This window comes from Companilactobacillus bobalius (genome assembly GCF_002179915.1).
GTDB classification, from domain to species: Bacteria; Bacillota; Bacilli; order Lactobacillales; family Lactobacillaceae; genus Companilactobacillus; species Companilactobacillus bobalius.
Genome location: NZ_MYFM01000008.1, coordinates 1 through 57,671 on the forward strand (window position 1 = coordinate 1; position 57,671 = coordinate 57,671).

At 34.9% G+C, this 57,671-nt stretch carries 44 protein-coding genes, 7 tRNA genes, 1 rRNA gene, 1 pseudogene, 2 riboswitches and 1 other annotated feature (1 of these 56 running past the window's edge); of the genes and pseudogenes, 37 read left to right on the top strand and 16 right to left on the bottom strand.

Going from position 1 to position 57,671, the window contains the following annotated elements; all coding sequences use genetic code 11:
- The first annotated feature begins 138 nt into the window (after positions 1-138).
- The 4 genes from rrf (at position 139) to LKACC16343_RS11785 (ending at position 698) form a co-directional block, all read left to right on the top strand.
- A 5S ribosomal RNA gene (gene rrf / locus LKACC16343_RS11770) occupies positions 139-255 on the top strand.
- Positions 256-264: 9 nt separating this feature from the next.
- Positions 265-337: transfer RNA gene (locus LKACC16343_RS11775), tRNA-Asn, on the top strand.
- Positions 338-350: 13 nt separating this feature from the next.
- Positions 351-441, top strand: a tRNA-Ser gene (locus tag LKACC16343_RS11780).
- Positions 442-624: 183 nt separating this feature from the next.
- Positions 625-698, top strand: a tRNA-Arg gene (locus tag LKACC16343_RS11785).
- Between the two features lie 47 nt (positions 699-745).
- Here LKACC16343_RS11785 and dapF read toward each other — a convergent pair.
- Positions 746-1,711: a diaminopimelate epimerase gene (gene dapF, locus LKACC16343_RS11790; RefSeq protein ID WP_056951507.1), complete on the bottom strand. Its 966-nt coding sequence runs from the start codon at positions 1,709-1,711 to the stop codon at positions 746-748.
- A 15-nt stretch (positions 1,712-1,726) separates the two neighbouring features.
- Entirely contained in the window at positions 1,727-3,085 is a 1,359-nt protein-coding gene (locus LKACC16343_RS11795; RefSeq protein ID WP_056951502.1) for an aspartate kinase, read from the bottom strand.
- Between the two features lie 145 nt (positions 3,086-3,230).
- Positions 3,231-3,408: riboswitch (Lysine riboswitch) on the top strand.
- A gap of 75 nt (positions 3,409-3,483) precedes the next feature.
- Between LKACC16343_RS11795 and lysA the strand changes: the two genes are divergently transcribed.
- The 9 genes from lysA to LKACC16343_RS11840 all read left to right on the top strand — a co-directional run bounded on the left by lysA (position 3,484) and on the right by LKACC16343_RS11840 (position 14,063).
- On the top strand, positions 3,484-4,767 hold the full coding sequence (gene lysA, locus LKACC16343_RS11800; protein ID WP_056951537.1) for a diaminopimelate decarboxylase: 1,284 nt from the start codon (positions 3,484-3,486) through the stop codon (positions 4,765-4,767).
- A gap of 9 nt (positions 4,768-4,776) precedes the next feature.
- Entirely contained in the window at positions 4,777-5,481 is a 705-nt protein-coding gene (gene dapD / locus LKACC16343_RS11805) for a 2,3,4,5-tetrahydropyridine-2,6-dicarboxylate N-acetyltransferase (protein WP_056951500.1), read from the top strand.
- 2 nt (positions 5,482-5,483) lie between these two features.
- Complete coding sequence (locus tag LKACC16343_RS11810; protein WP_056951498.1) at positions 5,484-6,641, top strand: N-acetyldiaminopimelate deacetylase; 1,158 nt, start codon at positions 5,484-5,486, stop codon at positions 6,639-6,641.
- Complete coding sequence (gene dapA / locus LKACC16343_RS11815; RefSeq protein WP_056951496.1) at positions 6,642-7,511, top strand: 4-hydroxy-tetrahydrodipicolinate synthase; 870 nt, start codon at positions 6,642-6,644, stop codon at positions 7,509-7,511.
- 10 nt (positions 7,512-7,521) lie between these two features.
- Positions 7,522-8,295 (top strand): 4-hydroxy-tetrahydrodipicolinate reductase, encoded by a 774-nt coding sequence (gene dapB, locus LKACC16343_RS11820; protein ID WP_056951494.1) that lies wholly within the window; start codon positions 7,522-7,524, stop codon positions 8,293-8,295.
- Positions 8,296-8,373: 78 nt separating this feature from the next.
- Positions 8,374-9,564: an aminotransferase class I/II-fold pyridoxal phosphate-dependent enzyme gene (locus tag LKACC16343_RS11825; protein ID WP_056951492.1), complete on the top strand. Its 1,191-nt coding sequence runs from the start codon at positions 8,374-8,376 to the stop codon at positions 9,562-9,564.
- 18 nt (positions 9,565-9,582) lie between these two features.
- Entirely contained in the window at positions 9,583-10,641 is a 1,059-nt protein-coding gene (locus LKACC16343_RS11830; protein WP_056951490.1) for an aspartate-semialdehyde dehydrogenase, read from the top strand.
- A gap of 100 nt (positions 10,642-10,741) precedes the next feature.
- The gene (locus tag LKACC16343_RS11835; protein ID WP_056951488.1) at positions 10,742-12,052 is read left to right on the top strand and encodes a hypothetical protein; all 1,311 of its coding nucleotides are present in this window, start codon (positions 10,742-10,744) and stop codon (positions 12,050-12,052) included.
- A 211-nt stretch (positions 12,053-12,263) separates the two neighbouring features.
- A complete protein-coding gene (locus LKACC16343_RS11840) occupies positions 12,264-14,063 on the top strand; it encodes a heavy metal translocating P-type ATPase (RefSeq protein WP_056951486.1) in 1,800 nt (599 codons plus the stop codon).
- Here LKACC16343_RS11840 and LKACC16343_RS11845 read toward each other — a convergent pair.
- The gene (locus LKACC16343_RS11845; protein ID WP_082604493.1) at positions 14,058-14,681 is read right to left on the bottom strand and encodes a DNA-3-methyladenine glycosylase; all 624 of its coding nucleotides are present in this window, start codon (positions 14,679-14,681) and stop codon (positions 14,058-14,060) included. The two genes, LKACC16343_RS11840 and LKACC16343_RS11845, sit on opposite strands and share 6 nt — an antisense overlap.
- Before the next feature lie 115 nt (positions 14,682-14,796).
- On the opposite strand from LKACC16343_RS11845, the gene LKACC16343_RS11850 reads away from it, so the two are divergent.
- Positions 14,797-14,868: transfer RNA gene (locus LKACC16343_RS11850), tRNA-Glu, on the top strand.
- A gap of 4 nt (positions 14,869-14,872) precedes the next feature.
- Positions 14,873-14,945 (top strand) — tRNA-Val (locus tag LKACC16343_RS11855).
- Between the two features lie 120 nt (positions 14,946-15,065).
- Here the strand turns inward: LKACC16343_RS11855 and LKACC16343_RS11860 are convergent.
- Positions 15,066-15,740 carry a hypothetical protein gene (locus tag LKACC16343_RS11860; RefSeq protein WP_056951484.1) on the bottom strand — a complete coding sequence of 225 codons (675 nt, stop codon included), beginning with the start codon at positions 15,738-15,740 and terminating at the stop codon, positions 15,066-15,068.
- Between the two features lie 93 nt (positions 15,741-15,833).
- A riboswitch (SMK box riboswitch) is annotated at positions 15,834-15,912 on the top strand.
- Between LKACC16343_RS11860 and metK the strand changes: the two genes are divergently transcribed.
- Together metK and LKACC16343_RS11870 are read left to right on the top strand one after the other, a co-directional pair.
- Complete coding sequence (metK, locus tag LKACC16343_RS11865; protein ID WP_056951482.1) at positions 15,910-17,106, top strand: methionine adenosyltransferase; 1,197 nt, start codon at positions 15,910-15,912, stop codon at positions 17,104-17,106. Its footprint overlaps the riboswitch before it by 3 nt.
- Positions 17,107-17,181: 75 nt before the next feature.
- Positions 17,182-18,660, top strand: a complete 1,479-nt coding sequence (locus LKACC16343_RS11870; protein ID WP_056951479.1) for an MDR family MFS transporter — start codon at positions 17,182-17,184, stop codon at positions 18,658-18,660.
- On the opposite strand, the gene LKACC16343_RS11875 is transcribed toward LKACC16343_RS11870, so the two are convergent.
- Positions 18,604-19,254, bottom strand: coding sequence for a phosphatase PAP2 family protein (locus LKACC16343_RS11875; protein WP_056951477.1), 651 nt, complete (start codon positions 19,252-19,254; stop codon positions 18,604-18,606). The two genes, LKACC16343_RS11870 and LKACC16343_RS11875, sit on opposite strands and share 57 nt — an antisense overlap.
- Before the next feature lie 82 nt (positions 19,255-19,336).
- Here LKACC16343_RS11875 and LKACC16343_RS14670 point away from each other — a divergent pair, with 82 nt between their 5' ends.
- The 3 genes from LKACC16343_RS14670 to LKACC16343_RS11890 all read left to right on the top strand — a co-directional run bounded on the left by LKACC16343_RS14670 (position 19,337) and on the right by LKACC16343_RS11890 (position 25,309).
- Positions 19,337-20,626 (top strand): glucosaminidase domain-containing protein, encoded by a 1,290-nt coding sequence (locus tag LKACC16343_RS14670; RefSeq protein ID WP_056951476.1) that lies wholly within the window; start codon positions 19,337-19,339, stop codon positions 20,624-20,626.
- Positions 20,625-20,837 (top strand) — a binding site (T-box leader). Its footprint overlaps the gene before it by 2 nt.
- A gap of 41 nt (positions 20,838-20,878) precedes the next feature.
- The gene (gene leuS / locus LKACC16343_RS11885; protein WP_056951474.1) at positions 20,879-23,293 is read left to right on the top strand and encodes a leucine--tRNA ligase; all 2,415 of its coding nucleotides are present in this window, start codon (positions 20,879-20,881) and stop codon (positions 23,291-23,293) included.
- A 378-nt stretch (positions 23,294-23,671) separates the two neighbouring features.
- Positions 23,672-25,309: a putative polysaccharide biosynthesis protein gene (locus tag LKACC16343_RS11890; RefSeq protein WP_411762974.1), complete on the top strand. Its 1,638-nt coding sequence runs from the start codon at positions 23,672-23,674 to the stop codon at positions 25,307-25,309.
- A 45-nt stretch (positions 25,310-25,354) separates the two neighbouring features.
- Here the strand turns inward: LKACC16343_RS11890 and LKACC16343_RS11895 are convergent, their stop codons facing one another.
- The gene (locus LKACC16343_RS11895) at positions 25,355-26,194 is read right to left on the bottom strand and encodes an NAD(P)H-hydrate dehydratase (protein ID WP_056951472.1); all 840 of its coding nucleotides are present in this window, start codon (positions 26,192-26,194) and stop codon (positions 25,355-25,357) included.
- Positions 26,195-26,260: 66 nt separating this feature from the next.
- Here LKACC16343_RS11895 and LKACC16343_RS11900 point away from each other — a divergent pair.
- A tRNA-Leu gene (locus LKACC16343_RS11900) sits at positions 26,261-26,344 on the top strand.
- Between the two features lie 137 nt (positions 26,345-26,481).
- Here the strand turns inward: LKACC16343_RS11900 and LKACC16343_RS11905 are convergent.
- Together LKACC16343_RS11905 and LKACC16343_RS11910 are read right to left on the bottom strand one after the other, a co-directional pair.
- Entirely contained in the window at positions 26,482-27,855 is a 1,374-nt protein-coding gene (locus tag LKACC16343_RS11905) for an FAD-dependent oxidoreductase (protein WP_056951471.1), read from the bottom strand.
- 108 nt (positions 27,856-27,963) lie between these two features.
- Positions 27,964-28,353, bottom strand: coding sequence for a hypothetical protein (locus tag LKACC16343_RS11910; RefSeq protein ID WP_056951469.1), 390 nt, complete (start codon positions 28,351-28,353; stop codon positions 27,964-27,966).
- Positions 28,354-28,536: 183 nt separating this feature from the next.
- On the opposite strand from LKACC16343_RS11910, the gene mscL reads away from it, so the two are divergent.
- Positions 28,537-28,932 (top strand): large-conductance mechanosensitive channel protein MscL, encoded by a 396-nt coding sequence (gene mscL / locus LKACC16343_RS11915; protein WP_056951467.1) that lies wholly within the window; start codon positions 28,537-28,539, stop codon positions 28,930-28,932.
- Between the two features lie 41 nt (positions 28,933-28,973).
- On the opposite strand, the gene LKACC16343_RS11920 is transcribed toward mscL, so the two are convergent.
- The 4 genes from LKACC16343_RS11920 to LKACC16343_RS11935 all read right to left on the bottom strand — a co-directional run bounded on the left by LKACC16343_RS11920 (position 28,974) and on the right by LKACC16343_RS11935 (position 34,718).
- Complete coding sequence (locus tag LKACC16343_RS11920) at positions 28,974-29,417, bottom strand: ASCH domain-containing protein (RefSeq protein WP_056951465.1); 444 nt, start codon at positions 29,415-29,417, stop codon at positions 28,974-28,976.
- Positions 29,418-29,509: 92 nt separating this feature from the next.
- Positions 29,510-32,428 carry a hypothetical protein gene (locus LKACC16343_RS11925; protein WP_143444267.1) on the bottom strand — a complete coding sequence of 973 codons (2,919 nt, stop codon included), beginning with the start codon at positions 32,426-32,428 and terminating at the stop codon, positions 29,510-29,512.
- Between the two features lie 282 nt (positions 32,429-32,710).
- A complete protein-coding gene (locus LKACC16343_RS11930) occupies positions 32,711-34,036 on the bottom strand; it encodes a sensor histidine kinase (RefSeq protein WP_056951531.1) in 1,326 nt (441 codons plus the stop codon).
- Complete coding sequence (locus LKACC16343_RS11935) at positions 34,026-34,718, bottom strand: response regulator transcription factor (RefSeq protein WP_056951461.1); 693 nt, start codon at positions 34,716-34,718, stop codon at positions 34,026-34,028. The genes LKACC16343_RS11930 and LKACC16343_RS11935 overlap by 11 nt, the downstream gene beginning before the upstream one ends.
- Positions 34,719-34,930: 212 nt before the next feature.
- On the opposite strand from LKACC16343_RS11935, the gene LKACC16343_RS11940 reads away from it, so the two are divergent.
- Both LKACC16343_RS11940 and LKACC16343_RS11945 read left to right on the top strand, forming a co-directional pair.
- Positions 34,931-37,387 carry a glycosyltransferase family 39 protein gene (locus LKACC16343_RS11940; protein WP_411762973.1) on the top strand — a complete coding sequence of 819 codons (2,457 nt, stop codon included), beginning with the start codon at positions 34,931-34,933 and terminating at the stop codon, positions 37,385-37,387.
- A gap of 22 nt (positions 37,388-37,409) precedes the next feature.
- Entirely contained in the window at positions 37,410-38,375 is a 966-nt protein-coding gene (locus LKACC16343_RS11945) for a glycosyltransferase family 2 protein (protein ID WP_056951459.1), read from the top strand.
- A gap of 205 nt (positions 38,376-38,580) precedes the next feature.
- Here LKACC16343_RS11945 and LKACC16343_RS11950 read toward each other — a convergent pair whose 3' ends face one another.
- The gene (locus LKACC16343_RS11950) at positions 38,581-39,558 is read right to left on the bottom strand and encodes a GMP reductase (protein WP_056951457.1); all 978 of its coding nucleotides are present in this window, start codon (positions 39,556-39,558) and stop codon (positions 38,581-38,583) included.
- A 312-nt stretch (positions 39,559-39,870) separates the two neighbouring features.
- On the opposite strand from LKACC16343_RS11950, the gene glnA reads away from it, so the two are divergent.
- Both glnA and LKACC16343_RS11960 read left to right on the top strand, forming a co-directional pair.
- Positions 39,871-41,199, top strand: a complete 1,329-nt coding sequence (glnA, locus tag LKACC16343_RS11955; RefSeq protein WP_056951455.1) for a type I glutamate--ammonia ligase — start codon at positions 39,871-39,873, stop codon at positions 41,197-41,199.
- Between the two features lie 156 nt (positions 41,200-41,355).
- Positions 41,356-41,793, top strand: a complete 438-nt coding sequence (locus tag LKACC16343_RS11960; RefSeq protein WP_056951453.1) for a MerR family transcriptional regulator — start codon at positions 41,356-41,358, stop codon at positions 41,791-41,793.
- A 137-nt stretch (positions 41,794-41,930) separates the two neighbouring features.
- On the opposite strand, the gene LKACC16343_RS11965 is transcribed toward LKACC16343_RS11960, so the two are convergent.
- Positions 41,931-42,212, bottom strand: coding sequence for a hypothetical protein (locus LKACC16343_RS11965; RefSeq protein ID WP_056951451.1), 282 nt, complete (start codon positions 42,210-42,212; stop codon positions 41,931-41,933).
- A 213-nt stretch (positions 42,213-42,425) separates the two neighbouring features.
- Between LKACC16343_RS11965 and LKACC16343_RS11970 the strand changes: the two genes are divergently transcribed.
- The 7 genes and pseudogenes from LKACC16343_RS11970 (at position 42,426) to LKACC16343_RS14615 (ending at position 51,397) form a co-directional block, all read left to right on the top strand.
- Entirely contained in the window at positions 42,426-43,547 is a 1,122-nt protein-coding gene (locus tag LKACC16343_RS11970) for a hypothetical protein (RefSeq protein ID WP_234032610.1), read from the top strand.
- A gap of 106 nt (positions 43,548-43,653) precedes the next feature.
- Positions 43,654-44,986 (top strand): annotated as a pseudogene (gene wsfD, locus LKACC16343_RS14610) (glycan biosynthesis hexose transferase WsfD).
- Positions 44,979-46,538, top strand: a complete 1,560-nt coding sequence (locus tag LKACC16343_RS11980; protein WP_056951448.1) for a polysaccharide deacetylase family protein — start codon at positions 44,979-44,981, stop codon at positions 46,536-46,538. Before wsfD ends, LKACC16343_RS11980 begins: the two are co-directional and overlap by 8 nt.
- Positions 46,539-46,573: 35 nt before the next feature.
- Positions 46,574-47,803: a glycosyltransferase family 2 protein gene (locus LKACC16343_RS11985; RefSeq protein WP_056951446.1), complete on the top strand. Its 1,230-nt coding sequence runs from the start codon at positions 46,574-46,576 to the stop codon at positions 47,801-47,803.
- A complete protein-coding gene (locus LKACC16343_RS11990; RefSeq protein ID WP_087721296.1) occupies positions 47,742-49,874 on the top strand; it encodes a cellulose biosynthesis cyclic di-GMP-binding regulatory protein BcsB in 2,133 nt (710 codons plus the stop codon). The genes LKACC16343_RS11985 and LKACC16343_RS11990 overlap by 62 nt, the downstream gene beginning before the upstream one ends.
- Positions 49,858-50,721 carry a hypothetical protein gene (locus LKACC16343_RS11995; protein ID WP_056951443.1) on the top strand — a complete coding sequence of 288 codons (864 nt, stop codon included), beginning with the start codon at positions 49,858-49,860 and terminating at the stop codon, positions 50,719-50,721. The genes LKACC16343_RS11990 and LKACC16343_RS11995 overlap by 17 nt, the downstream gene beginning before the upstream one ends.
- Positions 50,722-51,274: 553 nt before the next feature.
- A complete protein-coding gene (locus LKACC16343_RS14615; protein ID WP_256970563.1) occupies positions 51,275-51,397 on the top strand; it encodes a hypothetical protein in 123 nt (40 codons plus the stop codon).
- Positions 51,398-51,556: 159 nt separating this feature from the next.
- On the opposite strand, the gene LKACC16343_RS12000 is transcribed toward LKACC16343_RS14615, so the two are convergent.
- Positions 51,557-52,036 (bottom strand): hypothetical protein, encoded by a 480-nt coding sequence (locus LKACC16343_RS12000; protein ID WP_056951441.1) that lies wholly within the window; start codon positions 52,034-52,036, stop codon positions 51,557-51,559.
- A 167-nt stretch (positions 52,037-52,203) separates the two neighbouring features.
- On the opposite strand from LKACC16343_RS12000, the gene LKACC16343_RS12005 reads away from it, so the two are divergent.
- From LKACC16343_RS12005 to LKACC16343_RS12015, 3 genes are all read left to right on the top strand, one after another.
- A tRNA-Gly gene (locus LKACC16343_RS12005) sits at positions 52,204-52,274 on the top strand.
- A 343-nt stretch (positions 52,275-52,617) separates the two neighbouring features.
- Positions 52,618-54,309, top strand: a complete 1,692-nt coding sequence (gene argS, locus LKACC16343_RS12010) for an arginine--tRNA ligase (RefSeq protein ID WP_056951439.1) — start codon at positions 52,618-52,620, stop codon at positions 54,307-54,309.
- 12 nt (positions 54,310-54,321) lie between these two features.
- Complete coding sequence (locus tag LKACC16343_RS12015; RefSeq protein ID WP_056951438.1) at positions 54,322-55,242, top strand: prenyltransferase; 921 nt, start codon at positions 54,322-54,324, stop codon at positions 55,240-55,242.
- A gap of 61 nt (positions 55,243-55,303) precedes the next feature.
- Here the strand turns inward: LKACC16343_RS12015 and LKACC16343_RS12020 are convergent, their stop codons facing one another.
- Entirely contained in the window at positions 55,304-56,218 is a 915-nt protein-coding gene (locus tag LKACC16343_RS12020) for an RluA family pseudouridine synthase (RefSeq protein WP_082604489.1), read from the bottom strand.
- A 90-nt stretch (positions 56,219-56,308) separates the two neighbouring features.
- On the opposite strand from LKACC16343_RS12020, the gene LKACC16343_RS12025 reads away from it, so the two are divergent.
- Positions 56,309-57,671: the 5' portion of a PBP1A family penicillin-binding protein gene (locus LKACC16343_RS12025; RefSeq protein ID WP_056951436.1), read on the top strand. 710 nt of this gene lie beyond the right edge of the window; the window shows 1,363 of its 2,073 coding nt (coding positions 1-1,363); its start codon is at positions 56,309-56,311; the stop codon falls past the right edge of the window.

Sequence of the window (57,671 nt, forward strand, 5' to 3'; positions counted from 1 at the left end):
GAAGTGTAGCGATACATGGAGCTGAGCAGTACTAATAGATCGAGGACTTAACCGAGTAAGAGTTTACAGCAGTTTGAAGTGTTTTAATTTAATTCATAATCTTAATATCTAGTTTTGAAGGTACGAGTTACCAAATAGTGTAGTGACGATAGCGAGAAGGATACACCTGTTCCCATGCCGAACACAGAAGTTAAGCTTCTCCACGTCGAAAGTAGTTGGTGGGAAACTACCCGCGAGGATAGATAGTTGCTACGCTGTTATTATTCCGGATTAGCTCAGTTGGTAGAGCATCTGACTGTTAATCAGGGTGTCGTCAGTTCGAGTCTGACATCCGGAGTTTTTTTTTACTTGGAGAGTTGTCCGAGTGGTTGAAGGAGCATGATTGGAAATCATGTATACGGGTATTGACCTGTATCAAGGGTTCGAACCCCTTACTCTCCGTCAGGACAAATTCAAAAAATATTATACCAATAGAAAGATCATTATATCAGTTGATGTAATGATCTTTTTGTTTTCTACTAATATTTTTCAATATATTGAATCAACGGGATTGTAAATTATTTTTAAATAAATATATACAAATCGTAGGGATATATGATATACTTATTTTTGTTGATTTATTACGCGCCTATAGCGCAATTGGATAGAGTGTCTGACTACGAATCAGAAGGTTGTAGGTTCGACTCCTACTAGGCGCATAACGAATAAAAAAGACTTATGATATTTTTATCATAAGTCTTTTTTTTTATCCTTTAATACTTTTTACAAAATCTTGATAATCTTTCTCCTCATCGGTATCTTCAATCTTTAAATTATCTAGTTGATTTAAATGTAAATTCTCTTCAGAGATTTCAATGGTATGCGTAAAAGTAGCATTGCCAATTAGATGGATCTTACTTAGTTCTTTGGTTGAATTCAATTCGATATTGGTTTTAACCATACCACCAGGATTATAAACCGTAATGTCTCTGTTGGAATCGAACTGATCTGGATACAATAGGGCAAATACTAAACTTGTCGCTGACATACCGGTTCCGCAGGCATTAGTAAAGCCAACACCACGTTCAAAGGTTTGTACGAATAATTTATTGGTGTCTAATATTTTAGCAAAACTGACATTGACCCCTTCGGGAAAATATTCATTTATGGAATTCAATTTTTGACCAAGATTGTTAAGTGTATCATGTTCGATTTCAGAGACAAAGCTGATAAGATGTGGATTCGGTACAGCAACAGCTGAAAATTTTTCTCCTGACACGAACTCAGGTATTTCGGTATTTACCATTTCGGTAAGATTTTTGTAAGCAAAGGGAAGATCTACCTTATTAAATGAAATAGGAGATATCTCAACGCTGAAAGCAGGTACTCCGGAATAAAAATCGGGGGCCTTTTTGACCGATAAATTAGATTCTAAGGTTTCAATTTTGAAATAATCTAATTGATATTTTTCTGATAGGTAACGACTGACCGTTCGTAATCCGTTACCACACATTTTGGCTTCACTACCGTCGGCGTTGATAACGCGCATTTTACCGAGACAGTCATCGCTGGTGTCAATGACTAAAAGTCCGTCGGCACCGTCTAAAATGTTTTTACAAAGATTAATTGCTAGATTCTTTACTTCATTATCATTTAATTTGTTATCTAGAATTGTTTGGTCCAAGATAAAAAATTGATTCTCTGAACCATGAACTTTTAATAGTTTAACCATGTTTTTGAACCTCACTTAATCAAAAAAAGTTTTATAAATTTGTTGTACAGCATTATCAGCATCTGAAGCACGAGTCCCAATCATGATAGATATACGGGAAGCACCTTGGTTAATCATGTGAATGGCGATATTATTTTGAGTTAGAGAATCAATCACTTTACCGATAGTACCGATATTGTGAGCAATTCCTTCACCGACTACCATGATAATGGCATAGTCATCGATCCACTCTAAGTAATCCGGTTGAAGAGTTTCTTTAACATCACGACAGAGTTTTTGAATAGTATCTTTATCTAGTTTGCTACGATCAAAGATAACAGTTAAATCGTCAATTCCGGAAGGCATATGCTCATAAGAAATATTATATTTATAAAAAATCTTTAAAAGTTTCAGAGTAAAACCAACTTCTTTATTTAAAAGATAACGGTGTAAATAGAGTGCTGAGAATCTTTTAGAGCAAGCAATACCGGTAATTTGATTAGAAGGGTCAAAGATGAATTGTTCAGGAACAATCATTGTTCCATCTGCTTGTGGATTATTAGTATTCTTAATATTTACAGGAACCTGTCCTTTAACAGCCGGAATGATGGCTTCATCTTGAAAAACGGAAAAACCAGCATAAGATAACTCTCTCATTTCACGATAGGACATCTTTTTTATTGCTTGTGGATGATCGACGATGTGATTGTTGGCAACGTAAATTGCATCAACGTCAGTAAAGTTTTCGTATAGATCAGCATTCAATCCGCGGCTAAGAATAGCACCAGTAATATCTGATCCTCCACGGGAGAAGGTATAAATTGAACCATCAGCACTGTATCCGAAGAATCCTGGGAAAACGACTCTTGAGTCTTTGGGCAATTGAAGTCGTTCCAAATTGCTGTAAGTTTCAGATGAAATATCCGCATCGTTGGGTTGACCATGAACTCTGATACCAGCATCTTTAGGATCGATAAAAGTCGCTTTAATATTTTGAGCGTTAAGGACTTGTGTCAATAAGATAGCATTTAAAAATTCACCGTGAGCTTTAAATGCAGCCATTAAATGTTCGTTGTCAGTAAACTTATCTTGAGCCAATTTATCTAGTTTGGATTTTAGAAGTTTGATTACTGAATCATCAAGTTTGAAGTGATCACTGATTTCTTGATATCTGGAAATGATATTATTTTCAATCTTTTGATAGTCATCTTGATTAATGACAGCATTGGCATATTGAATTAATAGATCAGTAACTTTAGTGTCATCAGAAAATCTTTTTCCAGGTGCAGAAGTTACGATAACCTTACGTTCAATATCGTCTTTAATAATCTTAATAACTTTCTCAAATTGTTCTCCAGTGGCCAAGGAACTACCACCAAACTTGATAACTTTCATGAAATACACCCCTAAAATTAAATAGTTTTTAATGATGAGTGTATCATTTTTAGCTGTCATGACAAGAAGAAACACGATAAAGTTAGAAAAAACAGTTATTTTTTAATATTACTTGACGAATAATGAGTATTGTTATAATCTTAATACCAATAAAAGAGGTCGCAATCGACATGAGTAAATGAGGGAGTCACTGTAATGACTTTGAACTCATTGAAAGGGGAAGTTGCCGAAGTGTCAGATTTTACAGGATCTGATGAACTGGGGCGTATTAATAAGAGAATACGAACTGTCGTGATTTAATATCACGTTGAGCTTATGACAAATTTAAGGTGGATCGAAAAGGTCTCTTTGTTATTAAGCAAAGAGATCTTTTTTTGTTTGATAAAGGAGTTTTGAAAATGATTATAGATGAATTAACAAGCAAGAATGGACATTTAATGATTGATGGCGTTGATAGTGTGGAATTAGTTAAAGAATATGGAACGCCACTTTATGTTTTTGATATTTCCAAGGTTCGTAATCAAATAAAAAAATTTAGATCTGCTTTTGAAAAAGAACATTTAAATTATCAAATTAGTTATGCTAGCAAGGCTTTTGCCGTCAAAGCTATTTATCAAGTTATGAAGCAAGAAAATGTGCATGTGGATGTCGTTTCGGGTGGAGAATTGTATACAGCCTTAGCTGCTGGCTTTCCGAGTGACAAGATAAGTTTTCATGGCAACAATAAATCTTTGATGGAATTACAGATGGCGGTAAAAAATCATGTCGGAGTTATCATGTTAGATAATTTTCATGAAATCGAACTTTTACAACAAGTTTTGAAAGAATCTCAAGAGACTATCCAAGTAATGTTACGTTTAACCCCAGGAATCTCAGCTCATACACATAAGTATGATCAGACTGGTCAAACTGATAGTAAGTTTGGATTCGACGTTAAGTCTGGGCAGGCCAAAAAAGCTTTGAAATTAGTTTTGGATAATCCACAGATGAAATTGTTGGGATATCATGCTCATATTGGTTCACAGATTTTTGGTACTGAAGGATTTAAAATGTTGGCTCAAAAGATGATTGAAATTTCTAAAGATTTTCAAAGTGAATTTAATTATTGGCCTCAGGTAATCAATTTAGGTGGTGGTTTTGGGATTAGTTATAACGAAGATGATGATCCTATCACCGCAAGTGATTTTATTTCAGTCATCGGTCAGGAATTAAAACAGGATTGCAAAGAAGTTCCAGAAATTTGGATTGAACCAGGACGTTCAATTGTGGGACCGGCTGGATATACGCTTTATAAAATAGGTTCAAGAAAAGATATTCCTGGATTGGAATCTTATGTATCGGTTGATGGTGGTATGGGTGATAATATTCGTCCAGCTTTGTATCAAGCTAAATACGAAGCAGTCGTAGCTAATAAAATGAATCAAACAGATGTTGAAACGGTCCATATTTCAGGAAAATATTGTGAATCAGGTGATATCTTAATCAAGCATCAAAAACTTCCACAAACGGAAGTTGGGGATGTTTTAGCAGTTCTTGATACTGGAGCTTATGGTTATTCAATGGCTATGAACTACAATCGTAATCCCAGACCGGCAGTTGTTTTTGTTGAAAAAGGACAGGCCAAATTAGTAGTTAAAAGAGAAACTTATGAAGATTTAATTAAACTAGATGGTAATTATTAGGAGAAAAATATGACAAAGATGGACGCAACAGAAATTATCAATTATATAGGAAATGCTAAGAAAGTTACGCCAGTGAAAATTTATTTACAAGGGGATATTTCTCAAATTAATTTTCCGAGGGAGGTTAAAGTTTTTAAAACTAATGATTTAGCAATCATTATTGGTGATTACCAAGTAATTGAACCAATCTTAAAGGATAATCATTTAACTGATTTTTATGCTGAGACAGTGGCACAAAACTCAGCCGTACCAATGTTAGATATTAAGCATATCAATGCCAGAATTGAGCCAGGAGCCATTATTCGTGATCAAGTTGAGATTGGTGCTAATGCGGTAATCATGATGGGAGCAGTGATTAATATCGGTGCTGAGATTGGTGAGAAATCAATGATTGATATGGGAGCCGTTCTTGGCGGCCGTGCAATTGTTGGTAAAAACTCACATATCGGAGCCAATGCGGTTTTAGCGGGAGTGATTGAACCGGCTTCTGCCCAACCAGTTCGAATCGGTGATAATGTTATCGTTGGTGCCAATGCTGTTGTCTTAGAAGGTGTGCAAGTCGGTGATGGTGCTGTTATTGGTGCTGGAGCAGTTGTTACTAAAGACGTAGCACCTAATAGTGTAATGGCCGGTGTACCAGCCAAAGTATTGAAAATCAAAGATCAAAAGACAACTGATAAAACTCAAATTGAGAGTAATCTAAGGGAGTTATAGAGATGACTTTGACTAGTGACGAATTAATTAAGATCAGACGACATTTACATATGATTCCAGAGTTAGCGATGGATGAGCATCAGACACATGATTACGTGAAACAAGTGATTGCAAGTTTTCCTCAGACCGATTTGGAAATTAAAGAGCTACCAGAATTACCAACTGCTCTGTTGGTGTTGGTCAAGGGCAGCAATCCTCAAAGAAATATCGGTTATCGATGTGATATGGATGCCTTACCTGTCGATGAAGTGAATGGATTGAGTTATGCCTCAAAGCATCCACATGTAATGCATGCTTGTGGTCATGATATTCATATGACTGTAGCTTTAGGAATTTTAAATTATTTTAGTATCAATCAACCCAAGGACAATTTGATTTTCTTCTTTCAACCGGCTGAAGAAAGTAAAAGTGGTGGAAAAGTTGCTTATGATATAGGAGCTTTTAGCGGTCAGTTTAAGGTTGATGAATTCTATGGTTTACACGATAATCCACAATTGAAATCAGGCGTTATAGGATGTTGTAACGGTACATTGTTTGCTGGGACAACAGAAGTAAATATCATTATCACTGGTAAAAGCGGTCATGCGGCTTATCCTCATTTAGCCAATGATGCTATAGTAATTGCTGCTAATTTTATTAATCAAGTTCAGACAGTCATTTCTCGCAATATTGATCCTACGAAATGTGGCGTGATAACATTCGGCAAGATGCAAGCTGGAGTAATCCGCAATGTGATTGCTGGACAAGCTCGTTTGGAAGGAACAATTCGTGGTTTAACTCAAGAAATGATTGAATTTATTCGTCAAAGAATAACTGAGATTGCTAGTGGTTTGCAGAAGTCATTCAATTGTCAAATCACGGTGGAATACAACCAAGGTGGTTATTTTCCCGTAGAAAATGACCCACAACTAACAAAGAAATTTATCAAATATATGCAAAACCAACCGTCAGTTGATTTTGTTGAAACTGAGCCTAAAATGACGGGAGAAGATTTTGGATATTTATTAAATAAGATTCCGGGCACAATGTTTTGGCTAGGGGTAGAGAGTTCAGGAGCATTACATTCACATGATTTTCTTCCCAAGGAAGACGCTATTAAAAAAGGTGTCGATGCTATAGTAGGTTTCTTGAATTATCGAATGAATTCGGAGGAAGCATAAATGTTTACAGATGTTGATTTAATGACGGCTATCATTACGCCATTTGATGAAGAATTAAAAATAGATTATAAAGCTTTAAAAAAGTTAACGGAGCATTTGTTAGCAACCGGTTCTAAGGGATTCGTTATTGGAGGAACGACCGGCGAGACACCTACGTTAACGGAAAATGAGAAGTTAGATTTATATCGTAATTTTACGGAAATAGTTGATGGACGTGTACCAATCATTGCTGGAGCTGGTAGTAATAATACTGCTCAAACAATCGATTTTATTAATAAGTTGGCGAAGATTCAAGGTATCGACATGGCATTAGTTGTGGTTCCTTACTACAACAAACCTAATCAACGAGGGATGATAGCTCATTTTGAAGCTATTGCTAAAAACTCTCCTTTACCAATTATGATTTATAACATTCCTGGAAGAACGGGTGTGTTGATGGAGAAGGAAACAGTCGTTAAGTTATCTCAGAACAATAATATTAGTGGAGTTAAGCAGTGTAATACAATGGAGGACTTGGAATACATTGTTGAACATACAACTGATGATTTTAATGTTTATAGTGGTGAAGATGCACAAGCCTTATTTGCCAAGGTAATTGGAGCCAATGGAGTTATTTCGGTAGCTTCACATCTCTACGGTGATGAAATGACTGAAATGTATCAGAAATTGGATGCCGGTGATTATAAGACAGCCGGTAAAATTCAACGTCAATTAACACCCAAAATGGCTGCGTTATTCATGTATTCTTCGCCTTCACCCGTTAAAGCGGCTCTTAATAAATTAGGTTATAAAGTTGGTGGCTGTCGCTTGCCAATTGTGTCGTTGAATGAAGCGGAAAAAGCTGTTTTGTTTGAAAAATTGAATCTTTAGGAGTCTTTTTATGATAAGAGTTATTGTTTCAGGGTTTAATGGATCGATGGGTCAAAAGGCAGTTAGTATGGTTGATCAAAGTAAAGACATGAAATTAGTCGCTGGATTCAATCCAAGTGTGACTGACCTGAATCCACAGACTTATGGTTTAAATGAAGACGTTAAAATTTATAACGAACTTACTGATATTAATGTTGTAGCCGATATTTGGATTGATTTTTCAATACCTAGTGCAGTGTTTGAGAATACTAAATTTGCGATTGAGCATGATATTCGTCCAATTATTGGAACAAGTGGTATGAGTGAAGAGCAGACAGATGAGTTAAAACGTTTGGCTGATAATAAGAACTTAGGCGGAATTATTGCCTCGAACTTTGGTTTATCAGCTGTTTTGATGATGAAATTTGCTCAAGTAGCTGCCAAATATTTTGCTGAATCAGAAATTGTTGAAAAGCATCATGAGGATAAAATTGATGCACCTTCAGGGACAGCCTTAAATACAGCTAGATTGATTTATGAAGCTAGAGGACATGATCAGAAACAACATAGCAGTAAAGATCCACTTGATACTCGTGGCGGGGATTATCACGGTATTAAGATTCATGCACTCAGATTACCAGGTTTTGTTGCAGACGAAGAGGTTATATTTGGTGGAGTTGGCGAAACTTTAACTATATCTCAGAGTACTACTGATCGAGAATCGTTCATGACAGGTGTTAAGCTGGCAATTCACGAAGTGATGAAAAGTAATCATTTAGTTATTGGTTTGGAACAAATTATTTAATATTATTACAAAATAATTAATTAAATGAATACAGTTTGTTATAGAATTAAATTATTATAATTTAAGGAGTGTCATAGAATGCCAGAATTAGATTCAACAGTAAAAAATGTTGTCAACGAAACTATAGAACCAATGGGAATTTCTCAAATTCGGATTTTCGCTGAAAAATTTGCTAAAATCCCTGGATTAATCAAATTAACATTAGGTGAACCTGATTTCAATGTTCCTGAGCACGTTAAAACAGCTGCTATTGAAAGTATTAAAGACAACGATTCCCATTATTCAGCCCAAAAGGGCATCATTGGTTTAAGAGTAGCTATTTCTGATTATTTAAATAAACGTTTTGAAGTCGATTATGACCCTGAAACAGAAATTGTTGTAACAATTGGAGCTACTGAGGCTATCTTTGATTCTTTAGCAGCCATTATTAATCCTGGTGATAAGGTATTGATTCCTACACCAACCTTTGCGCTTTATATACCAATTGTAAAAATTCTAGGAGGAATTCCAGTTCAAGTGAATACCACTGATGATGGTTTCCGTTTAACTGGTAAAAAATTACGTGAGGTTATCGCCAAGGAAGGAGCCGATGAAGTAAAAGCTTTAATCTTGAATTTCCCTGGTAATCCAACCGGTTTTGTTTATTCCAAAGATGAACTACAAGAAATTGTTGATGTCGTTAAAGATAAGGAAATGTATGTTATTTCGGATGAGATCTATGCTGAATTGACATATGGAGAAAAGCATATTTCTCTAGCTAAGTTAATGCCTGGAAAAACTATTTTGATCAATGGCTTATCTAAATCACATGCTATGACGGGTTATCGAATCGGTTATATTGCAGCTCCTAAGGGCTTCGTTACGAATGCTGCAAAAATGCATGCCTTCGTTGTAACGGCTCCTTCCAATCCGGCCCAATATGCTGCTAAGGAAGCCTTGACGAATGGAATTGATGACCCTATTCCAATGAAAAAGATTTATCAAGAACGTCGTGATTATATTGTTGATCAATTAAATGATATTGGTTATAAAACAAACTTGCCTGAAGGTGCATTTTATACTTTCTCGAAAATTCCGGCTGAATTTAATTTAACCGCAATTGAATTTGCCAATAAGTTGGCTGAAGAAGGAAAAGTTGGTGTAACGCCAGGGACAGCTTTTGGTGAAGGTGGCGAAGGTCACTTTAGAATGTCATACGCATCTTCAATGGATGATATTAAAGAAGCTATGAAACGATTAAGAATTTTTACGGAGAATTTAAAAAATTGATTTAAGGGATGAAGATTTATGAGTGATGGATATACAGTAGCAATTTTAGGTGCCACAGGTGCCGTCGGAACACGTTTAATTCAACAATTAGAGCAATCAACTATTCCGGTTAATAAGATAAAATTATTAGCGTCATATCGTTCTGCAGGTAAGAAATTACAATTTAAGGGACAGGACGTAACGGTTGAGGAAGCCAAACCGGAATCATTTGAGGGTGTTGATATTGTTTTAGCATCAGCTGGTGGATCAGTATCTAAAAAATTATTACCTGAGGCTGTAAAACGTGGTGCTGTTTGTGTAGATAATACTAGTGCTTTTCGAATGGAAGAGGATGTTCCTTTGGTCGTTCCTGAGGTAAATGAAGCTGCACTTTATAATCATCATGGGATTATTGCTAATCCAAATTGTTCAACTATTCAAATGATGGTGGCACTAGAACCAATTAGAAAAGCTTTTGGTTTAAAACAAATTATTGTTTCAACTTATCAAGCTGCTAGTGGTGCCGGTCAAAGCGCTTTGAATGAATTATATTCAGAGGCACAAGATTATTTGGATGGTAAGGATATGCATGCCGATATTTTTCCTACAAAAGGTGACGAAAAACACTATCCATTGGCCTTCAATCTTTTACCACAAATTGACGTTTTAGAGGATAATTTATACTCTCATGAAGAGTGGAAAATGATTCATGAGACTAAGAAAATTATGCTTGGCGATATGGACTCACCCGAGATCAAAGTCACAGCTACTTGCGTCAGAGTACCGGTTCCAATTAGTCATGGTGAATCAATTTATATCGAAGTTGAGGATAAGTCTGCTACAACTGAAAAGATTCAAGAGTTGATCAGACAAGCACAAGGAGCAGTTTTGGAAGATGATCCTAAACATCAAATTTATCCACAACCAATCAACGCGGTAGGTAAGCGTGATACTTATGTTGGACGTATTCGTCCAGATTTGGAAAATGAAGGTGCCTTCAATATGTGGGTTGTTTCTGATAATCTTTTAAAGGGTGCAGCTTGGAATACAGTACAAATTGCTGAACGTTTAGTTGCCGATAATTTAGTCCATAATTAGTTAATTTAAAATGGAATGCAGATTTTAGGCTGTGTTCCATTTTTTTTTGGATATTTCTGTTAAAATATTCAAAGACAATTAATATTAGGGTGAGAAAATAATGAAACGAATAACGAACGTTTTTAACGAAGGTGTTTTGGACCTATTGGCCAATGCTGGAGTTGCGATACCGTATTTTTTTTGTTTAACTTTGTACAATCAGAATAAAAATATATTTGTCTATGCATTGCCGTTCTTAATGTTATATACATTTAGAGCTTTGGGAATGTTATTGACTACCTTTATTACACTACCAGCTTCAACTATGCTTGCTATGTCCAGTCTTTTTGGAGTCATAGGATCATTGTGTATTTTAGGTGCAGGTAATCCTGTCTTTGGAATAATTGGGGGAATTCTATTAGGATTGGCTTCAAGTTGGATCTGGCCGTACTATTTAACAGTTAGATCGCGAGGCAAAATGGATAAAGAGTTCAAGTTTAATCGGATGCATACATTATCGGTTATTTTGACTTTAATATTATTGGTTGTTGTTCAATTGATTGCAACCCAAACTAAGATGTTAAGTTTATCCTTTGTCTTACTAGCTTTTCTATTCTTCGCTGCCATGGTAGGTGGGATGAACATTACTCATCGTTTGACCTTTTACCAAGGAATTGAAACTAAACAGAAATTTCGTGTTAATTCACTATTTAGCCTAATTGTTTTAGCTAGTTTAGTTATGCTAGTCTTCATCATTCGTTATACTAGGTTAAAGGCTGTTTCTCAGACATTTGATCTGATCATCAGTATAGTGGCAATTATGCTATTTCTTTTCTTGGCATATTATCAAATTGACATCCATAAAAAGATTTTTCCCGTAAGCTTAGTAGCTATTAATCGTGGAGTAATCATGAACTACGTTATGCTTTACGCGGTGTTTGATAGTACCGTTAGATTTGGATTTAATTCTTTAATGCTGATTTATGCGATTTATTTAATTGGTTTTGAATTGGGGCCTGTCATTCTAAAGAAATATCAATCATTTAGATATCCATTACTTCTAATTGGTTTAGTATTATCGCTATTTAACTTTACTTATTTTGTCGGGTTATTTCTCTGTGCTATCTTTGTGGGAACTGATAATCGTATTTTAAATGATGCTCTTTATAATCATCCTGATTTGGATTCTGAAAGAGCCTTCTTAATCAAATATCAACTTTCCTGTATAGGTAACGTGTCACAACAATTAGTTTATATGACGACTATTTACTTTATTAGTTATTTTGCAAAAATAAATGCATTAGGGTTCTTTAATAATCACGTAACTGATGGCCCAACTAATTCAGTTTTGTATGGAGTACACATCTTCATAACCGCAGTTGTCTTTATTTATGCAGCAACTACGTTTTACTTTGCACATGAAAAAGAATAATAAATTTATAAAAGGTCTACCTAGTATCTAGGTAGGCCTTTTGAGATGCATTGTCATAACGCCGTTATGATAAATGATGATGAAATTTATAGTATGATAAACGAATCTAAATGAGAATGATTCTAAATTATGTCCCTAAATACTATTTTTATAATTTGTAAAATTGTATAATTATGTTAATGAAAAGTATTTCAAGGGAGGACGTGATTTTATGAATTCCGATAAAATTAAATTATATGCAACACTGGCAATTGGTGTTATTGCGGCAGTATTGGAATTTATCTTTCATTTGCCTAGCTATGCCCAATTGATAATCAGTATTTTAGGCTTATTGTTGGCTTTAATCATGTTTATCGATATGGTAAAGGTAATAAAATCGGGTAACTTCGGAATTGATTTATTAGCGATTACTGCAATTGTAGCGACAATTGTATTGGGCCAATACTGGGCTGGATGGATTGTTCTACTAATGCTCACAGGTGGAGATTCCTTAGAGGAGTATGCGGCCAATAAAGCAAAAAGTGAATTGAAATCACTCTTAGATAATACTCCTTCACAAGCACACTTGATTGTTGATCAAACAGTTAAGGATATTGATATTGATGATGTTAAAATCGGTGATGAGTTACTGATTCGTCCTAAAGAGCAAGTTCCAGTTGATGGAGTAGTGTTTGACGGGACTTCGGAAGTGGATGAATCATCTTTGACTGGTGAATCAGTTCCTGTAACGATTGGTAAAGATTCACATGTTATGTCTGGTTCGATCAATGGAGAGAATCCTTTTAAAATTAAAGCCGAAAAAGTGGCTGCTGACTCGGAGTATCAAGCCATTGTTAAGTTAGTTAAAGAATCTGAAACACATCCAGCACACTTTGTTAGATTGGCTGATCGTTATGCAGTTCCTTTTACATTGATTGCTTATGTAATTGCGGGGATTGCATGGTACATTTCTAAAGATCCGATTAGAATTGCTCAAGTCCTAGTAGTGGCATCACCGTGTCCATTGATTTTGGCTGCACCGATTGCTTTTGTTTCTGGAATGAGTCGGACAAGTAGAAATGGAATTATCGTTAAGTCAGGAACGGCCCTAGAAAAATTGAATTCTGCTAGAACAGTGGCTTTTGATAAAACAGGTACCATTACTGAGGGAAGATTAATTGTTAATGGTTTCAAATCAGTCAATGGTTTCGGCAAAGATCAAGTTATGGTCTATGCTGCATCTTTGGAACAGAATTCAAGTCATGTTATGGCTAAGGCTATTGTCGACTTTACTTTAAAGCATAATTTGGAATTATTACCGGTAACGGATTTGAAAGAAACAACGGCTGAAGGAATTGTGGGTAAGATTGGTGATATTGAAGTTAAGGTTGGTCAAGCTGAGTTTGTAACTGATGAAAAAGTAGATTCCGTGAGTGGATCAGGTGTTTATGTCTCAATAGATGGAGACTACGCAGGTGTGTACAGCTTGTTGGATCAAATTAGACCAGAAGCTAAAACAACGATTCAAGGATTAAAAGATTTTGGCATTAGTAATATTTTAATGATTTCAGGAGACAAAAAAGAGGCAACCGAATTGGTTGCTTCAGAAGTGGGTATTACAAAGGCATTCCCATCTAGTTTGCCAGCTGATAAGGTAAAGATTATTAGAAGTTTAGGTAAAGAGTATCATCCTACTGTAATGGTTGGGGATGGTGTTAATGACGCTCCTGCCTTAGCTTTAGCCGATGTCGGAATAGCAATGGGGTACAAAGGAGCTAATGCCGCCAGTGAGTCAGCTGATGCGGTCATTTTGCAAGATGATCTTAGCAAAGTAACGACAGCTGTTAAAATAGCCCACGATACGATGAAGGTTGCTAAAGAAGCAGTATTAATCGGAATTTTCATTTGTGTCGCTTTAATGATAGTAGCTGGATTTGGTTTAATTCCAACCATTATTGGGGCAATGCTTCAAGAAGTAGTCGATACAGTAGCTATTTTGTACGCTCTTCGTGCTAGAAGTGATAAATTATAACCAACCGTATGTGTCTAAATTCATTTCTCGTTTTGGTAATTTAGATACGTAAGGATTTCCCTTTACGATAAAACGCATATTTTTTGAAGTCCAAGGTTCCTTATTCTTCACACCGATTCTTGGTGTGGCAAGAATTTCTTGAGGAGTCTGGACTTTTTTTGCGGAGAAATTAAAGTTGTGTTCATTTAAGACCGTTCCAGATAAGGACTTATCTTTAATGCCAAAAGCTGCCATCCACTTGGCAGGTCCATTGCTGACATCGAAACCAGTTTTACTACGATTCTTTTCCATCAAGTCAATTCCCTCTAATGGTTGTAACCCACGGATTAAGATACCATTCGGTGTTCCAGCTTTTTGAATACTGATATCCATATCTAGCCAACTATGAATTGAATAAATATAGATAGTCCCACCAGATTGATAGAGTGGATCGTTAGCTTTAGTGTGACGACCATTATAACTGTGAGCGGCCATATCGATTGGGCCTAGGTAGGCTTCTGTTTCCACGATTAAACCTGAAAATTTTCCCTGATCAGATTCATAAGTAAAAGTATGTCCTAACATATCTTGAGCTAAATCCATTGTTTTTGCGCTTTCAAAGTACTTTTGTATATCCAAAATTCAAATTCCTCCCAATTTTTCAAAAAAGTTAAAAAAACCTCTTGCAACGTCTTTATTATTATTGTATTATATTTCTTGTGCTTGAGAGAGCAATAAACAAATAAATATTTATGACCCGTTGGTCAAGTGGTTAAGACACCGCCCTTTCACGGCGGTAACATGAGTTCAAATCTCGTACGGGTCATTTTGGAGGATTAGCTCAGCTGGGAGAGCATCTGCCTTACAAGCAGGAGGTCACAGGTTCGATCCCTGTATCCTCCATACCAAAAACTTTTAAACATCTAACTTTGTTAGATGTTTTTTTGTATCAAAAAAAGCCATCCTATGAATATAAGATGGTTTAAATATCTTTTTTAAGGATAAGTACAAAATTGACTTAATTTAGATAATTAAAATCAAATTTCCGATTATACGATAGAAAAGATTTGGCTGTGAAAATTTCTGATACTTTTTCAAGAGAGCCATAATCACAACAAAGATAACAATGATGAGAGCTGTCCAGATACTGATATAATTTAAAATGAAGAGCATGAATGACAATATAGAAAAGACAATCAATTGTAGATAATCGTATTTAGTTCCTTCAAAATAATCTATCAAAACGCAAGCTAGGTTGATCAATAGTAGTGGCACTACAAAATTGATGGAAATGAAATGCATATAGGTAAATGCCAGTGCTATGGACATAAAACTAGGTACGATGAAATCCTCAATTAATGAAGCAATATTCTGATAATTGTCTGGTAAATACTTGAGCATATATAGGAAGACTAATTGCACGAAAACCAAAATAATAACGAATTTATTGAGCGAATGCATCGAAAGTATCGCCAAGAGAAGATAAATGCCACTATATAGTAAGTGGAAGTATTTATTCGGGTTTAAAGTGATAATATATTCCTTATAAAGAGCCACCATTGCAATCATGATAATCAGGAAGCCATGAATAGTATAGTTGTTCAAGTTGTGTACAAAAATAAATATAAATGGAAAAATATGATAACTAATAAATTCAATAAGGGATGCTAATAATTTTTTAGATTTTAAATTGTTCATGTGAAGCTCCTTATACTTATAAAATCATATTAATGTAAGAAAAGTTTAACGTCAATCGCTGATTTACTATGAAAACTGGCTAATTTTGTGTTAACCTATTAAAAGGTTCCTGATGGGATCCTTTTTTTGCGAGGAGAGGCCCTGTAACCGAAAAGGTGGAAAGAAAATTATGTCAAAAAATTATTTATTTACTTCTGAATCAGTTTCAGAAGGACATCCAGATAAAGTTGCTGATCAAATAAGTGATGCAATTCTCGATGCTATTTTAGCAAAGGATAAAGATGCACGTGTTGCATGCGAAACAACTGTTACAACAGGTTTAGTCCTAGTTGTTGGTGAAATATCAACTTCCGCATATGTTGATATTCAAAGCGTTGTTCGTAAGACCATTACCGATATCGGTTATGATGGTTCTAACCCAGGATTTGATGGTAATAGTTGCGCCGTATTGGTAGCACTAGATGAACAATCTCCTGATATTGCACAAGGTGTTGATGACGCGCTTGAACAACGTGACAATCACCAAGATGCTGATCCATTGGACCAAATTGGTGCCGGTGATCAAGGTTTCGTCTTTGGATTCGCTACAAATGAAACTAAAGAATTCATGCCTTTACCAATTTCTCTAGCTCACAAGTTAATGAGAAAAACAGCTGAGGTTAGAAAGAACGGTACAATTGATTACTTGATGCCAGATGCTAAATCACAAGTAACAATTGAATACGATGGTAATGATCATCCAGTTCGTGTTGATACGATTGTTATCAGTACACAACACAAAGCTGAAGCTAGCTTAGACCAAGTCAAAAAAGATATTAAGAAATATGTTATTGACGAAGTTGTACCAGCTAATATGATTGATGACAAGACTAAGATTTTGATCAATCCTACTGGCCGTTTTGTTATCGGTGGACCAGAAGGAGACTCCGGACTTACAGGACGTAAAGTCATCGTTGATACTTACGGTGGTTTTGCTCGTCATGGTGGTGGTGCTTTCTCTGGTAAAGATGCTACTAAAGTTGACCGTTCAGCAAGTTATGCTGCAAGATATATCGCAAAGAACCTTGTTGCAGCAGGTGTAGCTGAAAAGGTTGAAATTCAAATTGCATATGCTATTGGTGTTGCCAGACCTGTATCAATTCATGTTGATACATTTGGTACTAGTGACTTTTCAGAAGAACAAATTGAAGAAGTTATCAATAAGTTCTTTGACTTACGTCCACTAGGTATTATTAAGATGCTTGATCTACAAAGACCAATTTATAAGAAGACGGCTGCTTATGGTCACTTCGGACGTACAGATATCGATTTGCCATGGGAAAAACTTGATAAAGTTGATGATATTAAGAGTTTCTTGAAAATTTAATCGATGATTAGCAGAGGCGTTCTTTAAAGTTTAACTTTAGGGAGGGTCTCTTTTTTTATGGGAGGAATTAATTAAATGACACAAAAGAATCAATCGAATGTTGCAATTGTCACGATTGCCGTGTTTATTGCCACATTCATGACTGCAATAGAGGGTACAATTGTTTCAACGGCTATGCCGACTATTATTGGGAGTTTACATGGAGTTAGTTTAATGAACTGGGTTTTCTCAATATATTTATTAATGACGGCCGTAGCAACACCAATTTATGGTAAATTATCCGATATAATTGGTAGAAAACCAGTATTAATGATTGGCTTAGTTTTATTTGTTATTGGATCAACGCTATGTGCAATGTCAAATTCAATGTTGACCTTAATTTTAGCACGTGTGGTCCAAGGAATTGGCTCAGGAGCTATTCAACCATTAACTTTTACAATTATTGCTGATATCTATCCTTTAGATAAACGTGCTAAGATATTAGGATTCAATGGATCAGCTTGGGGAATTGCCGCCATTATTGCTCCTTTACTAGGTGGTTTTATCGTTGAAAAATTGAGTTGGCACTGGGTATTTTTAATCAATTTACCAGTTGGCTTGTTAACGATGAGTTTGATTTGGATCTTCTTTAAAGAAGAAAAACGAGAACATGAGAAATTACGAATCGATTACGTAGGCACTATCCTATTAATTTTGACTTTATTGCCATTAATGTTAGCTTTACAAAATATTGGTAGTAGCAATATCTTTTTACCAATTGGTTTAACAGCTGTTTCAATTATATCCATTTTCTTATTTATTCACGTTGAGAAGCACGTTGCTGATCCGATTTTGCCGTTAGAATTATTCAAGAATAAAACTTTTGTTATTCAAAACTTATTAGCATTGATTGTCAGTGGCTTCTTGATTGGTTTTGAAGCCTATATTCCTACATGGATGCAAGGAATCCTTGGTTTGAGTCCATCAATGGGTGGATTTGCTGTTACACCTAGTTCAATTATTTGGATTTTTGGATCATTCTGGGCTGGAACTTTGATAAAAAAAATGGCACCCAATCGTGTCATTTACATCAGTTTATTTTTCTTAGCTATTGCTAATGGATTGCTTTTGATGGCAGGTCCAACAACACCATTTATCTATTTCTGTGGTTTAGCTGCAGTAGCTGGGTTAGGATTTGGTTTAACAATCACTACCACGACGGTTACAGCTCAAACTGTTGTTGATCCCGAAAATGTTGGAGTTGCCACTAGTTTCAATACTTTATTGAGAACTATTGGTCAATCCATGATGGTTTCTGTGTACGGAATTATCTTGAATACTGCTTTAGCTCGTGGTGCAGCGGAAAATAAGAATATTTCAGTTGATATGATGAATAAGCTGATCGACCCACAAACGGCAAATTCCTTACCACATCAACTTTTGCCCAAAATGCGACAAATTCTTTTTTCAGGATTGCACAATATCTATGTGGCATCTCTTGTATTATTAGTATTGGGTTTAATTCTTAATGCCTTTGAGTTGAAGAATCGAAAGATCCTTGGCTCTGAACAATAAAGTGTTAAAAGTTACGATTATAGCTGCAAGTGTATAACCGCCTAGAACATCACTAGGATAATGTACACCCAAAAAGATTCTGCTATAGCCAACTAGTAATACCATAATGATTGTCATTATGCTGATGATTGCTTTGATTTTTAGTTGTTTGAAAATGTGAACACTAATAATTAATAGCGATATGTATAATGCAAATGAGCTTGCTGAATGACCACTTGGAAAACTATAACCACCAGCATAAACATAATGGTAATGACTTGGTCGAGGTCGTTCTATTATGTTTTTTATTAGACTATTGAGTAAGGCAACGACGACCTTATTCAAAACTAAGTAGATAGCGGCGTAGTAATATTTCTTAATCACTAATAGGATAAAAAATATTGCAGCAATCAGTATAGTGGGAAAAGTGTCACCAAGATTGGTAATTGGCTTGAAAATGCTTAGTGAGAATTGATTATGATGGTAGATTTGTTGGATGAGATTGGTATCAAATTTAGTAATAATTGTACTTTTTAAAGCTACATTTATACTCCAGAAGGTAAAAAATATTACTAAAATGATTAATAAAAGGGATATTTTTTTAGATATTTTCATAATTTTTGGTCTCTCTATTGTTTAAGATTTTGTTAAGAAATATAATATATAGTATAAAGATTTTGAGGAGAGCAAAATACTTATGGTTATTACACGTCGTGAAAGAAAAATTGAAGATAGTCGATTGACTAGATTAAATAATAAAAGAAGCAAGAATACAAACTTGCGCAAGAACATGACCATATTAGGTTCTAGTATGTTTGTTGGTGCTGCGGTAGCCGAAATTGCCAATGTGTCTGCTCCAATATCTGTTAAAGCTGAAGCTTTGTCGGTAAACAATTTGTTATCTCAAAACTCAGCTGTTACAACCACTCCAGTTAGCTCTAAAGGTGTAGGAGATCAAGAATTTATTGATTATATTGGTAATTCTGCTCGGAAGCTTGCCTCAAACAACGACCTTTATGCATCAGTTATGATTGCTCAAGCCATGATTGAAAGTGGTTGGGGGACTAGTGGTTTAGCTAGCGCTCCTAACTATAATTTATTTGGTATCAAGGGTGAGTACAACGGTGCATCAGTTAATATGGGTACACAAGAAGATGATGGAACTGGTAGTCTTTATTCAATTAATTCCAACTTCAGAAAATATCCATCATATAAGGAATCACTTGAAGATTATGTGTCACTTTTGAGAGGTGGAACAACTGGTAATTCACAATTGTATGCTGGTGCTTGGAAGAGTAATACCAATTCATATAAAGATGCCACTAAGTTTTTGACTGGCCGTTATGCCACCGATACGACTTATGCGTCTAAGCTAAATAGTATGATTGAAAAGTACAATTTGACTCAATTTGATGATGCTAGTGCTAAGACTTATACAGTTGCTCAGGATGATACTTTGCAAACAATTGCCGCCAAATTTAATATTTCAGTTGATGATTTAATGAATATGAATAATCTTAAAACTGACAATTATATTTATCCAGGCAAGACTTTGATTGTTAGTCAGGCTACTACTGCTGATAGTCAAACAACGACTACTAATACGGCCAACGCAAATAACGGTAATATGGTTAATACTGCTAATAAGGCTACGACTGACAAAGATAGTGATGTTGGCAATGTTGGTGATGCTTATGGTAGTAAGCAGGCTCCAGTGATTGTTCAGGATGAACGTAGTGGAGTAAAGAAGTATGTTCCATCTGATAATTCAGATTCAGATTCAACAGCTATTAATGTTCAAAATGATTACAGTGATAATAATTCTAATAGTGATACTGATAGTCAAACTAATAAATCAGTAACCGTTCAAAATGGTGATACGATTGACTCTATTGCATCACAGGCCGGAACAACAATTGATAATATTAAGAAATTAAATAATCTTAATTCAGATTTATTGGTTGTCGGACAAACATTATTGGTATAAGATATAAAGCAACGGAAGTAGTAGATTATAAAAATTCTTCACAGAAAGCGCATGGGGATGTGAATGCGTAGATTTTTATTTTCGAACTCGTCCACTAATAATAGTTACCGAACTTAAGTAAGTGACTGCGCTTGATCCTCGTTAAGGATTTTGAGAGTCGTACTTATTTGAGTACGGAACTTAGGTGGTAACGCGATAACTCGTCCTATGATTATATTAATCATAGGACTTTTTTTGTATAGGAGGAAAAATATGTACAATCACAATACCGTTGAAAAGAAATGGCAAAAGTATTGGAAGGAACACGAAACTTTCAAGACTACAACTGATCCAAATAAGAAGAACTTTTATGCTTTAGATATGTTCCCATATCCATCAGGCCAAGGACTTCATGTAGGTCATCCTGAAGGATATACGGCAACAGATATTATTTCAAGAATGAAACGTGCTCAAGGTTATAACGTCTTGCATCCAATGGGCTTTGATGCTTTTGGACTACCAGCTGAACAATATGCTTTGAATACTGGTCACAATCCAGCAGATTTCACTGAAAAAAATATCCAAAACTTCAAACGTCAAATTAATTCATTAGGTTTCTCATATGATTGGGACCGTGAAGTTCAAACAACAGACCCTAAGTTCTATAAATGGACACAATGGATTTTTGAACAAATGTATAAAAAAGGTTTGGCTTATGAAGCAGAAGTTCCTGTTAACTGGTCACCAGATTTAGGAACTGTTGTTGCTAACGAGGAAATTATTGATGGTAAGACAGAACGTGGTGGTTTCCCAGTTATTAGAAAACCAATGCGTCAATGGATGCTAAAAATCACAGCTTATGCTGACAGATTAATTGATGACTTGGATGATATTGATTGGCCTGAAAGTATCAAGGAAATGCAAAGAAACTGGATTGGTCGTTCAGTTGGTGCTCAAATTACCTTCCCATTAGTAGATCATGATAAGAAAGTAAATATCTTTACTACTAGACCAGATACTGCCTTTGGTGTTCAATATATGGTTTTGGCACCTGAACATGAACTTGTTGATGAAATTACTACTCCAGAACAAAAAGCAGCTGTTGATGCTTATAAGGAAGAAGTTTCACACAAGTCTGATCTTGACAGAACTGATTTGAATGATGAAAAGACTGGTGTCTTCACTGGTGCATATGCTATTAATCCTGTAAATGGTGATAAGATTCCTGTTTGGATTTCTGATTATGTGCTTGTTACATATGGTACGGGAGCTGTTATGGCCGTTCCTGCTCATGATGATCGTGACTTTGCTTTTGCAAAGAAATTTAATTTACCAATGAAGCAAGTTATTGAAGGTAATCTTGAAGATGGAGCAATTACTGGCGACGGTAAGCATATTAACTCTGACTTCCTAGATGGCTTGAATAAAGAAGATGCCATTAATCGTATGGTTGAGTATCTAGAAGAAAAGGGTATTGGTAAAAAGAAGGTTAACTATCGTCTACGTGATTGGGTATTCTCACGTCAAAGATACTGGGGTGAACCAATTCCTGTTATTCATTGGGAAGATGGTACAACTTCACTTGTTCCTGAAGATGAGTTGCCACTTAAATTACCAGAAGATAGTGATATCAAACCATCAGGTACTGGTGAAAGTCCACTAGCTAACCTAACTGATTGGGTAAACGTTGTTGATAAGAACGGTCGTAAGGGTCGTCGTGAAACTAATACAATGCCACAGTGGGCTGGTTCATCATGGTACTACTTGAGATATATTGATCCACATAATGATAAAGCATTAGCTGACTACGATCTATTGAAGCAATGGTTACCAGTTGATCTATATATTGGTGGTGCCGAACATGCCGTATTGCATCTATTGTATGCAAGATTCTGGCATAAGGTATTGTATGATTTGGGGGTTGTCCCAACTAAGGAACCATTCCAAAAGTTATTTAACCAAGGAATGATCTTAGGTAAAGGTCATGAAAAGATGTCCAAGTCAAAGGGGAACGTAGTTAACCCAGATGATGTTGTTGAACAATATGGTGCCGACACATTGAGAACTTATGAAATGTTCATGGGTCCTTTGGATGCCTCAATTGCTTGGTCTGAAAATGGACTTTCCGGTTCATCCAAGTTCTTGGATCGTGTTTGGAATCTCTTTATCAATGATGATGATTACAGCACATTGCGTGATGATTTCCTAACTGATGAAAATGACGGTAAATTAGACAAGGTTTACAATGAAACAGTTAAGAAAGTTACAGAAGACTATGATGCATTGCATTTCAACACAGCCATTTCTCAAATGATGGTCTTTGTTAATGAAGCACATAAGGTTGATACGATGCCTAAGGATTATGCTGAAGGATTGGTTAAACTATTAGCACCAATCGCTCCTCATATGATGGAAGAAATTTGGAATAAGCTAGGCCATTCTGAATCAATTTCATATGCTGCATGGCCAACTTATGATGAAAGTAAATTAGTTTCAGATACAGTTGAAATCATTGTTCAAGTTAATGGAAAACTTAGAGATAAGATAGAAGTTGCTAACGGCACAGCTAAAGATAAGCTAGAAGAATTAGCACTTGCTGATGAAAAAGTTAAGAAATTTACTGATGGCAAGAAGGTTGTCAAAGTAATTGTTATTCCTAACAAGATTGTTAATATCGTAGTTAAATAGTAATCAAAAAGAGGTTCCGGAAAATTTCCGGAACCTCTTTTAGGTTGAGTAATAAGCTAAATTGGACATTAAAGGGTGAGGGCTGATACTTGTATTAAATGAATAATTGCGTGAAACTACTTTTTGTGTAAATGAATAATAATTTTTGCCTAAATACCCAACGAATTACATTCTATCATTAATTAGGTGGTATATAATAGCGAGTAATTTGTAAAAATGTCTGAAATTTTCAGGAAGTTTGGAAAATTAATTTGCTTTTTTAATAAATTAAGCGTAATTTAAAATTTTTAGGATAAGAATTTTGCTATAATTAAATGGATAGTTTTTAAGGTGGTGCAAGTTTTGGGCGGAAATAAAAGCCATAATGAGGAAGAAGTAATGCCAGTGATGGATCCGGAATCATCTTCACAAGATACAATGTTGAAGGGTTCAGCTTGGATGACGGCTGGAAGTATTTTTTCTCGTATTTTAGGTGCAATTTATATTATTCCATGGATGGCATGGATGGGTTCTGATTATCCAGCGGCGAATGCTTTATTTGCTAAAGGATACAATATTTACAGTCTGTTTTTAATTGTTTCAACGGCTGGTATTCCGGGGGCTATTTCAAAGCAAATTTCACATTATAATGCCTTAGATGAATATTCAACCGGAAATAAATTATTTAAACATGGACTCAAGATTATGACGTTCATGGGTGTTATCTTTGGAGCAGTGATGTTCTTTGGGGCACCGGTTTTAGCAACATTATTTACTGATGGTGATCCCAGAAGTATCCCTGTCATTAAATCATTAGCGGTAGCAGTTTTGATTATTCCGGTATTAAGTATCTTGAGAGGATACTTACAAGGGTACTCAGATATGGCGCCGTCGGCTATTTCGCAATTTATTGAACAGATTGCCCGAGTAATCTACATGTTAGTTGCTACATATCTTATTATGGTGGTTAACAAGGGTAGTTATATTAATGCGGTTGTTCAGTCAACCTTTGCTGCTTTTATTGGAGCGGCAGTGGCTATTGCCATTTTAGTTCTAGCAATCTTAAAGAAATTACCAAAACTGAGGCGACTTTCTAGGAACAGCAAACCTGTTGAAAATCTAAATGAAAGAAATTTCACGCGTGAAATTTTTGAACAAGCTGTACCGTTCATCATTTTGGATGCAGGTATTACATTCTTTAACTTATTTGACCAATCTACCTTTAATCAATTTATGAGGATGTTCGTTAATGCTACTGGAGCACAGTTAGATAATTATTACTCACTCTTTGGTTTCCAAGCTAATAAGTTAATTATGATTATTGTGTCCTTATCATCAGCAATGGCTGTGACGGCAGTTCCTATTTTGTCAGGATTGTATTCTAAGGGTGATAAATCAAAGATTGAAGATCAAATTTCTAATACTTTGGAATTATTCTTTTTCATTATGATTCCGGCCTCATTAGGGATGTACGCCGTAGCTCAACCACTTTGGACGACTTTTTATCGTTATGATGCCTTGGGTGTCTTGATGTTACAATTTTCATCAGTGATTTCTATCTTATTAGGACTTTTCACAGTTCTTTCAGCTGTGTTACAAGCGTTATATCGTAACAAACTGGCTATTAAATACTTTATTTATGGCTTTATTGTTAAAGTGGTAGCGCAGTTACCAATGATTGGTATTTTTCATGAATTTGGTCCACTAGTTGCGACAAGTATTGGTATGGCAGTAGTTTCTTGGTTAATGTTAAGAGAATTGCATTTGAGCTATCCGTTCCAAACTGGAAGACTTTCACGACGTATTAGTGGAATTATTTTATTTTCATTGATCATGTTTATTTCGGTCATGTTTGTTAACTGGGTTGTTTTCCACTTTGTTGGTAACTCAGACCGAATTATCAGTGTGGTTGTTCTAGTTTTAGAGGCTGGTCTAGGTGGAGTAATCTACGGTTACTTAGTTTTAAAGACGTCGTTAGCTGATAAGATACTCGGTTCAAAAGTAGAAGGTATCAGAAGAATTTTTAATATTAAATAAAATCAAAAGCATGCCAATCCTTCCAGATTAGCATGCTTTTTTATGTTATTTAGTTTGACTGAATTTTTTCATGTACTTTGGTAACTTAGTAATTATTTTCGAAGGCAGAACAACGTAATTTTCCTTATAAAGTTTATCAGCAATTAAACTATGTATTAATAGGGCAGCTGAAACAGTTTCGAGAGAATAACCGAATTGACCAACAAATCCTGCCATAATACCGGTCAAAGTATCGCCCATACCACCAGTAGCCATACCAGGGTTGCCGGCTTGGATTTGGAAAGTTTGATTTTGATAATATATTTCAGATAAGTGTTTTTTCAAAATTAAAACAGCATTTGGATTTAATTTTTGAAGTTGTTCACGATTATTTTTTTCATTTTGTTCATGAATTGGCAAATGAGAGAGACGCTGCCATTCACCTTGATGTGGTGTCATAATAATATTGGCTTTTGTTTCCAAAGCAAGCTGCTGTTCAGCAATAATTGTTAAAGCTGATGCATCAAGAATCAATGTTTGGTTTTCGGTAGTTAAATTCAATGCTGCCTTAACTACGCCTTTGGCAATTGATGAAGTACCAAGACCTGGGCCGATGGCAATGACATCATTACTTTTAATAGCCTGAGCTAATTCATTTTTTTGACTGTAATCGATAGTCATGGCCTCGGGGATTTGTACATTAACAGCGGTAAATTTTTCTGGAGTGGTGGCTAAAGTTACTAAACCAGCACCGCTGTGAATGGCAGCGCTACTGCAAAGAATGGCTGCACCACCAAAATGTGTTGAGCCGGCAATAATAAGGATCTTACCGTAATTACCCTTATATGATTGTGGATTTCGTTGAGTAATCACGTGATTTAAGACATTCTTATTAATTTTTTCCATTACAAGTACCTCCAATTGTAGTATCATTTTAATTGTAATATATATCAGAAGTTAAATATATATTTTGCCACTGTGGCGGAATTGGCAGACGCGCAGCGTTCAGGTCGCTGTCTAGGTTTCTAGGTGCAAGTTCGACTCTTGTCAGTGGCATTTTGATAATTTCATAAAACTTCAAAAAGAGCTAATACCCTTGATAATAAAGGATTTAGTTCTTTTTTATTTTGCCCAAAATCAGGGAATAACAAAAAAAGTGTTCACGATTTGTGAACACTTTTTCAATAATTATTTTAAAAATCTTTTTCACCCAATGCATGCTGAGCAGCAACGTTTAAGATACTCCATTGTCTGTCGAATCCTGGTTGGAAGAAGAAGTCAGCATCGGCTAAATCTTCAACAGTTAATTTATGTTGGATGGCTAATGCTAGAACATTACCTTGAGCTGTAATGTCATATGTTGAAAGAATGGCACCACCTAAAAGAACGTGTGAAGTTGGATTGAAGAATAATTGAACAGAAACGGTAGGATTATCTTTACCTGCAGGAACATAAGCGGGTCTGAGGCTACCTTGATAGAAGGAACTCTTAACTTCAACGTTAGAACGTTGAGCAGTAAAGCTGTTAAGTCCACTTTCAGCAAAGTGATAATCAAAGACACTTAAAGCTGATGAGCCAACTACACCACCAAATGGAAGGGCAGGTTTCTTTTCAAATAGATGTTTTACAACGTATCTTGCTTCACGACGCGCTACAGTGGCTAAAGCAATTGGTACGTGGTTATTTGCAGGAATTGAGTAGGCTAATGTAGCATCACCAATAGCGTAGATGTCCTTTTGGTTGGTTTGAAGATATTCATTTGTCTTGATCCAGCCACGATCATCCAAATCGATTGTACCTTTGAGCCAATCTGTATTAGGTTTTACACCAGCAGCTTGAATGACCAAATCACTAGGATATTCAGCTTGATTAGTTTTAACACCAGTAACGGCATCAGTACCTACATATTCTTGAATTTTAGCACCTGTGACGACTTTAACACCCTTGTCTTCGAGATGTTTTTCAAGGATATCTGTCATTTCTTTATCAAGATAAGTTCCCAATGGGCGATCAATCACATCAAGCAATGTGACATTCTTGCCAGCCTTGACACTAGCTTCAGCAGCTTCAATACCAATATAACCAGCACCTACAACAGTGATATTTTTAACATTCTTATCTTCTAGTTTGGACTTGATTTGTGTAGCCCAATCAAAGCCACGCATTAGAAAGACATTTTTGAGGTCATTTCCAGGAATAGGGAGTGACTTAGGAGTGACACCGGAACTTAGAATTAATTTATCATAAGGGTATTCTTGAGTACTGTTATCCTTTGAATTGATAACAGTAATAACTTTTTTATCAGCATTGATCTTTGTAACTTCGTGATTATTTAAGATTTGGACATTTTCATTGGCTGAAAAGTCATCTGGTTTAAAATTGCGAACATCATGGACATCAGTAACACTGTTTTCCAGATATAGTTCCATACCACAGGACATAAAGGAGACAAAATCACCTGCTTCAAACAATTTAATATCAACGTCATCATAACGCTTTAATAATTCCAGAATAGATTGATGACCACCATGTGATGCACCAACGATAACAACTTTAGTCTTTGACATAAAAATAACCTCCGTTTTTCTTAATAAGAATCATTACAATGTAAGAATAGCTCTTATTAAAAATGGTGTCAATTAATAACTTAGTTTACAAATGTCGATACATTAGGCTTAGCTAAAAATAATTTTAGAAATCATTTTGGTGAGATTGCTTGGTGTTAATGGTAAATCACTTTGTTTTAGGAGAGTATTAATTTCATTTTTATTGAGATCATTTTTCAATCTTTTCAAATATTGAAAGCCGGAGATTGTTAAACCGTTTAATTTTATCAAAGTAACGTACTTTAAGGGACTAATAATACCCGAAATTAGACCATCATTAATCATACTAATGGTTGTATCTTGCATATCACGGATTAAAATCTGATTATTGTTGTCACTGGCAATGTACCCTTTAATAAGGGGATACTTTTGCGAATCATCAAGTAATTCTTGAAAATCTTTAGGGTTCTGTTCAGCAATAATTTCTAAAATCATTTTATACATGTCAAAGTAATTCATTTAATCACGACCTTTATAGAAAATTATAACTACATTATAAGGTTGCATATAGAAATTTAGAAATGAGATTGATAAATTTTGAAAATATACCTTTTGTATATATTAGTTTGTTAAAAAATTTGCAAAAATGACCCGAAAAACCCCATAATTATAGATAGTATAAAGATTTTAGGAGATCATAATATGATAAAAGAATTCAAAGATTTTATCAGTCGAGGCAATGTTTTGGACTTGGCTGTTGGTGTAATTATGGGTGCTGCCTTTACAGCTATTGTTCAATCCCTTGTAAGTAACTTGATCAATCCTTTGATTGGTTTATTCTTGGGCAAGGTTGATTTGAGCAATTTAGTCTTTAAAGTGGGGGACGCAACGTTCAAGTATGGAACATTTATTGAGTCGATCATCAATTTCTTGATCATTGCATTCGTAGTCTTTTTAATTGTTAAAGTGATGAATAAGATAATCAAGACACGTGAAGATGAAGAAGAGGCTGAAGAGGACAACAAAGATGAGGAAGTCGTTATGTATTTAAAGAAGATTTCTGATTCTCTAGAAGAAAAAAATCATCATGAAAACTAAAAAACATATCTCATAACCAATTAAGGTTAGAGATATGTTTTTTAGTAGATACGTTTAAATACTTCGCACAAGCAAGGAATTTCATCGTTAAATTCTTTTCCGGCTTCCTGATATTCTTTTTTAAAGAAATCCTCATGAACTTCTCGCCAATAGTCTAGAGTGCGATTGCCTTCACCTTCGTGATAGGCATGTTCAGCACTGACATATTTAAAAGGAACAACTTCGGTGACAAGCGTTTCAGTGATACAGAGAGGTTCTTCATTTCCGTCGAGAATGATGTTGTAGTCACCAACTTGAGGCAAGTACTCATCAGCAGTGTAGAGGTCATATGATGAAGTAGTAGCTGTTTTAGTACCATCGTAAACCAAATGAGCTAACTTATCTGGATCACCACCAAAGATCGTGATATCACCCAAGGGATAATAGAGCGAATTCTTATCTCTCAAAAATTTAAACCAATAGTCATGTATTTTTTCTTTGTCCATAATGACACCTCAAAATATAAATGTTAACTAAATGATATCGTATATAGTAAAAGATGACAAAATTAGATTGCATATTTTGTCATCTTTTTTTGCTATTTAATTGAATCAACAGTTTGCCAAGTCCAATGACTGACATAATTACCATTAGGGGAACCAGTAGTTCCGGTGCGGAAACCAATTTTGAGATTCTTTAAAATTCGTTTAGTAAAATCGGTTGTATATTCCCATTCGTCTCCGGTTTTACCGGTAGACTTACCGATAATAATATTCCAACTGTTAACTTTCTTATTTTTCCAGTAAACGTCATGAAGAAGGTATTTTCGATCAGGTTCATCACTTCTTCTATCGGGGTCACCAGTAGAACCAGAGTCATCACCATTATTCTGATCGTTATGGTTATCTTCTTCTTCTTGGTAAAATTTACTCATCGAAAGGCTGATAGCAATTGGATTAGAATCCTTTTCGCGATAGTCGTCTAGAATAACGTTTCCCTCATCAATTTTTGGCTCAGCCATACTTTCAGTAGTTGGTGAGACGGAAATAGTACCAAAATCAATTTTTTCAGGAGCCGTTAGAATCAGACTACCAGCGACATGACGGAAGTAGAAGAAGTCGTTTCCAATGTGATCCTCTGTATCAACTATTCGCATTTCAAGTGTATGAACGTCAAAATCATTACAATTTTTAATGTCCAGATCTTCGATTTTCCAAGGGTTAGATTCGCCTAGTTGAGGATTATCTAAATCTTCGCTAAGTATTTTTTCTTCACCGTCATCGATTATATAAGAAATACTTTTGATTTGCTTGCTATCTTTATCATTCCAATATCCTTCAAGTGTCATTTTGTGCATCATTGGATTGTAAGGTTCTTTTTTGGAAGAACCAGGGGAGACAACACTGATTTGTGGTTCGACAGTTGCAGGTTTTTTGAATTTAATAACGTGTTCTTTAATATTAGAAATATTGCCTTCTTTATCTTTCATATAAAAACGAAGCTTATGCTTGTTTTCTTTGAATTCGTTAAGAGGAATCTTTTGATTTCTGATTTCGTGATGCGTACCGACAGTAGCTTCTTTGGCAGATTGTTTAGCATCAAAAAGTACTTTAAAATCTTCGGGATCTTCACTATCAACAGAATAGTACATTGTTACATCAGTACTATCAAAGTCATACCACATACCAGTTAGAGGTAATTCATTTTGACTGATTGGTAAGATCTGAGGATTATCATCAGTACCATTTAAATCTAACTGAATAACAGGACTAAAAGTTTTTCCTCTAACGTCAATCTGAGATGTATATTCCATTTCAACTGTTTTACCAACGGATAAATCTTGTGGAGCAGTTCTCATGGTTAAACCAGCGTCCCAGGTACTTTCATCCTCTGCAGCTCCCAATCTTCCACCAGCAGCATCGGTTCTATTGGAGTCACCAGCATCGTATTGATCATTGAAAGCATTAAATAAGTGCTTAGGCACGTAAGGAGAGGTAAAATGTTTCGTCTTTTTATTGTGATATTTGGTAGGAGTATATAATGGAAAACCTGAATCTTTAGGTTTTCCAATTTTCCATGGATAATATCTTTCTCTAAGAGCAACAACACCAATTAAACCTGGATTATAACTGTAACCTTTGGTAGCCATATAAGAACTACTTGAAGAGCGAGCAGCCCAGGCGTCAGGTCCATTAGTTTGATTTGTGAAATAACTAGTACGTACGCGGCTGTCTTCCGATTGCATGTACATACCACGGCCATTACCTAAAGTACGTAATTTTAAATAGTTACCAATTCGACGGCCCTTAGCATCGGTAACTTCTTTATTGTCTTCATTTAATGATAGATCATGGTTAGAGAAACCAATGAAATTTTTAAAGAGTTCTTTACCGGTATTTTTAAATTTAATATTGGTAACGACACGTCCCATTTTATTGAAACTAAGTTTAATAGTGGTAGTGATTTCAGGGTTAGGACGATGTTTTTTATCGACAAAGTAGGCTTTTTGTTTGAAAACCATTTTTTGTTCTTCCAAGCCTGTTTGTGGATTAGTTCGATAATAAAATTTTGGTGTATCTAGCATAGAGTAACTTTGACCTAGCTTGTTAGGACCAGAAGTACCGGGAACACCGACACCATCCGATGATACAACATAGTTAAATAAATCATTAGAAATAAAAGTTCTAGGTGATCCGTTGGGACGGTCTTCTATTCCTAATGGGGAAAGTCCCATGTTGATGATATCGGGTGAGTCATAGTCTCCTTTTTGATTATCACCGTAATGATCAGTAAAAATGTGATTACCTGGAGCAGTAGGGCCATCCAAAATACGGCTACCTTTTTCGGCGTAAAGAACAGCAGAACCAGCAGCAGTTAAACTATTTACACGAGATTTACCACTAGGTTCATAGGAATCACTGACAGAGGCACGACGGATGGCGTAGTTATAATCCCCAAAATAAAGATAGGGGCGAGTGCTGGTTCCATCAGAGTATTCTTTAATGGGACCTTCACTGACACGAAGATGTTCTGCAAATGTCCAACCAGCTTCGTTAGCATCATCTGCAGCATCGTCAACCTCAGGTGTTTCACCAGAATACTTTTCAGGTTGATTTAATTCATAATCAAAAATATTTTCACCATTAGACTTTAATACAGATAATTGGAATGGTTTTTTATTATTGACGAAAAGTTTGAACGAATTGGTGTTAGGTTTATTCAAAGTAACGGTAGTTTCTAATTTTTCGTTATCGACTGTTACATTAGATTCACCAAGTTCTTCTTTTAAAGCGTTGATATCAAGCATATCTTTGACATCTGTCTTCAATATCAACTCTTTCTTTTCTTCTAGGACATAACTGATGATTAGTTCGGTATTTTCCTTATGTTGATATTGTTCTGCAACGTCAGCATCAGTCATTGGTGCAGCCTTAACCGTGGTAGTAGGTTTAAAGCATAGGAAAAGAATGCTTAAAAAGGATAATAAGCATAGTAAAGGCATGTTTTTAATTTTCATATAAGCAGCACTCCCTCAAACATGATTTTGATATCTTATCATCTGAATAATTTTTTTATGATTCAAATTAATAGAGTTAGTTTTTTGTGAAATGAAGTGCAAAATATTAAAAAAGATATTAAAAATATTAATAAAATACACATTTCTGAGAGGCACTTATATGAAAAATAAAAAAAGTGATAAACTTTTAAAACAAAATAGCAGTATCTATTTAGAATGGACGTATGTAATTACGCCTCTAAATAGATACTGCTTGGAATAGGTAATGAAGGAAACATTGTTTTAATGATTTTTTTTGATTGGTAACTCAACGACAAACTCGCTGCCGTGTGGAAGGTTGTCTTGAATAAAAATTCTACCATGGTGATTTTCTACGATCTGTTTAGCAATTGCTAATCCTAGTCCGTGACCACCACTCCTTTGGTTACGTGATTTATCAACTCTATAAAAGCGATGAAAGACTCTTTGTTTGTCAGCGTCACTAATACCAACACCAGTATCAGAAACGATGAATTGATATTTGGAGCCTTCAATTTGATCATAGATCCTGATGGTTCCGTTTTTAGGTGTGTACTTAGTGGCGTTGTCTAAGAGAATAATTAATAATTGTTTGATTTTATCACGATCCAAATAGAGTGTGGGATGGTGATAAAGATTGATTTGAAAGACTTTGGACTGTGAATTAATAATATCTTTGAAAGGTTCGATCGGATCTTTAAGAAAGAATTCTGGTTGAGTATATTCGAAGTGCAGTTCTGTTGTGGCCTGATCAAATCTTGCCAAATCTAACAAATTATTGGTCAAATTGTTTAGACGACTAACTTCATCGAGTGAAACTGAAATTGATTCAGCTTCGTCAATGATCTTTTTATTTGGTCGAGTCAACATATACTCTAATTTACCCTGAATGATTGTTAAAGGTGTTCTTAATTCGTGGGCAGCATCATTAACGAATTCAGTCTGTTGTTTCCAGGATTTAACAATAGGTAACATATTGATACGAGCTAGAAAATAAGAAACTACTAAAGCAATTACCCAGAAAATGAAGAAGGTAAGGGACAAGATTTTAATAAAATTCGTCATAGCTTGTATTTGCGTATCAATATTTTGCATGATCAAAACATAATGACCAGCATACATTGGATTATTATTATTTTTTGAGACTTTTATTAATATTGAACGGAAATTCATATTTTTAACAAGTAAAGTTTGCTTTTTATTAAGAGCTTTTTTATTTAATTTTATGTTTTTTAGTATAGAATACCGATTTCCTAAACTGGATTTATTTAATAGTTTACCATTATTGTTAAAAACTAAGATTGAAGCTTGGAAGGGAGCCTTAGGACTGGGTTCCTTTTTTTTGTCCTCAAAATGATCATTTGGACCATGAGGTCCCATTTGAGAATCGTCCTGTTTCATAGTGGGTTGTTTTTTGACGGAAGCCATTTCAATCTTGATATCTTTATCAATACTTTTATAAGTAGAGGATTGGAAGAGATTAAAGATAATTAATCCCAAAGTTAAAAAAAGAATAGCAAAGGCGGCCATGATTGAAAGAAATAATTTGAATTGTTGTCGACGAGTAATAGTACTTTGTTTAGATTTCATTTTCATCTTGGAAAATATACCCAACATTTCTAATAGTTTTGATTAAGTTGTCGTTGCCTGAAGGACGCAATTTTTTACGTAAATTACTCATATAAACTTCGACGACTGTAATTGAAGTATCAGAGTCAAAGCCCCAAATACGTTCAAAAATTTGATCTTTGGTTAAAATAGTATTTTTGTTTTGCAATAAATAAACTAGTAAATCATATTCTTTACCATTTAATTCGATTTTTTGCTGATTGGCTAAAATTTCATGATTATTTAAATTCACTTCTAAATTATTAATTTTAATGATGGAATCATCAGTTAAAACACCGCTTCTTTTTAACAAAGCTTTAACTCTCACTAATAATTCTTCACGATGAAACGGTTTAGTTAAGTAATCGTCTGCTCCCAAATTGAAGCCGTGAACTTTATCATCCAATTCAGCCTTGGCAGTTAAAATTAAAACAGGGGTGTTGATGCCGTCAGTTCTGATGTTCTTTAACACATCGTAACCATTCATTTCAGGCAACATGATATCTAAAATAATTAGATCGTAAACATTTTCAGTAGCGGCAAACCTCCCACTTAAACCGTCACTTTCAATGTTAACTTCAGAAAAATCTGATAAGAAGGTGGCAATGTTACTTGCTAAGTTCTCGTCATCTTCCACTACTAAAATTCTAATATTATTTGACATAAAAATCTCCTTTTACAAATTCTACCAATAAGTATAAAACATAAATTTTAATTTAAGCTTAATTTAAGTTAGTTTGTCTAATCTTGTTCCTGTCGTTAAGAAAGGAATTGAACAGATGAAAAATTTACAACCGATTTTATTATCGATTCTAGTTTATTCAGTCATTTGTTTTTTAATCAATATAGCTTTTTAGAGATAGGAGAAGATAGATGATGGAATCAAAAGAATCTAGTCGTGTTCAAAAAAATGAACATAATAGTTTTCTACATAAATTGAGAAATATTAAGTATGACTATTGGTTGATTGCTATTTTAATTTTAGCAGCCTTCCTGTATGCCTGGAATATCTGGGAAGCAGGTGAAGCTAATAATTTCTATACAACAGCAATTGTCAGTATGACAAAGAGTTTCAAGAATTTCTGGTATGCCAGTTTTGATCCGGCCGGTTTTATAACCGTTGATAAACCGCCAGTAGCATTATGGTTTATGACCATTAGTGCCAAAATTTTTGGAGTTCATGGATGGAGTGTTGTTTTACCGTCAATTCTATTCGGGATTGGTTCAGTATATTTGATTTACAACATGGTCCAAAAACGTTTTGGTAAAGTTCCAGCTCGTTTGGCCGCATTGATCATGACATTGACACCAATTGTTGTAGCGGATTCGAGAACTAACAATATGGATGCTACATTGGTATTCTTCTTGTTACTATCAGTTTGGTTCGTTCAAAAAGCCGTTCAAAGCAAACAACAGCGTTATGTTTGGATTGGCTTTGCTTTAATTGGATTTTCTTTCAATATTAAAATGTTACAAGCCTTTATGATTCTACCCGCACTATATTTGTACTATTGGATCGCTAGTGATGTTAAATGGAAAAAGAAGTTAGTTCATTTATCCATAGCAACAGTTTTCTTAGCTGTTTTCACGTTGATTTGGCCCTTGTCAGTCGACATGACTAATTCAAATAGTCGTCCTTATGAAGGTGGTTCAGAGACCAATTCTGCCTTGGAATTAGCCTTCGGTTATAACGGAACTCAAAGATTATTAGGACAAACAACTGGTACTGGTGGTGCCTTCCCAGGTATGTCTAGTTCTAAGAAGAGTAGTAAGTCAATGACTCCACCAAGTGGAAGCAGTAAGAAATCTGGTTCAAAACAACCGACGCCACCAAGTGGATCTAAGAGTAAAAACAGTTCTAAGATGGGAAATCCACCATCTAAGTCAGGTAAGTCAAATGGTGCACCTAAGATACCATCAGGTGGTAAAGGACAAGGCCAACCTGGAGGAAATAGTCAAAAAGGTGGCGGTGCAGGTACTGGTGGCGCCGGCGGTGGTGCTTTCAATATTGGTACTGCTGGACCATTTAGACTATTCCAAAAAGAATTAGGACCACAAATCAGTTGGTTGTTGTTAATAGCATTATTTGGTCTAATCTCTAGTTTTGCTTACTACCGTGGTTCGAAAATGAAAAAATGGTATTCACTCAATGCCCAAAGAAAAGAACTTTGGCTTTGGGTAGGTTGGTTAGTTCCTGTGGCCGGATTCTTCTCAGTTGCTAGTTTCTTCCATCCTTACTATACAATCATGCTAGCTCCAGCAATTGCGGTTTTAGCCGGAATCGGAACTTTTACGATGATTCAACAGTGGCGCGAGAAGTCGCTTTGGGCAATGCTTTTGCCACTGGCAATTCTTTCAACAAGTATTTTACAAGCTTGGTATTTAACAGATTATTATCCAACCTTGGCATGGGTCTTGTTGATTGCCGGAATTATTGTTTCGATTCCATTGTTCGTTCTTCCTTGGATTGCTATTAAATTGAAGAATAAACGTATTTGGCCAACGATTGCTTTAATTTTAATTATGTTGGCACCTAGTTATTGGTCATTGACTCCAACCTTAGCTGGCTCAAGTGATGGTATTCCTAGTGCAGGTCCATCGTTGCTATCTTCTGCCGGCGGTGGTGGCGGTATGGGTAATTCCCAAACTGATTCAACTTTGCTTAAGTATTTAGAAAAACATCAAGGTAATGCCGAATATCTTTTTGCAACTGATGATTCTAGTACTGCTGCCCCTTATATCATTGCAACAGGTAAAGCTGTTATGGCAATGGGCGGTTTCAACGGAACTGATAAAGCTATCACATTGAAGCAATTTAAGAAGTTAGTCAAAGAAGGCAAGTTGAAGTATTACTATTCTGGTGGTAAAACTGGTGGTTCTAATAATGAAATTGTCAGTTGGATCAAGAAGCATGCTAAGAAGGTTAAATTAAGTAGTTCTAATAATAACCAAGTAGCAAATAGTTCAGTAACAGTGTCTTCGAAAACTAAGAGTTCATCTGCCAAAGCTCCAAGTTCTAATAGTGGTAATCCAGGTTCAAATCAAGGTGGGATGCCTAGTGGTAAAGCACCTTCTGGACAAAAGAGTTCAACTCCACCAAGTGGTTCTAAACCAAGTAAAAAACCATCAGGTACAAAAGGTAACGCTGCACCTAACGGCAAAGGTAGTGCACCAAATGGCATGAAGAAACCAACTGGTAAGAAGAAATTAACTAAGAAACAATTAAAGAAGATGAAGAAATCTGGTAAATCAAGTAGCCCATCAATGGGCGGCGGTATGGGTGGCCCTGGTCAATCAGGTACCTTATATGATTTATCCAGCATTTATAAATAAGCTTAGAAAGGAATGATTGACGATGAATCAATTAATATCGATAGTATTACCAGTTTTCAATGAAGAGGCCGGTATTCAAGTAACCATTGATACGTTACTTAATTATATTGAGCAACAAGAAGAACGGTATGAACTGATTTTTGTTGATGATGGTTCAAAAGATAAGTCAGTTCCTATTATCAAACGAGCCTTGGCTCAAAATAATAGTATTAAATTAGTAGAATTTTCACGTAACTTTGGTCATCAAATAGCTATCACAGCTGGTCTGAATTATGCCAAAGGTGATGCGGTCGTTGTTATGGATGCGGATTTACAAGATCCTCCCGAAGTCATTCCCCAAATGATTGAAAAATGGCATGAAGGGTATGAAATCGTCTATGGTAAAAGAATGCAACGTGATGGTGAGACTATTTTCAAAAAATTCACTGCTAAGATGTTTTATAGGACTTTCAGAAAATTAGCTACGATAGATATGCCTTTGGATACCGGTGATTTCCGTCTAATGGATCGTAAGGCTGTTAACCAATTGATGAAATTACATGAGAAAGATCCATTCGTCAGAGGACAGGTGACTTGGATTGGTTTTAAACAAACTAGTGTGAAATATCATCGTCAAGAAAGGATTGCTGGAGAAACCAAATATCCGCTTTCTAAGATGATTAAATTAGCATTAGATGGAATCACATCGTTTTCGATGAAACCACTACAATTCGTTAATATTTTTTCCGTTGTACCTTTAGCAAGTAGTGTTTTTTATCTAGGTTATTTAATAGCCAGTCGAAATTATAATGCTGCTTCTGTTGGGGTAACAATCTTACTATTTAGTTTAGGATTGTTGATGTTATCCATTGGTATATTAGGAAGCTACCTGGGTAGAGTTTTGGACCAAGTTAATGATCGTCCCAGATATATTGTTAGTAAAACAGAAGGTTTCGAAGAGAGAAACAATGGAATTCATAAATTTAACGCTCGACAAATTAATAATTAATCAAATTAGAATTAATCTTTAAAATTAAAAAGTTTTCATACTGTTTAATTAACATAGAATGTGTTACAGTAATGATAAATTTGATAAGTTGAAAGTTGTTTGATGGACAACTTTCTTGTCAAATTGAACATGAACTATCCCATTCATAAAAAAGAAGCTGACGAACACCCAGTCGTCAGCCTCTTTTTTTGTATATTGATATATTTTAATAGACATCACCATTATAAATTGAGTTCTTTACGATGACGTAATCCACTTTACGTAGTGATAAGAGATCTTTGCCACCACCGTAAGAAATTGAAGATTGAAGATCTTGTTGCATTTCGGTTAAAGTATCCATTACCTTACCTTTATAAGGAACAAGCATTCTTTTACCTTCAACGTTTTTATATTCGCCCTTTTGATATTGGGATGCTGATCCAAAGTAAGCTTTGTACTTTTGGCCGTCTTTTTCGATGACCTTACCAGGAGATTCTTCGTGTCCAGCAAGTAGGGAACCGATCATTACCATACTTGCTCCAAAACGAATTGATTTGGCGATGTCACCGTCGTTTCTAACACCACCATCAGCAATGATGGGTTTGCTAGCAGCTTTAGCGCATAGTCTGATAGCAGCTAATTGCCAGCCACCAGTACCGAAGCCAGTTTTTAATTTAGTGATACAAACTTTACCAGGCCCAATACCAACTTTAGTAGCGTCAGCTCCAGCATTTTCCAGTTCACGCACAGCTTCTGGGGTACCGACATTACCGGCAATAAGGAAACTGTCTGGAATGTTTTGCTTGATGTATTTAATCATTTTAATGACACGATCACTATGACCGTGTGCAACGTCAATTGTAATATAATCAGGAGTTAAGTTCTGAGCCTTTAGTTGGTCAATGAACTTGAATTCATCTTCTTTGATACCAACACTAATAGAAGTAAAGAGTCTTTTTTGTTGCATATCTTTTATAAAATCAATTCTAGTTGCTGGTTCAAAACGGTGCATGATGTAAAAATAACCATTTTCAGCTAGTTTTTCAGCCAAATTTTCATCTAAGATAGTTTGCATATTGGCTGGTACTACTGGAATCTTAAAAGTTTTAGGTCCAAATTGTATACTTGTGTCACATTCTGAGCGACTGTCCACGATACATTTGTTCGGTATTAGTTGAATATCTTCATAGTCAAAAACTTGCATTTATTATTCACTCCATTAATTACGAACGATTATTATTTTTATATTTGATTTCGTTCGTATCTATAATTTAACTGGTTCATACTCAGAAGTCAAATATATTCTTCGGCAAAATTAAATTATGTGATAGAATCTTGATATACAAAAGAATTTGTATATCTTATTATTGATTAGTTTTTTTAATAATATAGCGATAAATATTTGACACTGAAACATGTAATTGGTATTATCATCATATTGTTAATGAAACCTTATATTAATAACGTTTATTAAAAGTCTACAAAAAATTGGTATATACAATAGGAGTGGCTAAAAATGCAACATTATACTGCAGAAGATATTACAAAAATGGTAAATGATGAAAACGTTGAATTTATTTGTTTAATGTTTACAGATATTAACGGTATCATCAAAAATGTTGAAGTTCCTGTTTCTCAATTGGATAAAGTGTTGGCAAACAAGATTACTTTTGATGGTTCATCAATTGATGGATTTACTCGTATTGAAGAAAGTGATATGTTACTACACCCAGATCTATCAACATGGTTGGTTTTCCCATGGGGAGAAGAACATGGTAAAGTAGCTCGTTTGATCTGTGATATTTACAAATCAGATGGCACACCGTTCGAAGGTGATCCTCGTGTTAACCTTAAACGTGTAATTAAGAAAATGGAAAAGATGGGTTACACTAATTTCAATATTGGTTCAGAACCTGAATTCTTCCTATTCAATCGTGACGAACAAGGTAATCCAACCTTACATTTAAACGATGATGGTAGTTATTTTGACTTTTCACCTGTTGACTTAGGTGTTAATGTTCGTAAGGATATTGTGCTTGTTCTTGAAAAGATGGGCTTTGAAGTTGAAGCAAGTCACCACGAAGTTGCCCCTGGACAACAAGAAATTGATTTTAAGTATCAAGATGCTTTGTCAGCTGCAGATAGTATTGAAACATTCAAACTAGTAGTTAAGACAATTGCTAGAAAGAACAACTTATACGCAACATTTATGCCAAAACCAGTTCAAGGTATTAATGGTTCAGGTATGCATATCAACATGTCATTATTCAAGGGTGATAACAATATCTTTGATGATCCTGATGATATGTTATCTGATACAGCTAAAGAATTTATGAGTGGTGTTTTGAAACATGCTCGTGCTTTAACCGCTATTAATAACCCAACTGTTAACTCATATAAACGTTTAGTTCCAGGTTTTGAAGCTCCAACATATATTGCTTGGGCAAGTAAGAACCGTTCACCATTGATTCGAGTACCTGCTGCCTCGGGTAAATCAAAACGTATCGAAATTAGAAGTGTGGACCCAACAACAAATCCATACTTGGCAATTGCATGTATCCTTGATGCTGGACTAGATGGTATTGATCAAAACTACGAATTAATGCCAGAAGTTAAGGATAATATTTATCACATGTCTGATGAGGAACGTCGTGAAGAAGGTATCATTGATTTACCTTCAACATTACACAATGCTCTTAAGGCTTTGCGTAAAGATGAATACGTTCAACAATCACTTGGTAAGGATCTAACAAATAGTTTGTTTGCTGCTAAGAATGCCGAATGGGCAAGATATCAACAAACAGTTTCCCAATGGGAAAGAGATACTTACATGTCACAATATTAAATTACGAATAAAAATGGAGTGATGTTTCACTTCATCTAGGCTGCAGGTTCACTATGAGTGGACTTGCAGTTTTTTATTTCATTATTAAAGTAATATAAAAGTATGAACTATACGGTTATACTTAAGGTAATAATTTATATTGAAGGGAATATTCAAATGGCTTATTCAATTGGACAAGTGGCCGAAAAAACCGGCCTTTCAAGCTATACCTTGCGATACTATGATAAAGAAGGACTAATGCCCTTTGTTCATCGTGATGACAATGGTCGTCGTGAATTTACTGAAAATGATATGGATTTTGTTGATCTTATTTCATGTCTTAAAGAGACAGGAATGTCGTTGAAAGAAATTCGAGAATTCGTTAATATGTCGATGGAAGGTAATGTAACTTTAGAACAAAGATTAGCCATGTTTAAAAAACAACGTGATGAAGTAATGCGTCAAATCGCTCAGTCTGAAAAGTATTTGGAAAAGCTTGATCATAAAGTTAAGTACTTTGAAGCTGCCTGTGCGGCGGGTTCTGAAGATGGATTAGAAGATTTTTGTGATACTTTGGAAGCAGCTTCAAAAGCTAGTCAATCTATGGATAATTAATTTTTTATTTACATAGGTTTTTCTGGAAATCAGTTTTTTTTAATGTTAAGATTTAGCGTAATCAAAATTCTGATTACTGCTTTCCCCCCAGAGAGCAGAAAAGGTCTCAGCGTAAGCTGGGACCTTTTTTATTGCTATTAATCTCTAGTAATGCTTAGAATGGCGGTAGTTTTAATGGAATTATTATTGCCTTTGCCAATTGTTAACCAATCGGCAGCACTAATTAAACCTTCAAGCTTATTTTCTTCATCATCTTCAGTAACCTTACCGTCTTCGAAACCACCTTTAAAAATACAATCCAAGTAGTAGTGGTCAGCATTGCTTGCCATTAGTGATGATTGATATTTCCAAGCCACCAAATAAGTATCTTCATTTATAGGGATATTCTTGCCGTTAATTAAATTAATGTTCAAAGCCATGAGAGCGCCTCCTTAAATTCGATTATATCAGAGATGAAAAGAGATATTTCGAAAATATAATATTTCAAAAATAAAAAATATTCAAATCCATAATAAATTTATACTAAAAGAATTGGCATAGCGTCAAATATCGTAGATAATTAAATATGATAGTAAAAAGATATACAAAAAAGATGTTAAAAGTATTAACTTAGTATTAAATGGGGGAAAGTCTTGAAAAAGAAATTACAAGCAGTTCTGTTGATTTTAACAATTTTCATTTTGACGGGATGTAGTAGTCAAGAAAACAAAGTCTCAGTACCTAATGGTGACAGTAACTTTAGTAAAAGATCCCATTATGGTAACTATATTTCTAATGAAAAAAATCTACGCCATTTCATTGAAAATAAAATGATGACTAAAAAAGGTATTTTTACAAATTACAAGAAACAATCTTACAAAAAAAGTGTTGCACGTGGTCATGAACTACTTTCAGAATCATCAGGTATGTGGTTGGAATATTTAGCTTATACACATCAATATAAAAAATTCAGAGAATTTTACCAGGCAACTAAAAAAACTTTTGATCAAAAATCTCAGTTTAGTTATCGTTATACACCCACGACTAATAAAAAGTTCGATGTTAATGCTACTTTAGATGATTTAAGAATCATTCGAGCCTTACAAATGTATGCTGATCAAACTGGAAATAAAACCTTTAAAAATGAAGCCGCACGAAGATTTATGTCGTTGCAAAAGAATACAATGAGCAATGGGAAAATTGCTAGTTTCTATGATGTTAAGACAAAGAAGGCTAGCGATGATGGTTCGCTAGCTTACTATGATTTTTCGACATTAAAGTATTTTGAATCAACTTCTGAGCAGAATAAGAAAATGTACAAAAAGCAGTTAGCGGTTGTTCAAAATGGATATTTAGGTGACGCCTTTCCTCTATATGCTTCTAGCTATAATTGGCGTAGTAAGACTTATAGCAATAGTGACTTGAATACTTCGGAGGCTTTAGAGACGTTACTTCACTTGTCAGAAATAGGTAAGTTGAAACAGGTTTCTTTAAATTGGTTACAAGATCAAGTAAATCGCAACACGCTATATAATAGTTATTCCATTAATGGAAATGTAGTTAGTCGTTCTCACTCAGCTGGTAGTTATGCTTTGGCAGCTATGATTTTTGCTAAACAAGGTAACAAGGCGATGTATCAGAAGGCTATGAAATTAACTTGGAAATATCAAGTGAAAAATAAAAAATCCGCTATTTATGGTGGTATCGGAATTGAACATCAGAATGAGGCTTATTCGTACAATAATTTAACAACGTTATTAGCAGCAAAATATTGAGGGTGAGTATTTGAAAAAATTTATATACAACTGTTTGAATAAATTTTCGAAATTTGTCTCTCCAGCGTTGTTGGCAACAATTTTAGCGGCTATCATTAGCGGTATTTTGTTATTTATACCACCGATTCATGGGTTAGCTGATAATGGAGATTTTTATCGTTCTATTTTGAGTAACGGTATTTACCGTTTGCCAACTAGTTACAGTCAGTACAGTGATTTTGTGATAACCAAGTTTGGCATTATGCAGTATTTCAATGAGAACAATGTATCGGTATTATCGTCACAGACATTATTTATTCAATTAGCTTTGTTACTGAATAAAATATTCTACAGTAGAACCATTTTTGATATTAGATTTATGGGATTAGTCTATTACTTATTTTATTTGGGTGGAATTTATCTTTTAACTAATGCTTTTGTCCGTCCTTATCGTAAAGTTAAGAGTTACGTGATGGCACTTTTGATCGTCTTCATTTTTGCTGACTCGGCCTACACGCTATATTTCAATTCTTTCTTTGCCACGAAATGTTTATTCGAGAAGATGGCCAATGACTTTTTTATTTTTCATTTCGACTATCTTGCTGATTACTAATAAGCAGCAAAATGCTCCATTAGCCTTAAGTTTTGGTGTAGTGGCAATTGGTATCATGTTTTTACCACATTTTAAGGCTAGAAGAATGGCTACAGCTCTGGGAATTATTTTAGTGCTTATATCAGGTATAGGAATCTACAAGTCTATTGGATCAGAAATTGTTGGTGCTAACACCTTTCAAACATTTTCACACGGAACATTGTTGGAAACGAGTGACCCTACTAAGAAAATTGAACATGGTGGGGTTGATGGACAATTTGCACTTATGAGAAATGAAAATTATTATTCTAAAAATTATGCAACACTAGATCCTAGTAGCAAATATGTTAAAAAACATCTAATGGATAAAACTGGTTTTGCTTGGATTATTCGATATTATGCCGGTAATTTAAAACAGTTTAATAATTTGTTGGATGTGGCAGCTAAGGACGTAACGGCGGTTCAGCCGCGTGCTGTAGGTGATTTTGTCAGAAATTCAGGTCATAAACCAGGAGAGCAGGTTAAATACTTCACGGTATATAGTTCACTGTTGGGGGCTTTTTTCCCTGGTAAATACGCTTTTGATTGTTTGTTAGCAGTCGGGTTTATTGCTGTATATAGTGTCGGCTTCTATTTAGATATTAAGGCCAAACGTTATATGGGAATTTTACGATTCTTTTTAATATTTGGATTGATGACAGTTGTTGTCTTTGTACCGATCGTTTCTATTGTTGGTGATGGTGATGCTGACCTAGCCAAGCATTTGTTCTTAGTGCCGATCAGTCTGAATATGTCTTTATTGATGTTTATTTCTGATTTAATGAATCACACATTGTGGAATACTGAGGGGGATGAAGTCAGTGAATAAAAGAATTAAGTTTTCTTTAGTAATGTCCTTAATGTTGATTTTGTTCTCACTGGTTAATTTTACTCACACGGTAGGGGCAACTTCGAATAATAATCGAGTCTTATTGGTTTATGATTCGCAAAATGATGTAAAAAATGATAAAAAAAATATTGATGCGTTACAACGAAGTCTAACTAGTATGGGTTTACAAGTTAAGACTATTCCGCAGGCAGATTATAAAAAAAATACTTTGAATGAGAAATATTTAGGCGTTATTACGATGATTAATTGGCGTCAAGTTGGATTAATTAATCAAGACTTTATTAATGATCGGGATAAGTTTTCAGGTATAAAACTATATATTGGTGAGAACCTCACGCAAACGGAAACTAATCAATTAGGGATTAAGGTTCAGAAAGTTTATCAACAGCAATTTATTTTAAAAAATGATACTAATCACGAGTTATTGCCGTTTAGTCAAAGCATTACCGTTATTACACAGCAGGCTGAAGGAGCAGAACAAGTAGGAACGCTGTCAACTCAACAGTCGGATCAAAAAAGTTATCCTTTTGGTTATATCAATGGTAAGCAAGGCTATTTGCCATTTTTTACAAATAAAGGTTTAAGCTTGATTGTTCAGACTCAGATGATTGCTCAACTATTTAATCGAGTGGGAAAGTTTCGACCGTTGTTGACGATAACAAATGTAACCCCATATACGAATTTACAAACTTTGGATGAATTGAGCAAGTTTTGTTACAGAATGGAAATTCCCTTTGCCATAAGTACTACTTCTGTGAGTGAAAATACTGAAATGAAAGCTTTCGATCGGTTCACAGCGGTTTTGAGAAATATTGAAAATCGTGGTGGAATCATATTTTTACAAACACCTGAAGTAAGTAGTGGAGTGGATACTGATGGTCAATTGCTTAATCAGAAGTTTTTGACGTATATTGTCAGTTTAGCTCGGCAACAGGTCTTTCCAGTTGGAATAAGTTCGGCTGGTTTTTGGAATCAAGATAAAATTTTACGGAACAATTCGTTAAAGTATGCGGATCACTGGTTGTTGATGCAAGATGGCACTAAGGTTACGTATATTGATCAGGATAATAATTCACAGGTTGCTAAACAGAGTTTCTTTGCTATGCCGGCAACTTCGCTCAATAATGTGAAAAAGAATAATTCGACGACATTTGTAATTCCAACGGCATTAACAATTAGTATGCCGTATTCACAAAAGGAACTGGAACATGTAGAGAATGAAATTAAAAATCTTCATTTAAGTTGGTACAATCCAGTAGAAGAAGGTTTTAGTTCAGAAATCAATACTGAAACCACTAGTTTAAAATATAATCATGGTGATTATTTAGTTAATGGTAAGTTAGAAGATATTCGGAATACCAATTTGAATTTGAATAAACAATTCTCAGATGGTAAATCTAATTCACTATTTAAGAATTACTTTAAAGTCCAAGGTAATATTTTGGCCGTTTTCTTTGTCATTATCATGGTAATTCTTTTGATTTTTATTTTTATTGGACAAAGAGTTTATTGGAATCGATTTAAACGATAGGAGGGATAGTTATTTCAGTCTTAGATTTTTTTCTGATGATTGCGGTTATTTCAATTTGGGGAACTTTAGTAGTTAATTTGATTTTGACTGTTGCTGGATATACATGGTATTTACGACACGTTACAAAACCTGATCCTCAATTACCAGAACAAGTGCCATTCGTATCGATATTGGTGCCAGCTCATAACGAGGGCATTGTTATTGTTAAAACTGTTTTGTCTTTGTTGAGTTTTGATTATCCACAGGATAGATATGAAGTCATTGTTATTAATGATAATTCCAGTGATAACTCAGCTGATTTGCTGAAAAATTTACAGGATCAATTTGGCGAAGCACGTTTAAAGGTCATCAATACTGATAAGGTTACTGGGGGTAAAGGTAAGTCTAATGCCTTAAATATTGGTCTAAAGAGCGCTAAAGGAAGCATTATTTCAATCTATGATGCTGATAATACACCCGAGCACGGTGCCTTACGAATTCTAGTAGCAGAACTGTTATCAGATGATAAATTAGCGGCCGTAATTGGCAAATTTAGAACGCGGAATAAGAGTGCGACATTGTTGACACGTTTTATCAATATTGAAACTCTTTCATTCCAATGGATGGCCCAAGCGGGACGCCAACAATTATTCCATCTATGTACGATTCCAGGAACTAATTATGTTATTCGTCGTAGTGTGATTGAAAAAGTTGGTGGTTGGGATGTTAAAGCTTTGGCTGAGGATACCGAAATTAGTTTTCGAGTTTATCAAATGGGTTACAGAATTAAATTTCAACCACGAGCAGTTACTTGGGAACAGGAACCTCAAACTTTGGATGTCTGGTTCCATCAGCGTACCCGTTGGGTAAAAGGAAATATATACGTTATTATCAAAAATGCTAAGTTGCTTTTTCAGAAGAAAGGGCGTCCAATTCGTTTTGATCTTTTATATTTTTTGACGATTTATTTCTTGTTGATGACATCTTTAGTTTTGTCTGATTCAATTTTTGTTTTATCAGTGGCTGGAATCGTTCATTCGAATTTACAAGGTTTCAGTAATTATCTTTGGTTATTTGCCGTTTTGATGTTTGTTATCAGTACCTTTGTAACGATAACAACTGAGCGGGGAGAATTAACTTTTAGTAATCTGTTATTAATTATTTTTATGTATTTAGTCTATAGTCAAATGTGGCTAGCAGTAGCCGCTTACGGAATGGTGGGGTATATTCGTGAACAAGTCTTTCATAAGCAAGCAAAATGGTATAAAACGAAACGTTATAAATAGCTTGGCGACTTTGATTGCCATTTTTATTGCCGCAATAACTTTGTTACAACCAACTTCAGTACAGGCGGCGGACAATCAGACTTACACGCAGCAATTTCAAAATAGTATAACGACGCTTTCTGGTAAATCAGTTGAAGCTAATATGTACTTTACGAAGATGGATTATTGGGATTTGAAAAAAGTTACTTTCAATTTCAATTATCAAATTTCACAGTTAGCTAATCGTCAGGCATCTGATATTACTGTCTCTTTGAATGGTGTAAAATTCTATTCTTTTAGACCTAAGGATAAAACAGGCTTTCAAACTGAAAAGATAACTGTGCCATTAGATCTAGTCAGCGGCAGTAATCGCTTGACTATTAATGGCCAGATTTTGGATCAAATGCCAGATAAAAATTATCAATTGCAACAGACACCAGCAAACTGGTTAACCATTGGTAATGGTTCAAATATAAATTTTGAGTATCAACTTAAAGAAGCAGAGAATACATTAAGTTCTTTCTATGCTCATTTTTCAGGTCAAGATACGATTGCTTATCAGAGGTCTAAAATAGCTACAGCCGATAATCCAACAGCTAAAGAATTAACTGCTAGTATGATTGCTTTATCAGGTGAATCTCGAATTATTACGACTGAAAATGATCAGATTCCGGTTGTCAAAGCGTCAGAGTTGAACGCGGCTAAGAACGACTACATGCTAGTGGTTGCTAAATATAATCATTTGCCAGATGAATTGAAAAAACAGATTGATCCTAATCAATTGAAAAATAGGGCTCTTATTAAAACATACTATACTGATGGCAAACATTATTTGATTGTTACGGCTAAATCGGGGACGCTGTTAGAAAAAGCAGCCCGTTTCGTTGCTAATGAAGAGTTAATGAAAGAAACTGATAAGGATAGTGAGGATGTTGAAGAAACGACGGATACTTATACTTCATCCTTACATGACAACGGCACACATTATCTGACGACGTCAGCCGATCGAATAGAAGGTGCTGGTCATAAGGAGACTAGCTATTTAGTGCAGCTTCCTAATGACCGGTCAAACGCCGATGGATCGCAAATAACACTACATTTCAATTACAGTAAGAATTTGAATTTTAATCGATCATTAGTAACACTTTACGTTAACAATACCGTGATCGGTAGTAAGAAATTGAGTGCCGTTCATGCTAATAACGATACGCTGACTGTTAAATTACCACGTGGATTGTCACTAGGAAGTAGTTTTACTGTCAGAGCAGCTTTTGACCTTGAAATGAAAGATCAAGATACTTCTGACAATAGTAATACGCCATGGGCACAAGTCAGTCCAGATTCAAAAATGTTAGTGAAGTCACAACGAAGCAATGATCTGCTATTTACCAACTATCCGACGTTGTTTATCAATAATGAAACTTATGATGATATAGCGGTGGTAGCTCCTAAGAATTTGAACACGGATGATTTTAAGACATTAACTAATATTTTTAATTTGATTGGCAATTTTGCAAAGAGCAATACAGGGAAAATTCAATTTTATGAATCAATGCCAAGTCAGAGTATTTTGAAGAATAGTAATGTGATTGTGTTGGGTACACCTCAAAATAATCCAATGATTAAAAAATTGAATCCTAATCTTTATTTCAAGTATTCGAAGAGCTTTAATCGAATTGTTTCTAATGAAAAATTAAGTATTGAAAAAGATTATGGGAAAAATATTGGAACGGCTCAATTGATGCGTTCACCATATAATGACAAACGTGGAATGTTAGTTGTTACAGGAAGCAATGCTAAAGATGTTTATCTAGCTTCAACACAGATCAACTTTCAAAAGAATATTCAACAGTTTACTGGAGATGCGATAGTTGTTGATATGAATAATGCCCATTATGGATATCGTTTTAAGAAGAACAAAGCTATTGATAAGTCTCTTGAAAATAAACGTACTTTCAGTAAAAACTCTCAATTGATCCTATATTTGGGATTAGCTTTGATTGTAATAATTCTAATTGGAGTAGGGGTTATTCTGACTGCTAGAAAGCAAGGTCATTTGAACGGAGGAAGTAAGCATGGCGGAAAACAATAATGATGATGAAAAAAGTTCACTTCTACAAGATGTCGGTTTATTAATTTTTCTTTCTTTATTTAGTGCCACGGCGATTCTTATGGCACTGACCGGTAATATATTGTTAAATGTAATTTATTTATTCTGTACAGTTATGTTATTGATGATCACTTACTTCTTTGGCATTTTGCCTAGCTTGATTTCTAATATTGTTTTCATTGCGATTCAGGCCATCATTATGGTTTATCAATATGTCAGTGAAACCGCACGGATTCCTTGGCAGTTGAGTTTTTGGATGGTTATACCGATATTTTTATCATTGGCACTTTATTCAATGACTAAAAACCAAGTAGCCCTTCAAAAGTCTAATGGAGAGCTGAGAACGGCTTTAATTGAACGTGGAGCATTTGATGAGCAGACGAATTTGAGAACAACAGTAGCGTATATTGAAGATATAGCGGTATTTGCGGAAACTAATCGTCGTTTTGATATTCCAGTTACAACGGCTATTATTAAAATTCGTTATTTTAATGATTTAAGAAGGATGATGAGCCCTAATCAAACAAAATTATTGCTTAAATTAACTACTGACTCTATTAAGGAAAAAACGCGTACCAACGATATTACGTATCTATTGAACAGTGATGATCCGACTTGGGCAATTTTATTATATACAGATGATAAAGGAGCCGGAATTGCTACTAGTCGAATTAAAGAAGGCTTTGAAAAAAACGTTAAGGCTAATGATTCACTTTCAACAATGGCTATTTCTATGATTGTGGGGATTGCCTCATGGGATTCGTCAACTATGAAGACGCCTTATGATTTGATGAATGCTGGTATTCATGAAACACAATATGACGTATAAAGAGAATAAGATACCAAAATAACCCAAGGTTGTGGTCATCAAAGATGATTACTATCTTGGGCTTTTTTGAACAAAAAAATTATGTTGTGTTCTAAAACTTTACATGAAAAGATTAATTTCCATTAAAGACAAATTGTATTCAATTTTTAGAAAATTAGAACTAGAACTAATGATATAAATAAAAAAGGCACTCATTTCTGAGTGTCAAATATATTTGTATGTTAGTGATTTATTATAAGTAAAAAAATCGCAAAAAAGATAATATCAAGAATGGCCGACCATTCATACCATTTATCAGGTTTATTAAACTCTACTGTGTTATGCCCTCGTTTACGAGGGTACCACGACGGATATTCTTTTTTGGACATGTTCTTCATTTTGCATCTTCTCCTTATTTATTGACTCAATTATATCGAGATTCTAGGAAAAATTCTACCGATAAGGGAAATTTTTGAACGAAAAATAATAAATGTAAGGGCTTGCTTTTTATAAAATTAGTAATATACTTATTTCATCCGTTGAGTTAACAACAAATTATTTAGGAGGTAGACAAATGAAATATCAAGTAAGCTTGAATACTAAATCTCAAATGTTTACCGTTGTAGATACAAATACAAAAGTTTTTGCAAACGGTAAAACAATTGAAGAGGCAGTTAGCAAATTAAAGACTGCATAATTTTAACGTAATAAAATTTAGTTATTAATCAAGAAATGATCCACAGTTTGAAACCGCGGATCATTTCTTTTGTTTTTAAAGCATAATTTACAAATTGTATAGTGAAAAAAAGCTGACAGAGAATCCTTTCGGATTTTCCATCAGCTTTTTTGAATATATCTATTTAGCGTTCTTTTGTACGGCTTTCACAGCTTGTTTGTGAGTTCCGTTATATAATTTCCATTTTTTGTTAGTAGAAGTTTTGATTGTTGTTTTACCAACTTTAACGAAAGTCCAATCAAAATCGGGTTCCATCATAATTCTGAAACCATCAATTTTGAATTTCTTAGGATTCTTTTTGTTCATAACAATCTTGGCTTTTTTAAAGTCAGTGATTACTTTTTGTGAACCATCTTTATTTACACGAACAAATTGAACTTTCTTTTTGTCTTTGCCAGTAAAGAAGGTGATGTATTCATCCTTGTTGTCACTACTTACTCCGACGTAATCATGACCCTTGATTTCATCTTTTGTAATCTTCTTTGCAGAGTGTTGATCTACTTGTTGAGTACTTTTGGTATTTGAACAACCAGTAGCCACTGTGGCAAATCCACCCATTAATGAAACAGCGGCTAATAAAGTAACCAATGTTTTTTTCATTATAATCTTCTCCTTGATGCACAATATGTTGATATAAATCTACTATCACTGTTGATTCTATGGTAACGAAATGTAAAAAGCAATTTATATTGTAAACTTTCAAGATAATTTTAAATAAAACTTATCTTTTTGGAATATTATGTTGTATAATTAACTAGTTGTGACATGCGAACTTAGTTTAATGGTAAAATACCAGCTTCCCAAGCTAGTGTCGCGAGTTCGATTCTCGTAGTTCGCTTTATACAAGTTTTGAAGTGTTGGTCGTTTCAGATCAACGTTTTTTTGTATCAAATGATGTGATATTATTCATAATAATTATTGTTATTGGTAATTTTATGTGCTATCATGTTTTTGCAAAAGAGGGACTAATTAGTTAATTGTTTTCAAGCGAGGTCAAATTTTGGTGTAAGTTGACTATTTCAATGACTAAGTCGCATCCTTTCTTAATAAAAATGTAAATTGAATATGTTAATTAATGAGTGGATATTAATCAATTAGAGTGGTACCGCGGGAAATCTCGTCTCTTTCAATAAGGATATATTATTGGAAGAGGCGTTTTTTTTATCTAATAGGAGGAAAATATGGATTTTAAAAAACAAGTAGTTGACGCTTTAGTCAAAGTTTTACCTGACGAAATTACAGAGGAACAAGTTACAAAATTAATTGAGAAGCCTAAAACATCAGATCTTGGTGACTATGCTTTTCCAACATTTATTTTGGCTAAGTCCTTACATAAAGCACCAAATATGATTGCTGAGGATTTAGTGGGCAAGATTGAAACAACTGGTTTTGAGAAGGTTGTTAATACTGGAGCCTATATTAACTTCTTCTTAGATAAGAAAGCTTTCTCAAATTCTGTCTTAAATGAAATTTTAAATGATAAAGAAAATTATGGTAACGCTGATGAAGGTAAGGGACGTAACGTACCAATCGATATGTCATCACCTAACATTGCTAAACCTATGTCAATGGGTCATTTACGTTCAACTGTAATTGGTAATTCAATTGCTAAAATTATTGCTAAATTGAACTATAACCCTGTTAAGATCAATCACTTGGGTGACTGGGGAACACAATTTGGTAAGTTGATCGTTGGTTATAAGATGTGGGGTTCAGTTGAAGAAGTTGAAGCTGATCCTATCAATAATCTATTGAAGTATTACGTTCGCTTCCATAAAGAAGCTGAAGAAAAACCTGAACTTGATGATGAAGCTCGTGCTTGGTTCAAGAAGATGGAAGACGGTGACAAAGAAGCTCTTGCTCTTTGGTCATGGTTCAAAGAATTATCATTGAAAGAATTCCAAACAATCTACAATCGTCTAGATGTTCAGTTTGATCACTTTACTGGTGAATCTTTCTACAACGATAAGATGGATGCTATTGTTGATACTCTTGAAGAAAAAGGTTTGCTTGAAGAGAGTCGCGGTGCCGAAATTGTTGACTTGTCACAATATGATTTATCACCAGCTTTGATCAAGAAGACTGATGGTGCCACACTTTACATTACTCGTGACTTGGCTGCTGCTAAGTATCGTAAGGATACTTTTGATTTTGTTAAATCACTTTATGTTGTTGGTAGTGAACAAGCAGAGCATTTTACAAAACTTAAGATTGTACTTAAGAAAATGGGTTATGACTGGGCCGACGATATTGTTTATATTCCATTTGGCTTGATTACAACTGGTGGTAAGAAACTTTCAACTCGTAAAGGTAATGTTATCTTGCTAGATAATGTTCTAAATGATGCGGTTGATCTTGCCAAGAAACAAATTGAAGAAAAGAATCCAGATTTGAAAGATAAAGATGCCGTAGCTGAAGCTGTTGGTGTTGGTGCGGTTGTTTTCCATGATTTGAAGAATGATCGTCGTGATAGTTTTGACTTCAATTTGGAAGAAGTTGTTCGTTTTGAAGGTGAAACTGGTCCTTATGTTCAATACACAAATGCTCGTGCTTTAAGTATTTTGAGAAAAGCTAATGTTGATTACTCTGATGCAAAAGATTTAGCTATTGCTGATGATCAAGCTTGGGATACTATCAAGATGCTTCAAGATTTCCCAGAAGTAGTAAAACGTGCTGCTAAGGAATACGAACCTTCAGTTATTGCTAAATATGTTTTGAAGCTTGCTAAGAGTTTCAACCAATACTATGCACACAGCAGAATTTTGGCTGACGATGAAGGATTGAAAGCAAGACTTGCTTTAGTCAAATCAGTTTCAACAGTATTACAAATGTCATTAGCACTTCTTGGTGTTAAGGCTCCGGAAGAAATGTAGGGTGAATTAATTTTGGATAGAAAACTCTTTAGCGAACTATCAGAGATAAAAACGACCACACTAGATATAGCGTGGTTGATATTAGCAATAGTCTTTGCCTATCTAAATTATGGAACTTACAATTTCGTATACGGTATTTTAGGTTTCATAGCTGTTTTCTTTATTCATTTATTTATTAATTTTCATAATAATTATATGGATTATCGTAATTCAACTAGTGAAGAGTATCGTAGCAAAATTAGTACGATTGGAATTAATCGTGAATCATTGGCAATAGTTAAAAAATGGATGTACGGTTTGGCCATTTTTCCATTATTGATTGGGGCATTCTTAATTTATAAGACGGGTTGGATAACTTTAGTTCTCGGTATTGTCGGTATCGGAATTGGACTATTGTATTCAGCGGGTCCCAAGCCACTTAACTCCACAATGTTTGGAGAAGCAGTGGTAGCTATTGCCATTACCCAACTGATTCCGGTGACGTACTCTTACTTAGGGTTAGCCGAAACTGGTAAATTTGATTCTAGTACAGCCATTTCTGTTATTTTGGTAAGTTTGCCAAATACCTTTGCCTTTTTCTGTGCAGAGCTCAGCAATGGAACTTCTGATCTAGAAGCAGATATAAAAAATGGTCGTCACACATTGGTCTACAAGATTGGTAGAACTAATGCTATGAGTTTGTTCAAAGCTAGTTGGGCCTTAGCCTTCCTGCTAATTCCCATTTTGGCAATTCTCAAAGTAGTACCTTACATTACACTGTTACTCGTACTGCTTTATCCAAATATATGGGATGATCTACGTCCTTATCTAAAAGAACAGATAAAGACAAAGACATATCCTTTAGTAATTAAAGCTGTTACTAAGCTGGTGGTGGGATATATTTTATTAATTGCTGTCGGGGCGATTATAAAAATGATTATGTCCATCCTTTAGTACAGTCCAACCAAAAAAGTTATTTCACTCCTAAACTTTTTTGGACAAAAAGAGAGCTCATCTAATTGTCGGGATTAGATGAGCTTTTTGGTTGCTTAAAATAAGCACATATTAAATTATACATATCTTTCGATAATTTTGCCTCAATTATTTTTGAATTGCCTGTGAAAGGTTCCTCAAAAGTTAATTTATCAGCAAACAATAATAGTTTACCATTTTTAGAATCTGAGTTGTAGAGGGGATCGTTGACAATAGGCCAACCCATATGTGATAAGTGAACCCGTAATTGATGAGTCCGGCCGGTTTGCAAATTGAGCTTGAGTAGGGCAAAATTATTATTTTTTTCGATTACTTCATATTCGGTGATAGCCCTTAATCCATCATCAGTTATCATACGTTTGCGAACATCATTGGGATCTTGTCCAATAGGCAAATCTATTGTACCGGAATTAGGGATTGGAAGATTTAATTTAACGACAGCTAGGTACTGACGATGTAACGTCTTGCTGCTTAACTGACGGTTGAAGATTGGTACTAAATAGGGCGTTTTAGCAATTAAAACTAAACCAGAGGTTTCCATATCGATACGATGAACCATGTAGGGATGAGCATTTTGCAAGTAATTTTCTACATCATTCATTAGGGAATCATCTTCAGTTTTGAGATTAGGGTGTGTTTTTTTACCAGCTTGCTTATTAACGACAATAATATCATCATCTTCATAAGCAACATCGACTGGATCATGACCAGGTAAATAGTGTTGTTCGGTTCTAGGCTCGAAGTTAAAGTTCAAAGTAATTACATCGTTGTCATTGACGATGGTATTGAAAGACTGGTAGATATCGTTAATTAAAACATCATGTTGTATGCGGAATAAATGTTGCCATTTTTTAGGAATTAACCACTTTTTAAGAAGTTGTCTTAGGGTTAATTTTTCGTAATGTTTTGAATAATAAGTGATTTTCTTCTGATACATTGAAAGGGTTCTCCTTAAATAATGATGAGTAAATTAAAAAATATGTCGATAATGTGATAAAATTTGTTCTTATACAGAGGTATTTAAACAATGAATAATGAAAATAGGTTTTGGGATTGGCTCAAACCGAAATTACTAGTTGCTTGGTCTTTTATTAAAAAGTATTGGAAAAGATTCCAAATTACCCGTTGGATTATCTTATTGGTTTTAACAGCAATACTAGTTTTAAGTAGTTTTTGGACTTATAAAGCTAAAACTTCAAATGTACAAAACTTGCAGTCGTCGTTGCAGACTAAAACGACAGTCTTGGATAAAGATGGTGACGATGCAGGGGAGCTATATGCGAATAAAGGAACATATGTTAGTTACGATAAAATTTCTAAAAATATTCAGAATGCGGTAATTTCTACTGAGGATCGTACTTTCTGGACTAACCCTGGTTTTAGTATTAAAGGTTACGCACGTGCCGCGTTAGGTTATTTGATACATCATGGCATTAGCGGTGGTGGTAGTACTCTAACACAACAATTGGCAAAGAATTCACTTTTAACACAGAAGCAGACACTTTCTCGTAAGGGGGAAGAATTATTTTTATCAATCGAAATTAATCATGTTTATTCTAAAAAAGAAATTCTGACGATGTATTTAAACAACGCCTATTTTGGTAATGGAGTTTGGGGGGTTCAAGACGCTTCTGAAAAGTATTTTGGTAAGAATGCTTCCGAATTAAATCCGGCTGAATGTGCTGTTTTGGCAGGTATCTTAAAAGCTCCTAATAGCTATAATCCGATTGATAGTATGTCTAATTCGAAAGCTAGACGTAATTTGGTTTTGGATTTAATGGTTGAAAATAAGAAATTAACTTCATCACAAGCTACATATTACAAGAATACACCAATTTACTTAAATGATAATTATGCAGAAAGCAGTTCTTATAAATATCCATATTTCTTTGATGCTGTTATATCTGAGGCTGTAAATAAATATGGTCTCAAAGAAGACGATATTTTGAATAAGGGATATAAAATTTACACGACCCTAGATCAAAAGATGCAAACAAATATGCAGGATTCATTCAGTAATAGTTATCTCTTCCCAGCTAATGCTAGTGATGGTACTAAGATTCAAGGTGCTTCAATTGCTTTAGATCCTAAAACCGGTGGTGTCTTAGCTGTTATTGGTGGGCGTGGCGATCATACCTTTAGAGGCTATAATCGTGCAACACAGATGCAACAACAGCCAGGTTCTACTATTAAACCTTTAGCCGTTTATACACCGGCAATTGAGAATGGCTATAGTTATGATTCAGAATTACCTGATGAAATCACTAGTTTTGGTAAAAATAAATATACGCCAACTAATGCTGATGGTTTATATCAAAAATCAATTCCAATGTATAAAGCTTTGATCCAAAGTGAAAATGTTCCTGCGGTAGCTTTATTGGATAAGATTG

What these genes read in the sequence shown, in the direction of transcription:
- dapF (WP_056951507.1), bottom strand. Translation starts at nt 1,711, where the DNA reads ATGGTTAAACTATTAAAAGTTCATGGTTCAGAGAATCAATTTTTTATC.
- LKACC16343_RS11795 (WP_056951502.1), bottom strand. Translation starts at nt 3,085, where the DNA reads ATGAAAGTTATCAAGTTTGGTGGTAGTTCCTTGGCCACTGGAGAACAA.
- lysA (WP_056951537.1), top strand. Translation starts at nt 3,484, where the DNA reads ATGATTATAGATGAATTAACAAGCAAGAATGGACATTTAATGATTGAT.
- dapD (WP_056951500.1), top strand. Translation starts at nt 4,777, where the DNA reads ATGACAAAGATGGACGCAACAGAAATTATCAATTATATAGGAAATGCT.
- LKACC16343_RS11810 (WP_056951498.1), top strand. Translation starts at nt 5,484, where the DNA reads ATGACTTTGACTAGTGACGAATTAATTAAGATCAGACGACATTTACAT.
- dapA (WP_056951496.1), top strand. Translation starts at nt 6,642, where the DNA reads ATGTTTACAGATGTTGATTTAATGACGGCTATCATTACGCCATTTGAT.
- dapB (WP_056951494.1), top strand. Translation starts at nt 7,522, where the DNA reads ATGATAAGAGTTATTGTTTCAGGGTTTAATGGATCGATGGGTCAAAAG.
- LKACC16343_RS11825 (WP_056951492.1), top strand. Translation starts at nt 8,374, where the DNA reads ATGCCAGAATTAGATTCAACAGTAAAAAATGTTGTCAACGAAACTATA.
- LKACC16343_RS11830 (WP_056951490.1), top strand. Translation starts at nt 9,583, where the DNA reads ATGAGTGATGGATATACAGTAGCAATTTTAGGTGCCACAGGTGCCGTC.
- LKACC16343_RS11835 (WP_056951488.1), top strand. Translation starts at nt 10,742, where the DNA reads ATGAAACGAATAACGAACGTTTTTAACGAAGGTGTTTTGGACCTATTG.
- LKACC16343_RS11840 (WP_056951486.1), top strand. Translation starts at nt 12,264, where the DNA reads ATGAATTCCGATAAAATTAAATTATATGCAACACTGGCAATTGGTGTT.
- LKACC16343_RS11860 (WP_056951484.1), bottom strand. Translation starts at nt 15,740, where the DNA reads ATGAACAATTTAAAATCTAAAAAATTATTAGCATCCCTTATTGAATTT.
- metK (WP_056951482.1), top strand. Translation starts at nt 15,910, where the DNA reads ATGTCAAAAAATTATTTATTTACTTCTGAATCAGTTTCAGAAGGACAT.
- LKACC16343_RS11870 (WP_056951479.1), top strand. Translation starts at nt 17,182, where the DNA reads ATGACACAAAAGAATCAATCGAATGTTGCAATTGTCACGATTGCCGTG.
- LKACC16343_RS11875 (WP_056951477.1), bottom strand. Translation starts at nt 19,254, where the DNA reads ATGAAAATATCTAAAAAAATATCCCTTTTATTAATCATTTTAGTAATA.
- LKACC16343_RS14670 (WP_056951476.1), top strand. Translation starts at nt 19,337, where the DNA reads ATGGTTATTACACGTCGTGAAAGAAAAATTGAAGATAGTCGATTGACT.
- leuS (WP_056951474.1), top strand. Translation starts at nt 20,879, where the DNA reads ATGTACAATCACAATACCGTTGAAAAGAAATGGCAAAAGTATTGGAAG.
- LKACC16343_RS11890 (WP_411762974.1), top strand. Translation starts at nt 23,672, where the DNA reads ATGCCAGTGATGGATCCGGAATCATCTTCACAAGATACAATGTTGAAG.
- LKACC16343_RS11895 (WP_056951472.1), bottom strand. Translation starts at nt 26,194, where the DNA reads ATGGAAAAAATTAATAAGAATGTCTTAAATCACGTGATTACTCAACGA.
- LKACC16343_RS11905 (WP_056951471.1), bottom strand. Translation starts at nt 27,855, where the DNA reads ATGTCAAAGACTAAAGTTGTTATCGTTGGTGCATCACATGGTGGTCAT.
- LKACC16343_RS11910 (WP_056951469.1), bottom strand. Translation starts at nt 28,353, where the DNA reads ATGAATTACTTTGACATGTATAAAATGATTTTAGAAATTATTGCTGAA.
- mscL (WP_056951467.1), top strand. Translation starts at nt 28,537, where the DNA reads ATGATAAAAGAATTCAAAGATTTTATCAGTCGAGGCAATGTTTTGGAC.
- LKACC16343_RS11920 (WP_056951465.1), bottom strand. Translation starts at nt 29,417, where the DNA reads ATGGACAAAGAAAAAATACATGACTATTGGTTTAAATTTTTGAGAGAT.
- LKACC16343_RS11925 (WP_143444267.1), bottom strand. Translation starts at nt 32,428, where the DNA reads ATGAAAATTAAAAACATGCCTTTACTATGCTTATTATCCTTTTTAAGC.
- LKACC16343_RS11930 (WP_056951531.1), bottom strand. Translation starts at nt 34,036, where the DNA reads ATGAAATCTAAACAAAGTACTATTACTCGTCGACAACAATTCAAATTA.
- LKACC16343_RS11935 (WP_056951461.1), bottom strand. Translation starts at nt 34,718, where the DNA reads ATGTCAAATAATATTAGAATTTTAGTAGTGGAAGATGACGAGAACTTA.
- LKACC16343_RS11940 (WP_411762973.1), top strand. Translation starts at nt 34,931, where the DNA reads ATGGAATCAAAAGAATCTAGTCGTGTTCAAAAAAATGAACATAATAGT.
- LKACC16343_RS11945 (WP_056951459.1), top strand. Translation starts at nt 37,410, where the DNA reads ATGAATCAATTAATATCGATAGTATTACCAGTTTTCAATGAAGAGGCC.
- LKACC16343_RS11950 (WP_056951457.1), bottom strand. Translation starts at nt 39,558, where the DNA reads ATGCAAGTTTTTGACTATGAAGATATTCAACTAATACCGAACAAATGT.
- glnA (WP_056951455.1), top strand. Translation starts at nt 39,871, where the DNA reads ATGCAACATTATACTGCAGAAGATATTACAAAAATGGTAAATGATGAA.
- LKACC16343_RS11960 (WP_056951453.1), top strand. Translation starts at nt 41,356, where the DNA reads ATGGCTTATTCAATTGGACAAGTGGCCGAAAAAACCGGCCTTTCAAGC.
- LKACC16343_RS11965 (WP_056951451.1), bottom strand. Translation starts at nt 42,212, where the DNA reads ATGGCTTTGAACATTAATTTAATTAACGGCAAGAATATCCCTATAAAT.
- LKACC16343_RS11985 (WP_056951446.1), top strand. Translation starts at nt 46,574, where the DNA reads ATGATTGCGGTTATTTCAATTTGGGGAACTTTAGTAGTTAATTTGATT.
- LKACC16343_RS11995 (WP_056951443.1), top strand. Translation starts at nt 49,858, where the DNA reads ATGGCGGAAAACAATAATGATGATGAAAAAAGTTCACTTCTACAAGAT.
- LKACC16343_RS14615 (WP_256970563.1), top strand. Translation starts at nt 51,275, where the DNA reads ATGAAATATCAAGTAAGCTTGAATACTAAATCTCAAATGTTTACCGTT.
- LKACC16343_RS12000 (WP_056951441.1), bottom strand. Translation starts at nt 52,036, where the DNA reads ATGAAAAAAACATTGGTTACTTTATTAGCCGCTGTTTCATTAATGGGT.
- argS (WP_056951439.1), top strand. Translation starts at nt 52,618, where the DNA reads ATGGATTTTAAAAAACAAGTAGTTGACGCTTTAGTCAAAGTTTTACCT.
- LKACC16343_RS12020 (WP_082604489.1), bottom strand. Translation starts at nt 56,218, where the DNA reads ATGTATCAGAAGAAAATCACTTATTATTCAAAACATTACGAAAAATTA.